The 54,911-nt window shown below is 66.7% G+C and carries 53 protein-coding genes (2 of these 53 running past the window's edge); 32 read left to right on the top strand and 21 right to left on the bottom strand.

The annotated features are described in order from the left end of the window. Positions 1–942 carry the 3' portion of a glycolate oxidase subunit GlcF gene (gene glcF, locus N4T19_RS15520; RefSeq protein ID WP_116927581.1) on the top strand. Its footprint begins 324 nt before the window's first position, so the window shows 942 of its 1,266 coding nt (coding positions 325–1,266); the start codon falls outside the window, past its left edge; the stop codon is at positions 940–942. Positions 943–962: 20 nt separating this feature from the next. Here the strand turns inward: glcF and N4T19_RS15515 are convergent, their stop codons facing one another. Next, positions 963–2,435, bottom strand: coding sequence for a gamma-glutamyltransferase family protein (locus N4T19_RS15515; protein WP_260718475.1), 1,473 nt, complete (start codon positions 2,433–2,435; stop codon positions 963–965). A gap of 1 nt (position 2,436) precedes the next feature. Further along, positions 2,437–3,975: a hypothetical protein gene (locus N4T19_RS15510; protein WP_260718474.1), complete on the bottom strand. Its 1,539-nt coding sequence runs from the start codon at positions 3,973–3,975 to the stop codon at positions 2,437–2,439. 347 nt (positions 3,976–4,322) lie between these two features. On the opposite strand from N4T19_RS15510, the gene N4T19_RS15505 reads away from it, so the two are divergent. Together N4T19_RS15505 and N4T19_RS15500 are read left to right on the top strand one after the other, a co-directional pair. Further along, positions 4,323–4,553: a hypothetical protein gene (locus N4T19_RS15505; protein ID WP_116927578.1), complete on the top strand. Its 231-nt coding sequence runs from the start codon at positions 4,323–4,325 to the stop codon at positions 4,551–4,553. Positions 4,554–4,693: 140 nt separating this feature from the next. Beyond that, positions 4,694–5,347 carry a GntR family transcriptional regulator gene (locus N4T19_RS15500; RefSeq protein WP_021024713.1) on the top strand — a complete coding sequence of 218 codons (654 nt, stop codon included), beginning with the start codon at positions 4,694–4,696 and terminating at the stop codon, positions 5,345–5,347. A gap of 9 nt (positions 5,348–5,356) precedes the next feature. Here N4T19_RS15500 and N4T19_RS15495 read toward each other — a convergent pair whose 3' ends face one another. From N4T19_RS15495 to N4T19_RS15475, 5 genes are read right to left on the bottom strand one after another with little or no spacing between them, the layout of a single operon-like run. Then, entirely contained in the window at positions 5,357–6,283 is a 927-nt protein-coding gene (locus tag N4T19_RS15495; RefSeq protein WP_260718473.1) for an ornithine cyclodeaminase family protein, read from the bottom strand. 37 nt (positions 6,284–6,320) lie between these two features. Further along, positions 6,321–7,067, bottom strand: coding sequence for a sulfite exporter TauE/SafE family protein (locus N4T19_RS15490; protein ID WP_260718472.1), 747 nt, complete (start codon positions 7,065–7,067; stop codon positions 6,321–6,323). Beyond that, positions 7,064–7,354: a 2Fe-2S iron-sulfur cluster-binding protein gene (locus N4T19_RS15485; protein WP_116927576.1), complete on the bottom strand. Its 291-nt coding sequence runs from the start codon at positions 7,352–7,354 to the stop codon at positions 7,064–7,066. The genes N4T19_RS15490 and N4T19_RS15485 overlap by 4 nt, the downstream gene beginning before the upstream one ends. Positions 7,355–7,363: 9 nt before the next feature. Then, positions 7,364–7,693 carry a ferredoxin gene (locus N4T19_RS15480; RefSeq protein WP_116927575.1) on the bottom strand — a complete coding sequence of 110 codons (330 nt, stop codon included), beginning with the start codon at positions 7,691–7,693 and terminating at the stop codon, positions 7,364–7,366. Between the two features lie 9 nt (positions 7,694–7,702). Beyond that, positions 7,703–8,068 (bottom strand): 2Fe-2S iron-sulfur cluster-binding protein, encoded by a 366-nt coding sequence (locus N4T19_RS15475; protein WP_182344122.1) that lies wholly within the window; start codon positions 8,066–8,068, stop codon positions 7,703–7,705. A 301-nt stretch (positions 8,069–8,369) separates the two neighbouring features. Here N4T19_RS15475 and N4T19_RS15470 point away from each other — a divergent pair, with 301 nt between their 5' ends. The 7 genes from N4T19_RS15470 (at position 8,370) to N4T19_RS15440 (ending at position 14,617) form a co-directional block, all read left to right on the top strand. Continuing rightward, positions 8,370–9,107 carry a TenA family transcriptional regulator gene (locus N4T19_RS15470; protein ID WP_116927629.1) on the top strand — a complete coding sequence of 246 codons (738 nt, stop codon included), beginning with the start codon at positions 8,370–8,372 and terminating at the stop codon, positions 9,105–9,107. A 90-nt stretch (positions 9,108–9,197) separates the two neighbouring features. Beyond that, the gene (locus N4T19_RS15465) at positions 9,198–10,655 is read left to right on the top strand and encodes an aldehyde dehydrogenase family protein (protein ID WP_116927573.1); all 1,458 of its coding nucleotides are present in this window, start codon (positions 9,198–9,200) and stop codon (positions 10,653–10,655) included. Positions 10,656–10,680: 25 nt separating this feature from the next. Beyond that, positions 10,681–11,157, top strand: coding sequence for a GlcG/HbpS family heme-binding protein (locus N4T19_RS15460; protein ID WP_116927572.1), 477 nt, complete (start codon positions 10,681–10,683; stop codon positions 11,155–11,157). A gap of 30 nt (positions 11,158–11,187) precedes the next feature. Continuing rightward, positions 11,188–12,222, top strand: a complete 1,035-nt coding sequence (locus tag N4T19_RS15455; RefSeq protein ID WP_260718471.1) for a 2Fe-2S iron-sulfur cluster-binding protein — start codon at positions 11,188–11,190, stop codon at positions 12,220–12,222. An 11-nt stretch (positions 12,223–12,233) separates the two neighbouring features. Further along, positions 12,234–13,013, top strand: coding sequence for an SDR family oxidoreductase (locus N4T19_RS15450; RefSeq protein ID WP_260718470.1), 780 nt, complete (start codon positions 12,234–12,236; stop codon positions 13,011–13,013). Between the two features lie 230 nt (positions 13,014–13,243). Next, a complete protein-coding gene (locus N4T19_RS15445) occupies positions 13,244–14,344 on the top strand; it encodes a ProQ/FINO family protein (protein ID WP_260718469.1) in 1,101 nt (366 codons plus the stop codon). 147 nt (positions 14,345–14,491) lie between these two features. Beyond that, on the top strand, positions 14,492–14,617 hold the full coding sequence (locus N4T19_RS15440; RefSeq protein WP_260718468.1) for a hypothetical protein: 126 nt from the start codon (positions 14,492–14,494) through the stop codon (positions 14,615–14,617). A gap of 14 nt (positions 14,618–14,631) precedes the next feature. Here N4T19_RS15440 and N4T19_RS15435 read toward each other — a convergent pair whose 3' ends face one another. The 3 genes from N4T19_RS15435 to lplT form a co-directional block, all read right to left on the bottom strand. After that, positions 14,632–15,129 carry a glutathione peroxidase gene (locus N4T19_RS15435; protein ID WP_182344117.1) on the bottom strand — a complete coding sequence of 166 codons (498 nt, stop codon included), beginning with the start codon at positions 15,127–15,129 and terminating at the stop codon, positions 14,632–14,634. Between the two features lie 38 nt (positions 15,130–15,167). Then, on the bottom strand, positions 15,168–16,049 hold the full coding sequence (locus N4T19_RS15430) for a DMT family transporter (protein WP_021027615.1): 882 nt from the start codon (positions 16,047–16,049) through the stop codon (positions 15,168–15,170). Positions 16,050–16,159: 110 nt separating this feature from the next. Then, entirely contained in the window at positions 16,160–17,464 is a 1,305-nt protein-coding gene (lplT, locus tag N4T19_RS15425) for a lysophospholipid transporter LplT (protein WP_021027614.1), read from the bottom strand. Positions 17,465–17,605: 141 nt separating this feature from the next. Between lplT and alr the strand changes: the two genes are divergently transcribed. Beyond that, positions 17,606–18,709, top strand: a complete 1,104-nt coding sequence (gene alr, locus N4T19_RS15420; protein ID WP_260718467.1) for an alanine racemase — start codon at positions 17,606–17,608, stop codon at positions 18,707–18,709. A 147-nt stretch (positions 18,710–18,856) separates the two neighbouring features. Here the strand turns inward: alr and N4T19_RS15415 are convergent, their stop codons facing one another. Beyond that, positions 18,857–19,360, bottom strand: coding sequence for a helix-turn-helix transcriptional regulator (locus tag N4T19_RS15415; protein WP_182344111.1), 504 nt, complete (start codon positions 19,358–19,360; stop codon positions 18,857–18,859). A 143-nt stretch (positions 19,361–19,503) separates the two neighbouring features. On the opposite strand from N4T19_RS15415, the gene N4T19_RS15410 reads away from it, so the two are divergent. The 8 genes from N4T19_RS15410 (at position 19,504) to N4T19_RS15375 (ending at position 32,064) form a co-directional block, all read left to right on the top strand. Continuing rightward, entirely contained in the window at positions 19,504–20,088 is a 585-nt protein-coding gene (locus tag N4T19_RS15410) for a TetR/AcrR family transcriptional regulator (RefSeq protein ID WP_116926729.1), read from the top strand. Continuing rightward, positions 20,085–21,749, top strand: coding sequence for an MFS transporter (locus N4T19_RS15405; RefSeq protein WP_182344107.1), 1,665 nt, complete (start codon positions 20,085–20,087; stop codon positions 21,747–21,749). Before N4T19_RS15410 ends, N4T19_RS15405 begins: the two co-directional genes overlap by 4 nt. Positions 21,750–21,791: 42 nt before the next feature. Beyond that, positions 21,792–23,021: an HlyD family secretion protein gene (locus N4T19_RS15400; protein WP_116926731.1), complete on the top strand. Its 1,230-nt coding sequence runs from the start codon at positions 21,792–21,794 to the stop codon at positions 23,019–23,021. After that, a complete protein-coding gene (locus tag N4T19_RS15395; RefSeq protein WP_116926732.1) occupies positions 23,018–24,484 on the top strand; it encodes an efflux transporter outer membrane subunit in 1,467 nt (488 codons plus the stop codon). Before N4T19_RS15400 ends, N4T19_RS15395 begins: the two co-directional genes overlap by 4 nt. 178 nt (positions 24,485–24,662) lie before the next feature. Beyond that, on the top strand, positions 24,663–28,730 hold the full coding sequence (locus N4T19_RS15390) for a Pls/PosA family non-ribosomal peptide synthetase (protein ID WP_260718466.1): 4,068 nt from the start codon (positions 24,663–24,665) through the stop codon (positions 28,728–28,730). Between the two features lie 2 nt (positions 28,731–28,732). Continuing rightward, positions 28,733–29,350 carry a 4'-phosphopantetheinyl transferase family protein gene (locus tag N4T19_RS15385; RefSeq protein WP_260718465.1) on the top strand — a complete coding sequence of 206 codons (618 nt, stop codon included), beginning with the start codon at positions 28,733–28,735 and terminating at the stop codon, positions 29,348–29,350. A 170-nt stretch (positions 29,351–29,520) separates the two neighbouring features. Further along, the gene (locus N4T19_RS15380; RefSeq protein WP_182344099.1) at positions 29,521–31,143 is read left to right on the top strand and encodes an ABC transporter substrate-binding protein; all 1,623 of its coding nucleotides are present in this window, start codon (positions 29,521–29,523) and stop codon (positions 31,141–31,143) included. 54 nt (positions 31,144–31,197) lie between these two features. Further along, complete coding sequence (locus N4T19_RS15375) at positions 31,198–32,064, top strand: substrate-binding domain-containing protein (protein ID WP_260718464.1); 867 nt, start codon at positions 31,198–31,200, stop codon at positions 32,062–32,064. Positions 32,065–32,077: 13 nt separating this feature from the next. Here N4T19_RS15375 and N4T19_RS15370 read toward each other — a convergent pair whose 3' ends face one another. After that, the gene (locus tag N4T19_RS15370) at positions 32,078–32,704 is read right to left on the bottom strand and encodes a glutathione S-transferase family protein (RefSeq protein ID WP_260718463.1); all 627 of its coding nucleotides are present in this window, start codon (positions 32,702–32,704) and stop codon (positions 32,078–32,080) included. A gap of 135 nt (positions 32,705–32,839) precedes the next feature. Here N4T19_RS15370 and radA point away from each other — a divergent pair, with 135 nt between their 5' ends. Both radA and N4T19_RS15360 read left to right on the top strand, forming a co-directional pair. Next, on the top strand, positions 32,840–34,225 hold the full coding sequence (radA, locus tag N4T19_RS15365; protein WP_116926736.1) for a DNA repair protein RadA: 1,386 nt from the start codon (positions 32,840–32,842) through the stop codon (positions 34,223–34,225). A 4-nt stretch (positions 34,226–34,229) separates the two neighbouring features. Continuing rightward, on the top strand, positions 34,230–34,904 hold the full coding sequence (locus tag N4T19_RS15360) for a phytanoyl-CoA dioxygenase family protein (RefSeq protein WP_260718462.1): 675 nt from the start codon (positions 34,230–34,232) through the stop codon (positions 34,902–34,904). A gap of 21 nt (positions 34,905–34,925) precedes the next feature. On the opposite strand, the gene N4T19_RS15355 is transcribed toward N4T19_RS15360, so the two are convergent. From N4T19_RS15355 to N4T19_RS15340, 4 genes are all read right to left on the bottom strand, one after another. Further along, positions 34,926–35,930: an aldo/keto reductase gene (locus N4T19_RS15355; RefSeq protein WP_260718461.1), complete on the bottom strand. Its 1,005-nt coding sequence runs from the start codon at positions 35,928–35,930 to the stop codon at positions 34,926–34,928. A gap of 97 nt (positions 35,931–36,027) precedes the next feature. Further along, on the bottom strand, positions 36,028–37,107 hold the full coding sequence (locus N4T19_RS15350) for an FHA domain-containing protein (RefSeq protein WP_116926739.1): 1,080 nt from the start codon (positions 37,105–37,107) through the stop codon (positions 36,028–36,030). Next, positions 37,104–38,567: a S1C family serine protease gene (locus N4T19_RS15345; protein ID WP_116926850.1), complete on the bottom strand. Its 1,464-nt coding sequence runs from the start codon at positions 38,565–38,567 to the stop codon at positions 37,104–37,106. The genes N4T19_RS15350 and N4T19_RS15345 overlap by 4 nt, the downstream gene beginning before the upstream one ends. 160 nt (positions 38,568–38,727) lie before the next feature. Next, entirely contained in the window at positions 38,728–39,441 is a 714-nt protein-coding gene (locus N4T19_RS15340) for a MarC family protein (RefSeq protein ID WP_116926740.1), read from the bottom strand. 189 nt (positions 39,442–39,630) lie between these two features. Between N4T19_RS15340 and N4T19_RS15335 the strand changes: the two genes are divergently transcribed. The 4 genes from N4T19_RS15335 (at position 39,631) to N4T19_RS15320 (ending at position 42,615) form a co-directional block, all read left to right on the top strand. Beyond that, the gene (locus N4T19_RS15335) at positions 39,631–40,062 is read left to right on the top strand and encodes a glycerate kinase (RefSeq protein ID WP_116926741.1); all 432 of its coding nucleotides are present in this window, start codon (positions 39,631–39,633) and stop codon (positions 40,060–40,062) included. 244 nt (positions 40,063–40,306) lie between these two features. After that, entirely contained in the window at positions 40,307–40,513 is a 207-nt protein-coding gene (locus tag N4T19_RS15330; RefSeq protein WP_021028650.1) for a zinc-finger domain-containing protein, read from the top strand. Continuing rightward, positions 40,514–41,326, top strand: a complete 813-nt coding sequence (locus N4T19_RS15325; protein WP_232539476.1) for a glycosyltransferase family 2 protein — start codon at positions 40,514–40,516, stop codon at positions 41,324–41,326. Further along, positions 41,323–42,615 (top strand): O-antigen ligase family protein, encoded by a 1,293-nt coding sequence (locus tag N4T19_RS15320; RefSeq protein WP_260718460.1) that lies wholly within the window; start codon positions 41,323–41,325, stop codon positions 42,613–42,615. Before N4T19_RS15325 ends, N4T19_RS15320 begins: the two co-directional genes overlap by 4 nt. Before the next feature lie 29 nt (positions 42,616–42,644). Here the strand turns inward: N4T19_RS15320 and N4T19_RS15315 are convergent, their stop codons facing one another. Genes N4T19_RS15315 through N4T19_RS15300 form a run of 4 tightly spaced genes read right to left on the bottom strand, consistent with a single transcriptional unit; the run spans position 42,645 to position 46,116 of the window. Next, on the bottom strand, positions 42,645–43,202 hold the full coding sequence (locus N4T19_RS15315) for a GNAT family N-acetyltransferase (RefSeq protein ID WP_260718459.1): 558 nt from the start codon (positions 43,200–43,202) through the stop codon (positions 42,645–42,647). A 14-nt stretch (positions 43,203–43,216) separates the two neighbouring features. Further along, positions 43,217–44,134, bottom strand: coding sequence for a pyridoxal kinase PdxY (pdxY, locus tag N4T19_RS15310; protein WP_260718458.1), 918 nt, complete (start codon positions 44,132–44,134; stop codon positions 43,217–43,219). 48 nt (positions 44,135–44,182) lie between these two features. Next, positions 44,183–45,235 (bottom strand): NAD(P)H-dependent flavin oxidoreductase, encoded by a 1,053-nt coding sequence (locus N4T19_RS15305; protein WP_260718457.1) that lies wholly within the window; start codon positions 45,233–45,235, stop codon positions 44,183–44,185. After that, entirely contained in the window at positions 45,232–46,116 is an 885-nt protein-coding gene (locus N4T19_RS15300; protein WP_313900065.1) for a LysR family transcriptional regulator, read from the bottom strand. Before N4T19_RS15300 ends, N4T19_RS15305 begins: the two co-directional genes overlap by 4 nt. 78 nt (positions 46,117–46,194) lie before the next feature. Between N4T19_RS15300 and N4T19_RS15295 the strand changes: the two genes are divergently transcribed. The 7 genes from N4T19_RS15295 to rbsD all read left to right on the top strand — a co-directional run bounded on the left by N4T19_RS15295 (position 46,195) and on the right by rbsD (position 53,689). After that, entirely contained in the window at positions 46,195–47,460 is a 1,266-nt protein-coding gene (locus tag N4T19_RS15295) for a YbfB/YjiJ family MFS transporter (RefSeq protein WP_260718456.1), read from the top strand. Positions 47,461–47,675: 215 nt separating this feature from the next. Beyond that, positions 47,676–48,626, top strand: a complete 951-nt coding sequence (locus N4T19_RS15290; RefSeq protein WP_260720307.1) for a sugar ABC transporter substrate-binding protein — start codon at positions 47,676–47,678, stop codon at positions 48,624–48,626. Between the two features lie 14 nt (positions 48,627–48,640). After that, positions 48,641–50,230, top strand: coding sequence for a sugar ABC transporter ATP-binding protein (locus N4T19_RS15285; protein WP_182344081.1), 1,590 nt, complete (start codon positions 48,641–48,643; stop codon positions 50,228–50,230). Positions 50,231–50,254: 24 nt separating this feature from the next. Then, positions 50,255–51,262, top strand: a complete 1,008-nt coding sequence (locus N4T19_RS15280; RefSeq protein WP_116926751.1) for an ABC transporter permease — start codon at positions 50,255–50,257, stop codon at positions 51,260–51,262. 8 nt (positions 51,263–51,270) lie between these two features. After that, complete coding sequence (locus N4T19_RS15275) at positions 51,271–52,320, top strand: LacI family DNA-binding transcriptional regulator (protein ID WP_260718455.1); 1,050 nt, start codon at positions 51,271–51,273, stop codon at positions 52,318–52,320. Next, complete coding sequence (gene rbsK, locus N4T19_RS15270; protein ID WP_260718454.1) at positions 52,317–53,291, top strand: ribokinase; 975 nt, start codon at positions 52,317–52,319, stop codon at positions 53,289–53,291. The genes N4T19_RS15275 and rbsK overlap by 4 nt, the downstream gene beginning before the upstream one ends. Beyond that, the gene (gene rbsD / locus N4T19_RS15265; RefSeq protein ID WP_116926753.1) at positions 53,288–53,689 is read left to right on the top strand and encodes a D-ribose pyranase; all 402 of its coding nucleotides are present in this window, start codon (positions 53,288–53,290) and stop codon (positions 53,687–53,689) included. Before rbsK ends, rbsD begins: the two co-directional genes overlap by 4 nt. Positions 53,690–53,769: 80 nt before the next feature. On the opposite strand, the gene N4T19_RS15260 is transcribed toward rbsD, so the two are convergent. After that, positions 53,770–54,911, bottom strand: the 3' portion of a protein-coding gene (locus tag N4T19_RS15260; protein ID WP_116926754.1) for a sensor histidine kinase. The gene runs 130 nt beyond the window's last position; only the last 1,142 of its 1,272 coding nucleotides appear in the window; its start codon lies beyond the right edge, outside the window — the gene reads right to left on this strand; its stop codon occupies positions 53,770–53,772.

Genomic DNA, 54,911 nt, shown 5'->3' with positions numbered 1-54,911 from the left:
CCGACGGCCGAGCGCCTGCAGCGCTGGGCGCTGCGCAAGGGCATGGTCTCCAAGGCCTTTGGACCGGCGCTGGCGCTGGGGCGGCTGGCCCGCCCGGTGCTGCCTGCTGCGCTCAAGGCCAAGCTGGCGCGCGTGCCGCGTGCTGGCAAGTGGCCCACGCGCACGCATGCGCGCAAGGTGCTGATGCTGGCCGGTTGCGTGCAGCCGGTGATGCTGCCCAATATCAATGCCGCCGCTGCCCGGGTGCTCGATGCCGTGGGCATCCAGACCTTGATTACCCCAGCCGCCGCCTGCTGCGGCGCGGTGCAGCAACATCTGAGCGACCCGCAGGGCGCGCTGGCGCAGGCACGCGCCAATATCGATGCCTGGTGGCCCCATGTGGAGAGCCAGCAGGTCGAGGCCATTGTGACAACGGCTTCTGGCTGTGGCGTGATGGTCAAGGACTACGGCCACCTGCTGCGCCATGACCCGGCCTATGCCGCGCGCGCCGCTGCCATTAGCGCATTGGCGCGTGACCTTTGCGAGCTGCTGCCCGACATGCTGCCCGAGCTGGAGCAGCGCCTGCAGGGCCAGCTGAACTTGCCTGAAGCCCCCCTGGCCTACCACCCGCCCTGCACCTTGCAGCATGGCCAAAAGCTGCGCGGCGGGGTGGAGACGAGCCTGCGTCGCCTGGGCTTTGACATCCGCGTCTCGCGGGTGGAATCGCACCTGTGCTGCGGCTCGGCCGGCACCTATTCGCTGCTGCAGCCCGAGATTGCGCACCAGCTGCGCGACCGCAAGATCGGCACCTTGAACCAGGCCTGCAGCGATGCGCCGCCCGCCGCGATTCTGTCGGCCAACATCGGCTGCATCTCGCACCTGCAGTCGGGCACCGATGTGCCGGTGCGCCACTGGATCGAGGTGGTGGACGAGGCGCTGGCGCCGCAAAAGCCCCAGCGCTGATGGATGGCGGCTGGTAGCGCTTAGACGGCCAGCGCCAGGCCGTCCTTGCGTTGGTCGGAGGCGCCGCACAGCTGTCCATCAGCCAGGCGCCAGATGCACTGCGCGCCGCCAAAGTCGCTGCGCCCGCCCAGCTCGCCTTCGCCGCTGGGCTCGCGGTAGCCCTGGGCCCGCAGCGCGGCGGTGATCGCGGGCGGCATGCCCGCCTCCACCGCCAACACCCGGCCGCCTTCCAGGCGCCAGCGCGGCTGGTTCAACGCGGGCTGCGGTGCCTCGCCGCCCGCCAGCAGGCGGCACAGCAGCTGCACCTGGCCTTGGGGTTGCATGGCGCCGCCCACCACGCCAAACACGCCGAGGAATTGGCCATTGCGTGTGGCAGCTCCCGGCACCACCGTGTGGTAGGGGCGCTTGCCGGGCGCCGGCCCATTGATATGGCCGGGTTGCGAAAAGCCATGGCCCCGGTTCTGCAGCACAAAGCCGCCTTCGGCCACACCAATGCCCGAGCCAAAGCGCTTGAACACGCTGCTCATCAGGCTGATGGCCAGGCCATCGCCATCGACCACGGTGGTGCAGACGGTGTTACCGGCCGGGTCGGCCACGGTCTGCTGGGCATGGGCCATCGCTGCCTCCATCGCCTGCACCAGCGCGACCTGGGTGGCAGCGCTGGCCATGTCGATGGCCTGGTCCTGCATGGCAGCCAGCGCATGCAGCACCGCCACACCGTGGGTATTGGGTGGGCATTCGTAGATGGTGGCGCCGCGAAACGAGGTGCTCACTGGGGTGCAGAAGTTGCCCTGGTGGGCGCTGAAATCCGCAGCGGCCAACACGCCGCCCGCTGCCTGCACCGCAGCGGCGCAAGCGGTGGGGATGGCACCCGCATAAAAGGCCTGCGGCCCCTGCGCAGCGACTGCTTGCAGCAAGCGGGCCAGCGCCGGGTTGTCAAAGCGCTCGCCAGCGCGGGGCGGGGCATCGGCGCGGTAGAGGGCGGCGCTGGCGGCATCGCGGGCAATCACCGGCTGGAACAGCGCCCATTCACGGGCAGCAACGGGGGCCACCGCAAAGCCCTGGCTGGCGGCCTGCACGGCGGCATCGAACAGCTGCTCCCAGGGGCGTTTGCCAAAGCGCTGGTGCAGATCCCACCAGCCTTGCACCACGCCGGGCGTGGTGACGGACAGCGGATGGCGCTCGGGGATGCGGCACTGGGGCAGGGCCTCGACCAGGGCCGCCGTCAAAGCTTGGGGCGCACGCCCGGTGCCGTTATAAGCCAGCGGCGCCTGGCCGGACGGCACCAGCATCGCCAGCAGGTCGCCGCCCACGCCGGTGGCCATGGGCTCGACAACGCCCAGCACCGCATCGGCGGCAATCGCGGCATCGACCGCTGAGCCGCCTTGCTGCAGCTGGGCCTGCGCGGCCGCTGCGGCCAGCGGGTGGCCGGTGGCCAGCATCGCGCCCCGGCCCAGCACGCCGGGCGCGCCTTGGTGGTGCAGCTGTGCCATCTCAGCCGCCCCAGAGCGCCACGGCGGTGAAGACTGCGGCCAGCAAGCCCAGCACCACCGGTATCAGCAGCGCCCGGGCCAGCTCCAGCACATTCACGCGGGCAAAGCCTGCCACCGCAATCAGCGAGGACCAGGCGATCAAGGTGCCGCCACCCGTCCAGACCGCGCCCATCTGGCCCAGCGCGGCCAGGGCCGACACATCCATGCCCGAGGCCGGGCCCAGTGCGCCGGCGATGGTGCCGGTCAGCGGCAGGCCGGAGAAGCCCGAGCCGTCGATGCCGGTGATCATGCCCATGATGAGGACCCCCAGCGAGACCAGCAGCTGGCTGTCCGGGATCAGGTGCTGGCCGGCTTGCACCAGCTCGAACAGCAGGCTCGGCGGCGTGGTGCCCGGTGCAATGCCCAGGATGGCACCAGCCGTCTCGCCCGAGCCGATGAAGAAGAAGCCGGCAATCGGCAGCACCGAGCCCATGGCCTTGAACGCAAACACAAAGCCATCGGTGATGTGGTCAGCTGCGCCGTCGAGCATCTTGCGAAAGCCCCGGGCGGCGGTGGTGGCCCAGATCATCAGCAGCGCAGCGACGCCGCCGATCAGCATGGCCGCATCGCCACCCTTGAGCTCGGGCACCGCGCTGGTGAACTTGGGCGCGACCATCACCAAAATCACCAGCAAGAATGCCAGCGGCGTGACAACGGCAAACAGCTTGGAGGCCGAGGCCAGCGGCTGGGTCTTGCGCAGCTCGGCTTCCAGCTCCGAGTTGGTGCCCAGGTCGCCGTCGTGGGCGGTGCCCTTGGCGATCTCGGCCTTGTCGTAGGGCCCTGCCCCTTCCATCTGCGCGTCGATGCCGGCGGGGTTGAGCTCCCAGCGCTCCAGCAGCGCGTTGTCGCTGGGCACGATGAGCTTGCGCACCTTGAAGTACGACAGGAACAGCGCAATCATGCCCACCACCCAGGACAGCAGCAAGGCCTTGTCGCCCACCGCCACCGCACTGATGCCGCCAGCAGCCTTGGCGCTGATCCCTGGCGCCACGCCAATCACATAGTCCGACGACAGCGCCATGCCCTGGCCGGCAATCGCAATGGCCATCGCCCCTGCGATGGGCGGCAGGCCCGCTGCAATCGCTGCCGGCAGCAGCACGGCCGCGACCAGGGGTACCGCAGGGGTGGGCCAGAAGAACAGCGAGATCAGGTAGGTGACCAGCGCCAGGATGAAATAGGCGATGTGTCCATTTTTCATCACCGCACGGAAGGGCTTGACCATGCGGATGTCCGAGCCCAGGTCCTTGAGCGCGTTGAGCAAGGCTGTCATCAGCGCAATGATCAGAAAGATGTTGAACAGCTCCTTGGCCGCCACCATGCTGGCACCAAATATGCTTCCAATCCCGGTGATGAAGCTGCCGCTCCAGGCGAAGGCGACGACGACGGTGGCCAGTATCGATGGCACCACCACATTGGCACGGAAGGCCATGGTCACAATGATGACCAGCACCCCGGCGAGGTAGGCCCAGTGCGCAGGGCCTATAGAGACTGACGGATCCATCGCGGCTACTCCTTGGTATGTTTAAACAGCCAATTTGTATACTAAATACAATGATGCGAAAAATCATCAGGGAATACCAGAAATATTGCATTGCAACATGCGATGAACCCGGGTTAAATGTGAAAAAAAGCTGTTTTCGTATACAAAAATGGAAATGTCAGGGCACATTTGTGCGATGAAGGCTTTTGCATGCCTGGCGCTATGGCGGTGTCAGAGTTTCGTTTTTTAGGGGATTTGCGAGACGGATCAAAGGCTTGGATAGTGCAGGGTTATGGACCCAGATCAAGGACATGGATTTGTACACTGGATACACTAGGGTTATTACTAGGTTATCCAGGAGCTATTCCATGAAGAACATTGCTTCCCCCTCTGTGGTTGCCCAGCAAGACGATCTGCTGGTACTGCGTGAGCCCCGCCAAGCCTTGCTGCCGGCATCACTGGGCTGGTTGTCGGCGGTGGAAAACGCCTTTGTGCGCTGGCAGGCCAAGCGCCTGGCCGAGCTGGAGCCGGGGCGTCTGTGGGCCCAGGCACTGCAAGATACGCGCTCATTGGCCGAGATCCGCCGCGCCCGGCGCTGAGCGCAGATTTCTGTATACAAGGCAAGGCAAAGACGCTGCAAACCCTGGCTGGGCATGTAAACTGGGCGCGACCCTGAGCGGCGCGTTGCAGCCAATGCGCTGGCCCTGGGGCTTGCAACGTACCCAACGGACCGACTTTCATGCCCATTGCCAACGGAGACAAAAAACCTGGACTCAACCACTCGCCGCTGACCCAGCAGCTGGTGGAGGCCTTGCGCGAGAAGATCATGTCGGGCGAGCTGGCCTCGGGCGAGCGGCTGGTGGAAGAGCGTCTGTCCGAGGAGTTTTCCGTCTCGCGCATGCCCGTGCGTGAGGCCTTGCGCCAGCTGGCGGCCAGCGGCCTGGTGATCATCGAGCCCCGGCGCGGTGCCTCGGTTGCCAAGTTCCATGGCGATCTGCTGCGCGAGCTGGTCGAAGTGCGCGCCACCCTGGAGGCGCTCAACGCACGCCTGGCTGCCAAGCGCCATGACCCCGAGCAGATTGCCGCGCTGGAGGCCTTGCTGGCCGAAGGCACCAAGAACGCCCATTCCGGCGATGGCGATGTGCTGGCCGTGCTGAACCAGAAGTTCCACCTGGCGCTGGGCAAGATTGCCGCCAACTCGGTGCTGCAAGAGGTGATGCTGTCCTTGCGCGACCGCACCGAGGTGCTGTTTGCGCCGCGCAGCCAGGCGCGTGCGCCGCAGAACTGGGAAGAGCATGCCGCCATCCTGCGCGCCGTGATCAAGGGCGACCCCGAGCTGGCCGGCCTGCTGGCCGCGCGCCATATCTACAACGCGGCCGGCATCGAGCCCTGAGTTTCCCGTTTACGATTGGCTGGCCAGGTAGTTCTGGTAGGCCACGCCAGCCAGCGCAATATCTTCCAAACCCACGCCCACGGCCTTGTACAGCCGGAGGCCCGGCTGCGCGCTGACGGCATGGCGGCCGCTGACGATATCACCCAGCTCCACCAGTTTGTCTGCGAGCGACAGACCCGGGTCGGCCAGCACCAGGTCGCCTGCTTCGCTCGTTGCCTGCTTTTTCCATTCCACCGCAATCAGCTGCGCGCGCGCCAGCAAGGCATCGTCGAGCTCGCGGGTGTGGGGCAGGCTGGAGCCAATGGCGGCGACCAGCGCATGGGGGGCGACATGCGCGCCGTTGAACAGCGGCTCTTTGGCGCGTGAGGCGGTGACGATGATGTCGGCCTCGCCCACGCCCTGGGTGTGCGCCACGCGGCGGATCTGCGCCTCGGGCAAACCGGTGAGCTGCGCCAGGCGTGCTTCCAGGCCGCTGGGCGCATAGGGGTCAAACACATCGATGCGCTGCAGCCCGAAGTGCTGCACCATCTGCTGCGCATGGGCGAGGCCCTGCACGCCAGCGCCGCACAAAAACAGATGGCGCGCGTTGGCGGGCGCCAGGTGCTGGGCCACCAGCACCGTGGTGGCGGCGGTGCGCAGGCGCGTGATCGCATTGGCATCCAAGGTGGCCAGTGGCGCGCCAGTCTCGGTGGAAAACAGCAGGATGACAAAGTTGAACTGGCCGGCAATGGTGGTGTAGACCTTGGCGCCGGTCACCCCTTGCGCGGGGATGACGGCCCCCAGCGTGGACAGCTTGACGCCCCCGGCATCGGTGCGCTCGCGCGCTTGCATCGCTGCCTCGCCCGCCCCAAAGGCGGCAAAGGCGCGGTGCATGGCCTGCAGGGCTTGGTCGGTGGACACCAGGGTGTCCACCATGGCATCGGTGATGTGCAGCATGGTGTGTGTGGGGTGATGGGTTGGTGGGGGAATGCGCTCAGAGCCAGACGCGCAGCAGGATGATGCAGGCGCTGACGGCGGCGGTGCCCAGCAGCCAGCGGCGGATGGTGGCCTTGGAGATATGGCGGGCCAGGCGGTTGGAGGCGAGAAAACCGCCCAGCATCCAGGGCAGCAGCACGAGGCTGAGCAGCCACTGGTCACTGCCCATGCGGCCGACCCAGGCCAGCGCGCTGAGCGAGACGATGGTGCCGGCAAAAAAGACCACGCCCAGCGTCGAGCGCATCGTCGCCGGTGCCAGGTGCTGCATCGCAATCGCAAACGGCGGGCCGCCGGCGGCGGTGATCGTGCCCATGATGCCGCTGGCCACACCGGCAATCGACAGGTTGGTGGTGCTGGGCTGCACGCGCCAGCCCATGGTGCTGAGGCAGACGGCTGCCAGGATCAGCACCGCAAACAGAATGGACAGCGCATGGGTGCTGAACAGCACCAGCAGGCCGGTAGCCGCAAAGGTGCCGATGACGCGGCCCACCAAGGTGGCGGCAGCGACCTGGCGGTTGAGTGCCTCGCGCTCGCGCAGATAGGCCAGCAAGGCCAGCGGCGCGCCCACGGCCAGCAGGGGGCCGGGCACCAGCTCGGGGAAAAAGATCGCCGCCAGCGGCGCGCAGAACATCGCATAGCCCAGGCCGCCCACGCCCTGCATCGCAGCGCCCGCGAGCACCATCAGGCCCATGGCCAGGTAGCGGCCCCAGGAGAGCTGCTCGGCCATCGCCGTCCAGGCACTCATGCGGGTCGCACCCAGCTGACCTTGATGTCGCCGTTGACAAAGGTCTGGCAGGCCAGGCGGTGGCCGGCGGCAAACTCTTCGTCGCTGAAATGCTTGCGCTCCTTGGCCTTGATGGCATCGGTGTGGGCCAGTCCTTCCTCGATGCGGCATTTGCAGGTGCCGCACAGGCCCCCGCCGCATTTGAAGGGGATGCCGCCTTTCTCGCGCAGCGACACGCGCAGCAGGTTGCTGTTTTCCGGGGCTTCGACGGTCTTGTTGTCGTTGCTGACAAAGGTGATGGTGGGCATACGGGGCAATCAGGCAGCGGATGGGGTGGCTGGCGGGGCGGTGAGGGGTGCCGGGGTCAGGGTGGCATCGAGCGCGCCGAACTGGCACAGGTGCTGCAGCTCGCTACGCGCTTGCTCCAGCGAGTCAAAGCGCTCCAGAAACTTGGATGGCACCTGGTTGGTGGTGCCGCCGGGGCCATCCTCGATCACCTGGACCTTGGTCTCGCGCAGCAACTCGCCCACGGCAAAGTGGGCCAGCAGGCGGCCGCAAAAGTGGTAGTCCCAGGCTTCGAGCAGGCTGATGTCGGCATTGGCCTGCGTGCGGTACTGGCCGGGCTTGCTGGTCAAGATCACAAACATGGACGCTCCTCAGGCTGCAGGGGTGGCGGGCGCTGTGCCTGCGGGCTGGGTGGCGCTGGCGGCGCCGGCGTTGGTGGCCGGCAGCGGCACTTGTTCCAGCTCCAGGTCCTGCTCAGGCCAGAGCTGGCAGACCAGGCGAAAGCCCTGGTCCAGGTGCGCGCCCAGCTGCTTCTTTTCTTTCCAGTTCGGCGCCGGCAGGTGCTCAGCCCCCGCCAGCACCTTGCAGGCGCAGGTGGCGCACTTGCCCATGCCGCATTGGTAGGCCAGGTGGGGATAGGGGAACTGCTTGATCCCCGCGCGCACCACCAGGTTGGCGCCGGTCTTGACCTCGCCTTGGAAGGTCTGGCCGTTCTTGTGAAAGGTGATCTGGGGCATGGGCTTCTCCGCATTGCAATTACGTATACTGTATACAAACGGTTTTTGTTGATGTATTAGGGATAACGTGATGCAGGGGGAATTTGGTACTGGCTGCAGCACTCGTAAATGAATGAGTATCAAAGGCTTATAACTATGAGGTGACAGTGCTGGCCTCTGAACTTTGCAGCGGATGGGGGTAAGTACTGAGGGTTGATGGGTGTAAAAACATTGACCATGTTTTCTGTATACAGTATTCTAACTTCGTCGCTTGGATCGGTTTGACTTGGGCGACGACCCCAACATTTCAGAGGAACCCGCCATGACCAGCACATTGATGAACCGCGACGAATTCCGCGCTGCGCTTGAAAATGCCATCAAGGGCAAGAGCGCCAACAAGGCCCCTTTCAGCGTGGCCTGGGCCACAGGCCGCCTGAGCCGTGAGCACCTGGCGCGCTGGGCCGAGAACCACTACCACTATGTAGGCCCGTTTGCCGACTACCTGGGCTATCTGTATGCCCGCACGCCAGACCATATGACAGAGGCCAAGGACTTTCTGCTGGCCAATATGTATGAGGAGGAGATTGGTGGCGACCGCCACACCGATCTGCTGATCCGCTTTGCCGAAGCCTGCGGCACGACGCGCGAGCGCGTGGTGGACCCCAACAATATGTCGCCCACCACACGCGGCCTGCAGTCCTGGTGCTATGCGATTGCGATGCGCGAAGACCCGGTGGTCGCGGTGGCCGGCCTGGTCGTGGGCCTGGAGTCGCAGGTGCCGTCGATCTACCGCAAGCAGACGCCCACCTTGCGTGACAAGTACGGCTTTACCGATGAAGAGGTCGAGTTCTTTGACCTGCACATCGTCTCTGACGAAATCCATGGCGAGCGCGGCTACCAGATCGTGCTCGAGCACGCCAACACGCCCGAGCTGCAAGCCAAATGCCTGCGCATCTGCGAGATCGGCGCCCAGATGCGCCTGCTCTACACGACGGCGCTCTACCACGACTATGTCGCCAAGGACCTGCAGATCTCGCAGGAAGAGCTGCTGGCCGCCTGAGCCTGGCGGCACCCCCTTGCCCCGCGCAGCGGCGCGCCCCTGGCGGCCGCCGCTGTGACCGACCCCTCACCTCTCCAAGACCTCCCGACCATGGCCGACACCGTGCAAACGTTTCTGAACTATATCGACGGCGCCTGGGTGCCCTGCCTGCTGGGCAGCACCTTTGACAACCTCAACCCCGCCGATACCCGCGATGTGGTGGGGCGTTTTCAGGCCTCGGGCCCGGCTGACGCCGAGGCGGCGGTGCAGGCCGCGCAAAAGGCCTTTGACGGCTGGCGCAAGCTGGCCATTGGCAAGCGCGCCAAGATCCTCAACGATGCGGCCAGCTACCTGGAGCAGAACGTGGAGCAGTTTGCCCAGGAACTGACGCGCGAGGAGGGCAAGCAGCTGAGCCAGGCGCGCGACGAGTTTCTGCGCAGCGCACAAACCTTTCGTTTTTATGCCACCGAAGGCCAGACCCTGGGCGGCGAGACCTACCCGCAGGACGATGCCAACATGCATGTGTTCAGCCACCGCGAGCCGCTGGGCGTGGTGACGGTGATCTCGCCCTGGAACTTCCCCGCGTCCATCCCGGCGCGCAAGCTGGCGCCGGCGCTGATCACCGGCAACACGGTGGTGTTCAAGCCCTCGTCGGATGCACCGCTCTCGGGTCTGCGCCTGGTTGAGGCGCTGGAGCAGGCGGGTGTACCGCCAGGCGTGGTCAACTGCGTCACCGGCCGCGCTGGCGAGGTGGGGCCGGTGATCACCAATTCGCAGGCCATCCGCGCGATCTCGTTCACCGGCTCGACGACGGCCGGCACCCAGATCCACCGCACCGTGCACCTGTCCACCCGCTTGCAGATGGAGCTGGGCGGCAAGAACCCACTGATCGTGATGGAGGACGCCGACCTCAACCTGGCGGTGGACCTGGCGATCAAGGGCGGCTTCTCGCTCACCGGCCAGGCCTGCACCGGCACCAGCCGCATCCTGGTGGTGCCCAGCGTCAAGGCGGCCTTTACCGACAAGCTGCTCACGCGCGTGTCCCAGCTCAAGATCGGCAACGGCATGGCGCCGGGCATGGACCTGGGCCCCTTGGCGACGGAAAAGCAGCTGCAGACCGTGCAGCGCTACATCGACATCGGCAAGAGCGAGGCCCGCTGGCTCTGCGGCGGCGAGCGGCTCACCGGCGGCGAGTTCGACCATGGCTACTACCTGTCGCCCGCAGTGTTCACCGATGTGAAGAACAGCATGCGCATTGCGCAGGAGGAGATCTTCGGCCCGGTGCTGGCGATCATCGAAGTCGCCGACTTTGACGACGCGCTGCGCCAGGCCAACGACTCGCAGTACGGCCTGTCGGCCAGCATCGTCACGATGAACCCGCGCTACATGCATGTGTTCACCAACGAGATCCAGGCGGGCACCGTCAAGATCAACCGCACGACCACCGGCAACCTGGTCAATGCGCCCTTTGGCGGGCTGAAGAACTCCAGCACCTCCACCTTCCGCGAGTCCGGCCGCGCCGGCCTGGAATTTTTTACCCAGATCAAGACCGTCTACCGCGGTATCTGAACCCCTGACTGCAAGAGGAAACACGATGAAAAGCGCACTGAAACTGGAACTGGCAGAAGCCCGTGTGATGTCCCTGGCCGCGCTGGCCAAGGCCAAGGAAATTGGCGTGACCGAGACGGTCTGCATCACCGACGAAGGCGGCTTTCCGCTGGTGCTCGAGCGCATGGATGGCGCCCGCGTCACCGGCCCGCAGATCGCCTGGAACAAGGCCTTCACGGCGGCAGGACACAAGCGCTCCACGCACCTGTTCAACACCTTGCCCAACGGGCCGGCGTTGCCGGGCAACGAGGCCTTTGGCATCCAGTGGAGCTTTGAGGGCAAGTTTGCGGTCTTCGTTGGCGGCTACCCCATCGTCGTCAACGGCGAGGTGATTGGCGGCGTGGGCCTGTCGGGCGGCAATGGCGAGCAGGACACCGCCTGTGGCGTGGCTGCCTTGCAGGCGCTGAAAGACCACCTGGGCGCCACCGCCGATGTGCTGGTGCAGGCCGACATTAAGAAATAAGCGCCAGGCACAACCGAGCTGAGGTCTGCGATGAACTACCGCGTACAGTGGCTGCAGACGCAGCAATCGTTTGACGTGGGTGCCGATGAATCGGTGCTTGACGCCGCCACGCGCCAGGGCGTGGCGCTGCCCCATGACTGCACCTTTGGCGGCTGTGGCAGCTGCCGCATGAAGGTCGAAGAGGGCGAGTTTGCTTATGCCGACGGCGAGCTGCCGCTGGCCATGGGTGAAGAGGAGCACGCCCAGGGCTATGCGCTGGCCTGCCAGGTCCGGGCGCAGTCCGATCTGGTCATCAGCATCGCGACCGGGCCGGACAGCTCCGCGCCCACCCGCGTGCAGGCCACCGTGGCCGAGCTGCGCATGCACACGCCCGATATCTACCACCTGGCGCTCGACCTGCCCGAGGACCATGGCCTGCGCTATGTGCCCGGCCAGTACCTGAACATCTGCCTGCCCGGTGGCGCGTACCGCAGCTTCTCGATGGCCACGCCGCCGCAGGGCCGGCGCGTCAGCCTGCAGATCCGCAGGATTGCCGGCGGGCGCTTTACCGATGGCCTGCTGGCGACGATGGCAGTGGGCGATGTGCTGGAGGTGGAACTGCCCCACGGCAGCTTTTACTACCGCGCGCAGGACTACCAGCCGATGGTGTTTGCCGCCACCGGCACCGGTTTTGCGCCGATCAAGGCGATTCTTGAATCGCTGCTGGGCGATGCCGACTGCCCGCCGATCCACTTCTACTGGGGCATGCGCAGTGAGGCCGATCTGTATTTGCTCGATGAGATCGCGGCCTGGGCCGGGCAGCTCTATGAGTTCACTTTTGTGCCGGTGCTCTCGCGCCCGTCCGATCGCTGGACCGGCCGGCGTGGCTATGTGCAGGACGCCATTGCCGAGGACTTCGAGGACCTGTCCGAGCATTCGATCTACCTGTGCGGATCGCCCTCTATGATTGCCGATGCGAAAGCGCTGATGGCGCTGTCGGGCGCGGCGCTGGACAAGATCTACAGCGACAGCTTCATCTTCCAGAACGAAGCGGCCGCCGTGGCCGAGTTGAGCGAACAAAGCTGAGGAACCACACCATGGATCTGGGATTAACGGGCAAGGCCGCGCTGGTCTGGGGCGGCAGCAAGGGCATGGGCTATGCCGCCGCGCGCCAGCTGGCGCTGGAAGGGGTGGACGTGGTGATCGCCGCGCGCACCGAAAGCAGCTTGCAGGCTGCGGCGCAGGCCTTGTCGGCCGAGTGCGGCCGCCCCGTGCGCTATGTGGTGGCTGACATCACCAAGAAGGCGGGCCGCGAAGCGGCATTGGCTGCCTGCCCGCAGCCGGACATTCTGGTCAACAACTCGGACGGCTACCCGCCCGGTGACTTCCGTGACTGGAGCGATGAGACCTGGCACGAGGCGCTGGACATGATGATGGTCGGCCCCATCGACATGATGCGCCGCGTGGTCGATGGCATGCAGCAGCGCGGCTATGGGCGCATCATCAATATCGTCTCGCGCAGCGTCAAGGCGGCGCATGCCGAGCTGGGCCTGTCCAACGGCGCGCGTTCGGGCCTGGTCGGCTTTGTCGCGGGCCTGGCGCGCCAGACGGTGCGCCACAACGTCACCATCAACAATGTGCTGCCCGGCGCGTTCGACACCGATGCCCAGGCTCGCCACATCCACAAGCTCGCCCAGCAAAGCGGCCGCTCGCCGGCCCAGGTGCGTCAAAGCCGCGAGGCCGCCAACCCCGCAGGCCGCTTTGGCCAGCCCGAAGAAGTCGGCGCGCTGATCGCCTACCTGGCATCGCAGCACACCGGCTATGTGACCGGGCAGAGCTGGCTGATCGACGGGGGCGAGTATCCGGGCACTTATTGACAAAGGACAAAGCCGGGGCTGCTGGGTGGCCTGGCTGCGCGATGCAAGCGCGCAACTGGCCTTGTCTGCGTCCGTTCTAAAGCCCTGCTGCGGTGTGCAGCTGCTTACCGGGCGATGGGCTTGATTCGTTATACTTGCAGTCTTGCCTTGGGTGATCCAGGGCGTTTTGCTTTTTACCGGTGCAGCTGCTCTTGGCGGGTCTGCACTTTTTTCTGCGCCAGCCTCTGTTTATGACCGAACCGACCCTCCCCACCTCTTCTGATGCTTCCGCACCGGCACCAGCTGCGGCAGCGCCCGCAGCGGGCGGTGATACGCGTCGCCAGCCCAAGCAGGAGCGCCGCGAGCGCCCTGCAGGCCAAGCGCCGGTGCTGAACTCGGCCATGGCCGATGCGCTGCGCGCGGCCACCAAGGGCCATGCGCTGGAAGTGGCCGCTGCGCCAGCGGCCCCGGTCGAGGCCGATGCCGCGCCGGTGCAGCGCCAGGCGCGCAGTGAGCGCCCCGCCCGCACGGGCCAGGCGCCCCGCCGCAGCAACAAGCCCGGCAATGGCGCACGCCGCGAAGGCCAGGGCGCTGGCGGCGGCCGTGGTCCACGCCGTGACGGTGGCCAGGCAGCCCCCGCTGCGCCCAAGGCCCCTGCCCGCCCACGCCACCCGGTGGTGGAAAAGCTCGCCGGTCTGTACCCTGCACTGTTTGGCGACCAGCCGCTGCCGCTCAAGCGCGGTGTGTTCCAGGACCTGATGGCCGCCCACCCCGATGCCTTCGAGAAGAATGAGCTGAAGGTGGCCCTGGGCCTGCATACCCGCTCGACCCGCTACCTCAACGCCGTGGCCATGGGCCAGCCCCGCCATGACCTGCAAGGCCAGGTCGTCGAGGCGATGGCGCCCGAGCACGTGTTCCATGCGCTGGTGGAGTCCTTCCGCCGCCGCAAGCCGCGCGACGGCGAAGACCTGCAGCTCAAGCTGCGCCGCCGCATCGGCATGGCCTATATCGCGTCCGACCTGAGCCGCGACGACTTCCTGGCCAAGGTCCAGGTCAAGGATGAAGCGACCCAGGCACTGCTGGCTGCCGCCATGCAGGAAGTAGCCGAGTTCGATGCCAAGGCTGAGGCCCTGGCCACCGCCCATGCCGCCAGCGGCAAGAGCGTGGCCGAGTTTGCCGATATGTACGGCATGCACCCTGCTGCTGTGGAGCGCCACCTGCACCGCGCCGCCCAGACCCAGGCGATTGCTGCTCGCCCGGCAGCCGCCCCTGCGGCTCCCGAAGCGGCGGACGAGGGCGATGCGGCCGAGCCGGCCGCTGCCAAGGCCGACGACAGCGCTGCTGCTGAATAAGCCCGGCATTCGCCCAGCAAAAAGCTGCCCACGCTTCTGGAGCGTGGACAGCTTTTTTTATGCCCCTGGCTTGCTCGCTGACCCGCCGCTGCTTACACTGAGTTCCTGAGACCTGCGGATGACCACCATCTGCGCAAGGAGTACGCCATGAAGCCCGATACCCCCCAAGCCCAGCGCAATCGCCGCTGGCTGCGCAAGTTCTGGGGTGCGGTCTGCGTGATTGCGGGCCTGGCCAGCATTGCCGCCGGGCTGGAGACGGCGTTGATGGACTGAGCGCCGGCCGGTGTTTACGAAGCAGCCAGGGCTTTTTCGATAGCGGCTGCCAGCTTGGCCGGCTTGGTCATCGGGGCAAAGCGCTGCACCGTGCGGCCATCGCGCCCGACCAGAAACTTGGTGAAATTCCACAGAATCCGCCCACCCAGGAGGCCCGGGGCCTGCGCCTTGAGCCAGACAAACAGCGGGTCGGTGTGCGGGCCGTTGACCTCCACCTTGGCCAGGCTTGGGAAACTCGTCTGGTAGTTCAGCTCGCAAAACTGCGCAATCTCGGTGTTGCTGCCGGGGGCCTGGGCGCCAAACTGGTTGCAGGGCAGGCCCAGCACCTGCAGGCCCTGGGGGCCATACTGTTGCTGCAAGGCTTCAAGCCCTTGGAGCTGCGGCGTAAAGCCGCAGGCGGTGGCCGTGTTGACCACCAGCACCACCTGGCCGGCATAGCGCGACAGCGGCAGGGGCTTGGCGCTGGCGTCGTGGAGAACAAAGTCCTGGATGGTGTGCGGTGTTGCGGGCATGGCGGCTATCTTAGTCGCTAACCCTCGTTCAGCGCCACTCAGGGCAGGCGCGACTCCAGCGCCGCGATCAGCGAGGCCGACAGCACCAGCGCGCCGCCCAGCAGCAGGCGGCCCGAGAGCACTGTGCCCTCGATCAGCACATTGGAGGCGCTGGCAAAGACCACCTCGGACAGCATCACCACCGCTGCGGTGGTGGCGGCCAGGCGCGAGGCGCCGTATTGCAAGGTCCAGTTGCTCAGCATGATCAGCACAGCGACGACCAGCACCATCAGCGGCCAGCCCCAGGCGATATCGGGCACGGCCGGCATGCGGCCCAGGTAGATGCCCAGCACCGACATGGCACCGGCGGCCACCAGGCCGCCGAAGAACATGGCCAGCATGCGCGCCTCACCCGGCACGCGGTACTGGCTGCGCAACACCACATTGGTGCCAGCAAAGGTAAAGCCCCCGACAATGGCCAACGCATCGGGCAGCGAAAGGTTGGCTGTCAGGCTCTGCCAGGTGGCGCCGGCCGGAATCATCACGATCAGCACGCCGCTGAAGGCCAGCACCAGGCGCAGGATGGAGTACTTGTTGGGCTTTTCACCCAGAAAGTACCAGGCCAGCAGCACCGACCAGGCGGGCATCAGATAAAACAGCAGCACCACGCGCACCACATCGCCGGTGGTGGCCGCCCAGTTGAACAGCACATTGGTGCTGCCCGAGGTAAAGGCCAGCAGCAGCAGCAGCGGGTGGCGCCGGGCAATGGCCGCTGCCGCCGGTTTGACCAGCAGCAGCCCGCAAAACAGGATCAGGTAGACCAGGGCCGTGCCCAGCACTGGGTGCACTCCCAGGGCCTGCAGCTGGCGGAACGGCCACCAGATCGTGCCCCAGATCAGGGCGTTGGTCATCAGGGCTAAAAAGGGCAGCGCGGTGAGCATGGGGCGATGTGAAACAGCGCCTGGGGTCAACAGGCGCTGTCCGCTTTCAATTTTTCTAAGGGATGCAGGAGGGGAGGATGGGCTTGGCGCGAGGCCCACCGGCGGATCACTCAGTGGTGGTGGTCGTGGCGGGCAATGTCCAGCAGCCGTTGGACTTCCTGCGGATGCTGCTTGCAATTATGCCGGTGCCACAGCAGGATGCACCACATGATGCCGGCCACCAGCAGGCCAAAGCAGGTGATGGCGCCATAGGCCGACATGCCAAAGCGGGTGAACATGCTGTAGACAACGCCCAGGCCCAGGATGCAGGCCTGCTCGTTGAAGTTCTGCACCGCAATCGAGCGGCCCGAGCCCATCAGGTTGTGGCCCCGGTGCTGCAGCAGGGCGTTCATCGGCACCACCAAAAAGCCACCCAGGCCGCCCAGCACCACCAGAAACGGCACCGCCAGCCAGATGCTATGGATAAAGTTCATGCACACCACCAGCAGGCCCATCGCAATGCCCAGCGGGATCACGCGCGTGGCGCCATCGAGCTTCATACGCATCGAAGCGAGGATGGCGCCAACTGCCGTGCCGATGGCGACCACGCCGACCAGCGCCGAGGCCTTGGTGGTGCTGTAGCCCAGTGCCACCGCACTCCAGGCCAGCACGATATAGCGCAGATTGCCCGACACGCCCCAGAACAAGGTGGTGGTCGACAGCGAGATCTGGCCGAGCTTGTCGCGCCACAGGCGGCTGTTGCAGCGCCAGAAGTCGGGCAGCAGGTCCATCACGTTGGAGAACATGCTGCGACTCGTGTCCTGGCGCAGTGGCACCAGCTGGGTGCTGGTGCGCGGGATGCGGGTGTTGAACCAGGCCGCACCTGCATACAAGAGGCCGATCACGCAGATTGCCGCCTCGGAAGGGGTATCGATGGGGGTGTCGATCAGGGGCAGATCAAAGGACAGCAGCCAGCCCGAGACCTGTGGGCCCACCAGCTGGCCGCCCAGCAGCACGCCCAGGATGATCGAGGTGATCGTCAGCCCCTCGATCCAGCCATTGGCCCGCACCAGCTGGCTGGCCGGCAGCAGCTCGGTGAGGATGCCGTACTTGGCCGGTGAGTATGCGGCAGCGCCCAGGCCGACGACGGCATAGGCGAGCAGCGGGTGGTGGCCAAACAGCATCAGCAGGCAGCCGATCACCTTGATCGCATTGCTGATGAACATCACCTGCCCCTTGGGGTAGGCATCGGCAAAGGCGCCCACAAACGGTGCCAGGATCACGTAGAACAGCGCGAACATGGGCACCAGGGCGGCACGCTGCCACTCCGCAGCGCCTGCGCTGATCAACAGATCGACGGCAACGACAAACAGGGCGTTGTCAGCCAGCGAGCTGAAAAACTGCGCCGACATGATGGTGTAGAAACCGCGCTTCATTCGTTGGGAGGCTGATAAGGGATGCTAATGGCGCGAGAAATTTGTAAGCTGCGTGTAGGGAGTCGAGGTTATAGCACGCAGGGGCGAAAGCACGGTGCCAGAATACTAGGGGTTTTCATAATCTTGTTGTGAGTATTTGCCATGCCGCGCCCCATTCTAGCCACCATTCACACTGCTGCCTTGCAACATAACCTGGCACGTGCCCGTCTGGCGGCCCAAGACGCCAAGCTGTGGTGCGTGGTGAAAGCAAACGCTTACGGCCATGGCATCGAGCAGGTGTTTGATGGCATGCGCGCCGCTGACGGCTTTGCGCTGCTGGAGCCGTCCGAGGCCCAGCGCATCCGCGATCTGGGCTGGCGCGGCCCGATCCTGCTGCTCGAAGGCGTTTTCGATGCCCGTGACCTGGAGCTGTGCTCGCGCCTGAACCTCTGGCACACGGTGCATTGCGACCAGCAGATCGACTGGCTCGCCGCCCACAAGACCCAGCAGCCCCACCGCGTGTTTTTGAAGATGAACTCCGGCATGAACCGCCTGGGCTTCACCGCCGAGCGCTACCGCTCGGCCTGGGCCCGGCTCAATGCGCTGCCCCAGGTCGACGAGATTTCCTTCATCACCCATTTCAGCGATGCCGACACCGCCAAGGGCATTGGCGCGGCCATGGCGCTGTTCAACCAGACCACCTTGGACCTGCCCGGCGAGCGCAGCATCTGCAACAGCGCCGCGATGCTGCGCAACCCCGGTATGTCGGCCAGCGAGCGCGGCGACTGGGTGCGCGGCGGCATCCTGCTCTACGGCAGCGCGCCCGATTACCCGCTGCAAACGGCTGACGACTGGGGCCTGCAGCCCACGATGAGCTTGTCGGCCAAGGTCATCGGCGTGCAGGAGCTGCAGCCCGGCGACACCGTCGGCTATGGCTCGGCGTTCACCGCCGACAAGCCCATGCGCATCGGCGTCGTCGCCTGCGGCTATGCCGACGGCTACCCGCGCCACTGCGGCAACGGCACCCCCGTGCTGGTCGACGGCCAGCGCTCGCGCCTGATCGGCCGGGTCAGCATGGACATGCTGACCGTCGACCTCACGGACGTCCCCCAAGCGGGCTGGGGCAGCGAGGTCACCCTCTGGGGCCGCGCGGCCAACGGCACGGTGCTCTCCATCGACGAAGTGGCCCAGGCCGCTGGCACGGTGGGCTATGAGCTGATGTGCGCGGTGGCGCCACGGGTGCCGGTGATGGTGGATGGGCACTGATCTGCCTCAAAAATAGGCAGATCTTCCAAGGGCTGAGCTGGCGCTGCGACGGCTTTGCTGAAGGATTCAGCCCGCCCCGCAGACTTTAAAGAAAAGCCTTCCTTTGCCGTTTGAGCGCGTCGCGGCCGATGCTGGCTGCGAGTTCACTCATGGCTCATTTGGGTGGGACTTGTTCAGCAGCGCTGCAATACCCGGGTGGATGCTGGAAAAGCCAGGGCCTGTCTGTGTGGATGACATTTTTTTCAGCGGGGAAATGGCTGACCCCGCTTGGCCAGGCGGTCCCGCGTCTGGTGGAGCTTCCTTTGCGCTTGCACTGTAGAGGTTGGCTTGCTTGTCGAGTGAGCGCTTGCTCCGGACGCGTGCTATTTCTTTCTCCAGCGCGCCATGGTCATGCTGCGGCGCAATCAGTTCCGCCAGAGAACTGCGTGGATTGACCAACCAGATGCACATCACATAGGACGCCATGGCCACGGATGGGTCCCCACGCTCGATACGGGCCATTGTGGGTTGCGAAACGCCCAGCCTCATGGCCCATTGCGCCTGTGATTCACCACGACGCTTGCGTGCAATCGCAATGTTCAGGCCCAGCTGTTTGATCTGCTGCAGCACGATTTCCGGGTAGTCCGAGGGCGGCGAATTTTGGCGAGGCATTCATAGATATTAGTGTTCAGCCCAAAAAATACAAATCTATAAATAAAACCACCCACGGGTTTACCCTGATGCTCTCAGGGTTTGTGCAGGCCTGAAAAAATTAGCGTACAGTTTTGTACGTTTAATGCTTTTGCCTCCACCCCATGACCACCAAAGAACGCCAACCCCGCAGTGATGCGCTGGCCCATCGCAGCCAGTTGCTCGATGCGGCCCTGCATGTGTTTACCGAGCAGGGGGTGACGGTGGCTTTGGATGTGGTGGCCGAGCGCGCCGGGGTGAGCCGCACGACGCTGTACCGCAATTTTGCGGACCGCTCGGCGCTGCTGCGGGCCTTGCTGATCCATATCCTGGAGCGGCTGGCCGCCAAGGCCCATGCCTTGAGTGAGACGGGTGATGCCGATGCGCTGTTCGAGTTTCTGCGCCTCTGGGCGCATGACTCGGTGCTGACCGTTCCGCTGACCGATTACTGGCGCTCGCTGCCGCTCGATGACCCCTTGGTCGTCGACCTGCGCGCGCGCCTGTTGGCGCTGGTGACGCCCTTGCTGCTGCAAGCCAAGGCGGCAGGGCGCTGCCGGGAGGATCTGCAGGGCGCTGATCTGCTGCTGATTGTGGGCATGTTCAGCGCGGCGCGGCGCGGCCGCACGCCGGCCGAGCGCCTGCAGCTGAGCGACCGCGCCTGGCAGCTGATCACCGAGGGCCTGCGCATGGATGCCAGGGAGACGGTATGAACGCGCCTGCCTTTCGCTATGTCGAGCAACCCCCGGATTGGGAGACGCATGAGCGCCCCGTGCTGCCGGGCTCGCCCGCGCGGCTGCAGCATACGCTGCCCCGGCGCATTGCCTACATCATGGTGGGTCTGTTTGTCGGGCTGGTTGGGGGTCTGGGCAATGGCCTGGTCACGGCCAACCTCACCTCGATTCAGGGCCAGCTGGGCCTGACAGCGGTCGAGGCCGCCTGGCTGCCTGCGGCCTATGTGATGGTCAATGTGACGGCCAACCTGCTGGTCTTCAAAAGCCGCCAGCAGCTGGGTCTGCGGGTGTTTGCCGAATGGGGCCTGGGCATCTATGCGCTCTTGGCGCTGCTGCACGTGTTTGTCGAAGGCTACACCATGTCCATCGTGGTGCGGGCCGTCGCTGGTTTTGCCGGTGCCACCACCACCTCGCTGGCCGTCATGTATGTGATGCAGGGCTTTCCGGCTTCCAAGGTGCCCTCGGCCTTCATCCTGGGCATGAACATGTCCTCGATCGCCGTGCCGCTGGCCTGGGTGCTGTCGCCTTCGCTGGTCAACGTCAACCCCTGGCCCCATCTGTATGCATTCGAGGCGGGTCTGGCGCTGATGGCCTTTGCCGCCGTGGTGGTGCTCAAGCTGCCGCGCGGCCTGCAGATCCATGTGTTCGAGCCGCTGGATTTTGTGACCTTCCTGCTGGTGGCGCCTGCGGTGGGTCTGCTGTGCGCGGTGCTGGCCCAGGGCGTCAATGCCTGGTGGTTCAACGCCCCCTGGCTGGCCTATGCGCTGATCGCGTCGCTGGTGCTGTTTGCGCTGGCCGCCCTGCTGGAATACAGCCGGCGCACGCCGCTGATCCAGCTGCGCTGGCTGATGCACCCCACGACGCTGACCTTCATGGCCGGCGCCATCATGATGCGTTTCATGATCTCGGAGCAGAACTATGGCGTGGTCGGCCTGCTGCGCGCGATGGGCGTGGTGCCCGAGCAGCTGCAGGCGCTGTACGGCGTCATTTTTGTCGGCATGCTGCTGGGCGTGATCGTGGGTGCTGCCACCTTCAGCCCCCAGGCCATCCTGCCGCAGATCCTGACCTCGATCCTGCTGATCGGCGTGGGCGGCTGGCTGGATCTGCACTCCACCAGCCTGAGCCGTCCGCATGACTTTTTCTTCAGCCAGTTCCTGATCGCGTTCTCGGCGGCGCTGTTCATGGGGCCGGTGATGATGATCGGCATCCAGCGCGCGCTGGGCAAGGGGCTGGACCACATGGTCACCTTTGTCGTGCTGTTCTCGGTCACCCAAAGTCTGGGCGGTCTGCTCGGCCCCGCGCTGCTGGGCAGCATCCAGCAGCAGCGCGCCCAGCTCTACACGCAGGCGATTGCTGCCGATATGCCGGTGACCAACCCGCTGGTTGCGCAGCGCCTGGCCCAGCAGTCGCAGTCGCTCGGCCGCACCATCACCGACCCGGTGCAGCGCGGTGCCCAAAGCCAGGCCCAGCTGGTGCAAGTGATCCGGCGTGAGGCGGCGGTGCGCGCCTTCAACGATGTGTTCCGCGTGATTGGCGCGATGGCGCTGGCCTTTCTGGCCTGGGCGTTCTACCGCGTGCTGCGCCAGCACATGCTGGCCTGGCTGGCGCGGCGCCGGGGTGAGCTGCCGGCGCCCGTCTGACCTCCATCCCCTTTTTCGATCCCTATCTACAAAGCAACAACAATGGCTGATACTGAAAAACCCACCCCCCAAGCGGCCCCCGCTCCCGCAGCGCAGCCCGCTGCCCCCCAAGCCACGGCGGCTGCGGCCGCCGCATCGGCTGCCCAAGCGTCGGCAGCCGCTGCTACGGCAGCCACCCCCGCACCCACAGCATCGCCGACGGCCAAGCTGATCCGGCCCAGCCGCCGCGCGGTGCTGACCATGGCGGTCGTCGCATTGGCCGGCGTGCTGCTGGTGCTCTGGGCCTGGAAGCTGCCGCCCTTTGCCTCCGACGTGATGCGCACCGACAACGCCTATGTGCGCGGCCAGATCACCGTGCTGGCGCCCCAGGTCAGCGGCTATGTGACGGAAGTGAACGTGCAGGACTATGCCCATGTCAAGCGCGGTGATGTGCTGCTGCGCATCGATGACCGCATCTATGCCGAAAAAGTGGCCCAGGCCCAGGCGCAGCTCGACAATGCCCGCGCGCAGCTGGCCAACTCGGACCAGACCCAGGCGCAAAACCGGGCCAACCTGGGTGCGCGCCAGGCCAGCCTGTCGGCGGTGGACGCCGAAGCGCGCCGCGCGGCAGCCGATCTGCAGCGGGTCGAGGACCTGGCCGCGCGCGGCTCGGTGTCGCTGCGCGAGCGCGACCAGTCGCGTGCTACCAGTCAGCTGGCCAAGGCCAATGTACAAAAGGCGCAGGCCGATATCCGCATTGGCGAGCAGAGCATCAAATCCACCCAGGTGGCACGCGCCAGCCTGGAAGCGCAGGTGAAGGCCGCCCAAGCCCAGCTGGGCCTGGCCCAGATCGACCTGGACAACACCGTGGTGCGTGCGCCGCGCGATGGCCAGATCAGCGAGGCCTCGGTGCGCCTGGGCCAGTATGTGGCCTCGGGCACGCAGCTGCTGTTCCTGGTGCCCGAGCAGCTGTGGGTGGTGGCCAACTTCAAGGAAACCCAGATCGCCCACATGCAGCAGGGCCAGGCGGCGAGCTTCTATGTCGATGCGCTCGAAGGCGCCGAGCTGACTGGCCGTATCGAGCAGATGGCACCGGCCACCGGCTCGGAGTTCAGCGTCATCAAGGCCGACAACGCATCGGGCAACTTCATCAAGATCGTGCAGCGGCTGCCGATCCGCATTGCGATCGACCCGAACCAGCCGCTCGCCGCCCGCCTGCGCCCGGGCATGTCCGTCGAAGTGCATGTGGACACGCGCGCAGCCAAGGCCGCAGCGCAAGGAGACCGGCCATGACCCGCAGCCGGTTTTTGCAAGGCTCGGCCGCCACCACGCTGACGGTCCTGGGCATGGCCCTGCTGCTGGCCGGTTGTGCGCCGGCACTGCGCCAGGCGCCCACCGATGCGGCCGTCACCGTGCCCAGCACCTGGGCGCAGACCGAGGCTGCTGCCACCAGCGGGCCGCAAGCGGCGGTGCCCACCGCCTGGTGGCAGGCCTTTGGCGATGAAAAGCTCAACGGCTATGTGCAGGCGGCGCTGGCGCGCAATGCCAACCTGCAGGTGGCCGGCACCCGAGTGGCCGCAGCCCGCGCCCAGCTGGCGGCGGCCGATGCCGCGCTGCAACCCAGCCTGTCGCTGGGCGCCAATGTGGGCGCCACCCACACCTTGACCACCTCGGGCATCACCACCAGCCGCTCCGTCCAGCCCCAACTGCAGGCCAGCTGGGAGCCCGATCTCTGGGGCCGCCTGGGTGACCGAAGTACCGCAGCCGATCTGCAGTACCGCGCCAGCCAGGCCGACCGCGATGCGGTGGCGCTGACGGTGGCGGCCACCACGGCCCAGGCCTATGTCGATCTGCTGGGCCGCGAGGCGCAGCTGGCCCAGACGCGCCAGACCCTGCAGACCCGCAGCACCGCGCTGCAATTGGCGCGGGACCAGGAATCGGTGGGCTATATCTCGCGCCTGCAGGTGACGCAGGCGCAGGCCGAGTACGAGGCCATCCAGGGCCAGATCCCGCCGCTGGAGCTGGCCATTGCGCGCCAGTACAACGCGTTGCAATTGCTGGCCGGTGACGTGCCCGCCGTGCGCGATACCGCTGCGGCCGACGGCCAGGGCTTTGCCCGGCTGCAGATGCCGGTGGTGCCCGCTGCGCTGCCCTCGTCCCTGCTGCGGCGCCGGCCGGACCTGGTGCAGGCCGAGCTGAACCTGGCCGCCAGCGATGCCAGCCTGCGCGCCAGCCGCGCCGCCTATCTGCCCCAGGTCAACCTCAGCGCCAGCGCGGGGCGGCTGTTTGTCAATGCGCTGCAATACAACCCCATCAATGTCTGGAGCCTGGGCGCGAGCGCGCTGGCGCCGCTGTTGGATGGCGGCCGGCTCGACGCGCAGTACGACAGCGCCACGGCCCAGCGCGACCAGGCCGCCTACGCCTACCGGGGCGCGGTGCTGTCGGCCCTGGGCGATGTGGAAAACGCGCTGGTGGGCGTGCAGCGCCTGGCCGAGCAGGAGCAGGCCGCCGAGCGCCGCCGCGCCGTGCTGGCCCAGACCCTGGGTTATGCCAAGGACCGCTACGAGGCGGGCTATGCGTCCTACTTGGAGCAGATCGATGCCCAGCGCAACCTGTTCCAGGCCGAGACCGAGCTGGTGAACCTGCGCCAAAGCCGGCTGGACAACCAGATTGCGCTGTACCGCGCGCTGGGCGGGGGCTGGTCGGCCGATGCGGTGTTGCCGAGCGCCGCTGCGCAACCCGCCGCCGCAGATTAGGCGGGGCTTAAGCCGGGCGCAAAGCGTTGCGCCCAGCCCTCAGGCAGGCCTTGCCAGGGGTGATCCCGGCCTGGCGGGCGTTGGCGCCGCCGCATAATGCGCGAATGCCCCATTCTGGGGCGTTTTGTGCAGAAAGGCGGTGCGCCTGCGCCTTCTGCAGCTGCCGGGTATTGCTGCCATGTCTGAGACTGTTGTTTTGCGGGGGCCCGAGCGCCCCGATCTGTTGCGCCACGAGGTGCTGGCCGATGTGTTCGAGGCCACCGCCTATGCCCACCCCGAGCAGGTGGCGCTGATGGCCGGCGCGCGGCAGCTGACCTATGCCCAGCTCGATGCCGACGCCAGCCGTGCGGCACACCGGCTGATGGAGGCGGGCATCGGCCCGGGCGATATGGTGGGCCTGTGGCTGCCGCGCGGCATCGCGCTGCTCAGCCTGCAGCTGGCCATTGCCAAGACGGGCGCCGCCTGGCTGCCCTTTGACAGCGAGACACCGCCCGAGCGCATTGCGACCTGCCTCGAAGACGCCAGTGCCAAGGCGCTGCTGATGGCCGCTGCCACGCCCCAGCAGGGCCTGCGCGATGCCCAGGTGCTGTGCCCGCTGCTGACCGATCTGGACCTGCTGGCCGAGCTGCCCGCTGGCACCCCGCTGCGCCGGCGCAGCAATGCCCAGCCCGGCGATCCGGCCTATGTGATCTACACCAGCGGCTCGACCGGCAAGCCCAAGGGCATCGCCATCAACCAGGGCAGCATCTGCCACTTTTTGCGCAGCGAGAATGCGCGCCTGGGCGTGCGCCTGGGTGACAAGGTCTACCAGGGCTTCTCGGTGGCCTTTGACATGTCGTTCGAGGAGATCTGGATCAGCTACCTGGTGGGCGCCACCTTGTGGATTGCGCCGCGCGAGATTGCCGGCGACCCCGAGGCGCTACCGCAGGCCTTGCTGGAGCAGCAGGTCACCGTGCTGCATGCCGTGCCCACGTTGCTGGCGCTGTTTGCGCAGGATGTGCCCAGCCTGCGCATCATCAACCTGGGTGGCGAGATGTGCCCCGAAGCGCTGGTCGATCGCTGGGCGCGCTCGGGCACCGGCGCGCCGCGCCAGCTGTTCAACACCTATGGGCCGACCGAGGCCACCGTATCGGCGAGCCTGGCCGAGCTGCAGGCGGGCGAGCCCGTCACCATCGGCACGCCGCTGCCCAACTACAGCATGGTGGTCGTGCAGGTGATCGAGGCGGACAGCTTTCCCGCCGGCACCGCGCCCCGCTTGGTGGGGCTGCCGGCCGGTGAGGTGGGCGAGCTGTGCATTACCGGCCCCGGCGTGGCCGCCGGCTACCTGGGCCGGCCCGAGCTGACGGCCGAGAAGTTCTTGGACAACCCCTGGCCGGCAGGGCCGCATGACACGCGCCTCTACCGCACCGGCGACCTGGCGCGCATCGATGAAAAAGGCCAGATGCAGTGCCTGGGCCGGGCCGATGACCAGGTGAAGATCCGTGGCTTTCGCGTCGAGCTGGGCGAGATCGAGGCCGTGCTGGCCCAGCAACCCGGTGTGGGCACCACGGCGGTGCTGCTGCGCAAGGATGACGGCATCGACCAGCTGGTGGCCTTTTATGTGCCGCTGGATACGCCCCCCAGCCATGCTGCGCTACGCAGCGCGCTGGCCGAGCGCCTGCCGCCCTATATGGTGCCGGCCCGCTTTGAGGCGCTGGCGCTGATGCCGCGCCTGACCTCGGGCAAGATCGACCGCAAGGCGCTGCGTGCCGCCGCGCTCAGTGCCGCGGTGGACAGCGGTGATTCGGACACCGCCGAGACCCCGGCCGAGGCGCTGCTGTTTGCCGCGCTGGCGCAGATGTTCCCGGGCCAGCCCATCCGCCGCTCGCTCGATTTCTTCAGCGACCTGGGCGGCCACTCGCTGTTTGCCGCGCGCCTGACCTCGGTGCTGCGCGCCGATGCGCGTTTTGCGCAGGCCACCGTCAGCACCATCTACCAGCAGCGCCGCGTGGGCGCGATTGCCCAGGCGCTGCAGGCCAGCATGGTGGCGGACGATGCGCCGGCTGCGGCGCCGCGCGCTTTCCGCGAGCATTCGGCGCTGCGCCGCTGGCGCTGTGGCGCTGCGCAGGCGGTGGCGATTCCTTTGCTGGTGCTGGTCAAGATGGCGCAATGGCTGGCGCCGTTCTTCACCTACCACTTCTTTACCGGTGACGAGAACGATTCGGTGGCCGTGGCCATTGCAGTGTCGGTGCTCGCCTTTGCGCTGGCCACGGTGCTGGAGTTTGTCGTGGCCTGGGCCGGCAAGTGGCTGATTGCCGGCCGCCTCAAGCCGGGGCGCTACCCGCTCTGGGGCCTGACCTATTTCCGCTGGTGGCTGGCCGACCGGCTGGTGGAGGCGGTGCCGGTGGGCATGATCACCGGCTCGTCGCTGTTTCCGCTGTGGCTGCGCGCGCTGGGTGCCAAGATCGGCAACGATGTGCTGCTGGGCTCGATGACGGTGCGCGCCCCCGATCTGCTGCGCATTGGCGCCGGAGCGAGCGTGGGCAATGTGGTGAGCCTGGAGAATGCCCGGGTCGAAGGCGGCTGGCTGCTGCTGGGCACGGTCGATATCGGTGCCGATGCCTGCATTGGCTCCTATGTGGTGCTGGAGGGCAATACCCGCCTGGGCGACTGGGCCCATCTGGAAGGGCAGTCGAGCCTGAGCGACGGCCAGGTGCAGCCCGCGCGCAGCGTCTGGACCGGCTCGCCGGCCCAGCCCGTCTCGGACTTTGACACCAGCTGCATGCCCGAGCGCGTGCGGCCCAGCGCCGCCTGGCGCGCCTGGGAGATGCTGGTCTATGCGGTGGGTGGCCTGAGCATCGCGACCCTGTTCTTCATGCCGGTGTTCCCGGCGTTTTTGCTGATCGATTGGCTGGATGTGGACGCGATCTCGGTGCGGCCTTTGCTCGAAGACGGCACGGTCGATGCGCTGGGTGCCTTTATCCTGCGCTTTTTCAAGTTCTTTGTGCTGGCGCTGCCTGCCAGCCTGGTGCTGGTGGTCTGCACCATGCTGGTGGCCGCCTTGATCCGCTACCTGTTCCTGCCCCGGCTGCAGCCGGGCACCTGGTCGGTGCACAGCGGCCGCTACCTGGGCAAGTGGCTCACCAACCAGATCCAGGAGGGGAGCCTGGCGACCTTGCACGGCATCTATGCGACGGTGTTTTCGGCCAGTTGGTACCGCATGCTGGGCGCCAAGGTGGGCAAGCGCACCGAGCTGTCGACCGCGCTGGGCGTGGTGCCCGATATGCTGACCCTGGGCGACGAGTGCTTTGTGGCCGATGCGGTGATGCTGGGCGACGAGCGCATCGACGGCGGCTATATGACGGTGCAGCCCACGGTGGTCTCGCGCCGCAGCTTTATCGGCAATGGTGCCTATGTGCCCGATGGCTCGACCATCCCCGAAGGGGTGCTGATCGGTGTGATGTCGGCCGTGCCGCGCAATGCCGACATGCAGGCGGGCCAGACCTGGATTGGCTCGCCGGCCATCAACCTGCCGGCGCGCGAAGTCGTGCAGGGCTACCCCGACCACCTGACCTTTGCCCCGTCACGCCGCCGCGTGCTGGGCCGGGGCCTGGTCGAGGCCTTCCGCATTGGCGCGCCCCATGCGCTGGTGATTGCCGCCGGTTATGCGATTGTGCTGGACGCCATGCCGTTGGCAGCAGCGGGCCGCTGGGGCGCGGTGGTGCTGGATCTGGCCGTCGCTGGCATGGTCTTTGGCCTGGGCGCCTTCTGGGCGGTGGCGCTGTTCAAGTGGCTGCTGGTGGGGCGCTACCGCAAAAAGGCCGCGCCGATGTGGACGCCGTTCGTCTGGCTGTCTGAGGCGACGACCAGCATGTACGAAGGCATTGCCGTGCCCAATTTTCTGCGCTACCTGCGCGGCACGCCCTGGCTCAATCTGGCGATGAACCTGCTGGGTAGCAAGATTGCCAGCAGCGCCTACCTAGACACCACCGACATCACCGAGCATGACTGCGTGACCATTGGCGCGCACAGCGAGCTCAATGCGCTGTCTTGCCCGCAAACCCATTTGTTTGAAGACCGGGTGATGAAGGTCGATGACGTGGTGATTGGCGCGCGGGTCACGGTGGGCGCGCGCTGCACCGTGCTCTACAGCGCCGAGCTGGGCGATGGCGTGCAGCTGGGCCCAATGACCCTGGTGATGAAGGGCGAGCGCCTGCCCGCCGGCACCCGCTGGCAGGGCGCGCCGGCCGCGCCATGGCGGGCTTAGCATTGAACTGGACCAGGCAGCCGCTGGCCTTGCCGCCAGCACTGCAGGGCCGGGTGCAGGCCCAGGCGGTGGTGATGGCGGGCGCAGCGCCATCAGGCGCGCTGCCGCGCGAGACCATGCGCGAGGCCGTCTACCTGGCCATTGGCGAGACCTTGGCGCCACAGCTGGGCTGCGAGCCAGCGCAACTGGCCGTGCAGCGCCGGGCCGGCCAGGCGCCGCAGCTGCTGCGCAACGGGCAGGTGCTGCCAGGGTGGCAACTGTCCATCAGCTATGCCGATGCGCTGGCGGTGTGGGCTTGCACGCAAGGCGGCACTGTCGGTATTGATGTGCAGGGCCCGCCCGGGGATGCGCAGACCGATATCGATGCCGCTGGCTGGCCGGCGGTGGCTGCGCTGTACCTGGAGCCTGATGCGGCCGCCACACTGACCGGCTTGCAGCGCATGGATTGGCAGCGCGGCTTTGCCCGGCAATGGGCGCGGCTGGAAGCCCAACTCAAATGCGCCGGGCTGGCACTGGCCGAAGCCGATCACCGGCAAAAGGGCTGGAATGCCGGCATCGCGCTCTGGGATCTGGACAGTGCTGCGGGCGCAGTTGCGCTGGCCTGGCGTGCCTCGGCCTAGGCTGCATCTGGTTTTTGGCGGGGCCGTTACACTGGCCTGCCCGCCCACCGCTAGCAGAAAATGCGCAGCACCAGGCCCATATCGATACAACGAATAAATCGTTGGCGCGGCCGGGCTGCACTGCCATAGTGCGGCGTTTTGATTTTTTGCATGGAATGAAGGAATCTGTGATGCAACCCACCACTTATCTGCAAGGCCGCAACGGCTGGGCGCGCAGCGTCTGCACCCTGGCCATCGCCGGCGCAGTGGCCGGCATGGCATTTTCTGCCCAGGCATCGAACTTCCGCTGGACCCGCTCGGCCGATCTGTCGTCCTGGGATATCCATGCGCAAAATGTTGGGGTCAACAACTCGGTGCACCGCGCCGTCTACGAAGCGCTGGTCGAGTACAACAGCCAGACGCAAAAGCCCGAGCCCTCGCTGGCGACCAAGTGGGAGCGCATCAACCCCAAGCAGCTGCGCATCACCTTGCGCGAAGGCGTGACCTTCAGCGATGGCTCGCCGCTGACGCCCGAGGACGTGAAGTTCTCGCTCGAGCGCGCCAAGGCCAAGAGCTCCGGCTTTGTGGTCTACACCCAGGGCATCGACCGCATCGAGGTGGTCAATGCCACCACCTTGGATATCTTCTCGGACGTGCCCAACCCGGTGCTGGTCAACCAACTGACCGAGCTGCGCATCATGAGCAAGCCCTGGGCGGTGCAGCACCAGTCCGAGGTGCCCAAGGACATCAAGGCCAAGGACGAGAACTATGCCCACCGCCATGCGCTGGGCACCGGCCCCTATGTGCTCGACAGCTGGTCGCAGGATTCGCGCCTGGTGCTCAAGCGCAACCCGCAGTGGTGGGGCAAGACCCAGTACCCCAGCAACATCACGCAGGCGGTCTACACGCCGATCAAATCGGACGCCACGCGCACGGCCGCGCTGCTGTCGGGCGAGGTGGATTTCATCATCGACCCGAGCATGAACGACCTGCAGCGCATCAAGCAGGCGCCCAACCTGCAGGTGCTCGAATCCGCGGCTGACCGCACCCTGTTCCTGGGCATGGACCAGTTCCGCGACGAGCTGCCCCAGTCCAGCGTCAAGGGCAAGAACCCGCTCAAGGATGTGCGCGTGCGCCAGGCGCTTTACCAGTCGATTGACATGGGCACCATCCAGCGCGTGGTGATGCGCGGCCTGGCCCAGCCCACCGGCACCTTGATTGCCCACCATGTGAATGGCTGGACCAAGCAAGCTGATAAGCGCCTGGCTTTTGATGCCGAAGGCGCCAAAAAGCTGCTGGCCCAGGCGGGCTACCCCGATGGCTTTGAGTTCGAGTTCTCCTGCCCGGCCGGCCGCTACCCGAGCGACGAGCAGCTGTGCCAGGCCATCAGTGCCCAGTGGGCCAAGGTCGGCATCAAGGCCAAGCTGCGCACGTACCCGTTTGCGACCTACTTCCCGATGATCCAGCGCTACGAAGCCAGCGTGTATCTGCTGGGCTGGTCGGTGCCCACGTTCGATGCGTACTACAGCCTGCAGGCGCTGTTGCGCTCGCCTGGCGGCAGTGGCGACGGCAACTTCAACCTGGGCCGCTTCTCCGACCCGCAGCAAGATGCCATGATCGAGCGCGTCAAGACCGAGACCGATCTGAAGCTGCGCAACCAGCTGATCGAGAAGGTGCTGCTCAACGAGCACAAGGCCATCTCGCATATTCCGCTGTTCAACCTGATCACCCCTTGGGCGGCCAGCAAGAAGGTCAGCATCCCGACCCGCGCGGACAACTACATCGACTGGCGTCTGCTGAATGTGGCCCATTGACGGGCGGGTGAGAGGGCCACGGCGCCGCTGTCTGATAATGCCTGCATGCGCCTGATGCCTCTTCGCCGCTCCTTCTTGCTCAGCTGTGCCGCTGCGGCGCTGCTGGGCTGTGCCTCCGAGCCGCCGCAGCCCGATCCCGAACCCGCGCTGGGCCAGGCCAGCCTGCCGGTGCAGCTGCTGATGACCGAGGGCTTTGTGCCTGTGCACCGGGCACTGGCCGGGCAGCTGATGATCCCCACCCAGATCCGTGCCGAGCCCGGCTACGGCGCGTCGCCTGCAGTGGCGCAGGCGCTGGCCCAGTACCTGCAGCAGGCGGGTTGCGTCGATCTGGTGCTGGCGCCGCGCGCGGTGTTGCAGCTGTTGCAGGCCCAGGGCCTGGTGCGGCCGGGGCGCCTCTACGATGTGGTGCGCTCACCGCTGATGGCCATCGTGCAGGCCGGCCGCCCCGTGCCGGTGCTCCAGGACACGGAAGACGCCAAGAAGATGCTGGAGGCCACCCGCAGCATCGCCTACCCGTCGGCCGATGGCAGCGACTTTATCGAGCAAAAGCTGTTTCGCGAGCTGGATTTGACTGCCCAGGCTCTGCCCAAGAGCATCAAGGTGTTTGGCCCGCAGGTGGCCCAGCTGGTGGCACGGGGCGATGCGGAGCTGGGCCTGCTGCTGCGCAGCGAGCTGCCGCGCTCTGCCGAGGTGCAGGTGGTGGGCAAGATGCCGCCCCCCCTGGCCTACGAGGCGGTCTACAGCGCCGGCATTGTTCGCCAGGCCTGCAGCACCGCAGGGGCCCAGCTGCTGGCCCGCTTCTACCAGCGCGAAGCGGCCATGCATGACTGGAACGGCTCAGGCTGGGAGCCGGTGGCAGGGGTATCGCGGCCGCCACCGCCGCCGGCCGAGCACCTGGATCCGGCTGAGTACCAGCCTTGAGACTGGGAGCGTCTCAGGCCTGCGCCAGCGCTGCCTGCACCGCAGGGCGCGCTGCCACGCGGGCGTAATGGGCGGCGACACACGGAAACTCGTTGATATCCACGCCATCGCTCTTGAGCCAGCCGGCCATCGTGAACAGGTAGCCATCGGCCACCGTGTACTGCTCGCCCATCACCCAGGTCTTGTCGCCCAGGTAGTGCTGCTCGATCAGCGCAAAGGAATCGCGCATGTTCTGCGGCACCTTGGCCTGCATGGCCTTTTGTGCGGCTTCGTCATCGGCCCAGCGCGCAGCGCGTGGGCGGTGGGCATGGCTGATGTGCACGGTCGAGGCCAGGTAGCTGTTGAACTCCTGCAGACGGGCGAGTTGGAACGGGTCGCTCAGCGGCGCCAGTTGTTTGTCGGGGTGGGTTTGCGCCACATACAGCAGCAGCGCGGCCGTCTCGGTCAGCACGCCTTGCGGGGTGACCAAGGCGGGCACGCGGCCCTTGGGGTTGATGGCCAGGTAGGCAGGCGTGCGCTGCGCGCCTTCGGCCATGTTCAGGCGCTGGGCCTCAAAGGCGGCGCCCGCCTCATGCAAGGCAATCAGCACGGCCTGTGCGCAGGTTCCGGGGGCGTAGTACAGGGTCAGGTCTTGGCTCATGGGGCTCCTTGGATGGGGGTTGGCGGCAGCGCCAGCGCATGGCGCCTGCCGTATCGCCTGGGGATGCTAATCGATTTGCCGGCCGCGCGCCGCGCTCGCCGTTACCATGGGTGTCTGTTCCGAAACGTCCACCCCATGGCCAAAGAAAAATCCGTTTACATCTGCAGCGAATGCGGCGGCACCAGCCCGCGCTGGCTGGGCAAGTGCCCCGCTTGCAATGCCTGGAACACCCTGGTGGAGAGCGCCGCCGAATCGGCAGGTGGCGGCAAGAACCGCCTGAGCCAGACCGGCCGCACCGGTTACGCCGGCCAGGCCCAGGCCGTCACGCCGCTGGCCGCCATCGAGGCCACCGAGGTGGCTCGCACCCCCAGCGGCATTGCCGAGCTGGACCGGGTGCTGGGCGGCGGCATTGTCGAAGGCGGGGTGGTGCTGATCGGCGGCGACCCGGGCATTGGCAAATCGACCTTGCTGCTGCAGGCGGTGGATGCGCTGCAGCGCCAGGGGCTGCCCGCCCTGTATGTGACCGGTGAGGAAAGTGGCGCGCAAGTGGCGCTGCGCTCGCGCCGGCTGGGGCTGGACAACAGCCAGGTCGATGTGCTGAGCGAGATCCAGCTGGAGAAGATTCTGGCCACCTGCGAGAGCAGGCAGCCGGCCATCGTCATCATCGACTCGATCCAAACCATGTACTCGGACCAGCTGAGTTCGGCCCCCGGCTCGGTGGCCCAGGTGCGCGAATGCGCGGCGCACCTGACGCGCATGGCCAAGAGCACCGGCATCGCGGTGGTACTGGTCGGCCATGTGACCAAGGAAGGCGCACTGGCCGGCCCGCGCGTGCTCGAACACATGGTCGATACCGTGCTGTACTTTGAAGGCGACACGCACAGCAGCTTCCGCCTGGTGCGCGCCATCAAGAACCGCTTTGGCGCCGTCAACGAGATTGGCGTCTTCGCGATGACCGAAAAAGGCCTCAAGGGCGTGAACAACCCCAGCGCCATCTTCCTGAGCCAGCACAGCGAGCCGGTGCCCGGCAGCTGCGTGCTCGTCACCCTGGAAGGCTCGCGCCCGCTGTTGGTCGAGATCCAGGCGCTGGTCGATGACGGCGGCCCCAGCCCGCGCCGCCTGTCGGTGGGCCTGGACCGCGACCGCCTGGCGATGCTGCTGGCCGTGCTCAACCGCCATGCCGGCGTGGCCTGCGCCGACCAGGATGTGTTTGTCAACGCCGTGGGCGGCGTTCGCATTGGCGAGCCAGCCGCTGACCTGGCTGTCATGCTCTCCATCACCAGCAGCCTGCGCGGCAAGGCACTGCCCAAGGGCTTTATCGCCTTTGGCGAGGTGGGCCTGGCCGGCGAAGTGCGCCCCGCCCCGCGCGGCCAGGAACGCCTGAAGGAAGCCGCCAAGCTGGGCTTTAGCGTCGCCGTGGTGCCCAGAGCCAATGCGCCCAAAAAGCCGATCGAGGGCATCACGATCCACCCGGTGGACCGGGTGGACGAGGCGATATCGCTGGTGCGGGGGCTGGACTGAGCGTATGGCCGCTGCTGCCTTCGTGCGCGATGGCTTCGCGCTGGTCAATGGCGTGATGACTGCTGCCGAATGCACCGCAACGCTGGAGGCACCCCGGGGCCAAACCGGCGATGGCCCAGGTGCGCGCCATCTGCTGTCCTTGCCGTGGTGCGAGCAGCTATCCAAGCAACTGCGCACGGCCCTGGGCTTGGCGGCATTGATTCCTCAAAGCCATAGGGCGGTGCAGTGCACGTATTTTGAAAAATCCAGAGATACCAACTGGCTGGTCGCCTTGCACCAGGACCTGGCAATTGCCGTCCAGGCCCGGGTCGAGCATCCTGCGTTGACGGGCTGGTCGGCCAAGGGTGGGACCCACTTTGTGCAAGCGCCGCAGCAGTTGCTGGAGCAGCTGGTGGCTGTGCGTGTGCATCTGGATGACTGCGGCCCCGATGACGGCCCTTTGCGGGTGGTGCCGGGCTCGCATGCCATGGGGATCATCGATGCCACGCGTGCCAGGCAGGTGCGCGACCGCCGTGGAGAAAAGACATGCCCTGCCGCACAAGGCGATGCCTTGGTCATGCGACCCTTGCTGCTGCATGCCTCCTCCAAAGCGACTGGCGGCAGTCGCCGGCGCGTGCTGCACTTTCTCTATGGCCCAGCGCAGCTCCCCTATGGGCTGGCTTGGGCTTGCGCGGTGTGACTGCGTTCAGAGAGAGGCGTTTTATGCCAGCCGCCCCTGGGGCCACAGATGCGCCGGGTCGTTGTACCCGGGCGTCGAGGGGTGGCCGGGGCTGACCAGGCCGTTGACCAGGCGCTCGTCGTCCACGGTGATCTGGTAGTTCAGCGCCGGCTGGTAGTCCTGCCATTGCTTCAAGGTGCGCGGGCCGGCGATGACCGCGCTGATGGCGTTGTGGGCCAGCACCCAGGCGGTGGCGAACTGCGCGGCGCTGATGCCTTGCTGCTCGGCGTGCTGCTGCACCTGCTGGGCGATCACGAGGGATTCGGGGCGGAACTCGGTCTGCAGGATGCGGGCATCCTGGCGGCCGGCGCGGCTGTCTTGGGGCGGCGCCATGCCGGGCTGGTACTTGCCGCTGAGCACGCCCCGCGCAATGGGGCTGAAGGGCACAACGCCGATGCCGAACTGCGCGCAGGCGGGCAGGATGTCGGTCTCGGGCATGCGGTTGAGCAGGTTGTAGTAGGGCTGGCAGACGACGGGCGGTGGCAGGCCGATCTCGCGCGCGGTGTAGACCGCTTCGACAATGCGCCAGCCGCGAAAGTTGGACAGGCCCCAGTACAGAATCTTGCCGCTGTCGATCAGCTGCTTGAGGGCATACAGGGGCTCATGCAGCTGCAGGCCGGCGCGGTCGCGGTGCAGGTAGAGGATGTCGATGCGGTCGGTCTGCAGGCGGCGCAGGCTGGCCTCGACCTCGCGCAGCATCCAGGCGCGCGAGTAATAGCCTTGGTTGGGCCCGCTGCCCATGGCGTTGCCCAGCTTGGTGGCCAGCACCCAGTCATCGCGCTGGCCTTGCAGCAGCTGGCCGACCATGCGCTCGGATTCGCCCTTGCTGTAGATATCGGCGGTGTCGATGAAGTTGACGCCCTGGGCGCGCGCATCGGCCACGATGGCGGCCGCCTCCTGGAGGTCGGTCTGGTCGGCGAACATCATCGTGCCCAGGCACAGGGCGGAGACTTGGAGGGGGCTGGCGCCCAGCTGGCGGTACTGCATCTTGGTCCTTCGGGAATCAGGTCGAGTTCCTCGATGCTAGCGGGCCGCCGCCGGTTTGTCAGTCACGGGCTGCGGCTTGCCCCGCCGCTCCCCTTGCTCAATCGAGACCGCTGTCGTCGCCTTCCTCGTCGTCGTCCTTTTCCAGCTGGCTGCGGTTTTGCAGCTGCTCGCGCATGCTGTCAGTGCCTTGCATGAACTGGTCCACCGAGGTGGTGGGCGCCCAGCGCCACTCAGGCGGCAGCATGGTGGACATGTACAGGTTGTCGCCCAGGCGCTTTTGCGTCTGCCACTGCAGGCCCAGCTTGGCGCCCACGCCCAGCACCAGCAGGCCGCCAACGGCCAGTGCCAAGGTACGGGCCGACACCAGGGTGGCCGCGCGCAGGTGGAGCCAGATGACCACAGCCATCAAGCTGAAGGACGCCAGGCTGGCAAAGCGGCTGAGCAGCGGCCAGGACAGCGCAAAGCCTGTTACCGACAGCAGCACATCGAGCAAGGCCATGGCGACCATGCCGACCGAGGCGATGCAGACATGGCGCCAAAAGCCCGTCACCCCGGTGAACAGCTTGCCCATCAGCGACCAGCCCAGTGCCCAGACCAGCAGGCCGCCCAGCATCCACAGCAAGATGGCGGGCAACTGGCGGGCCAGCGCCCCAGTTTCGGTGGCACCCAGCCAGGTGGTCCAGGCTGACAGCAGCACCAGCAGCACCAGGGCCATGGCCGTCAGCAGCCCTTGGGCGCGTGAAAACGGGCGCCAGCGCTGGGTGGCGGGCAGCGGCTGGGCGGTGCTGCGCAGGTTCAGCTGCACGCCCCGGCCCAGCGTCAGGCGCTGGCCGGGCTGCCAAGCAAATCGCTCACCGGCCTGGTAGTGGCGCCGGCCGTGCCAAACGCCATTGGTGCTGTCCAGCACCTCGACGTCGTAATGGCCTGCTTGCGGTTGGTGCAGGCGCACATGGCTGGGACCAATGCTGGGGTCCGTCAGCACCAGGTCATTGGTGGCGGCCCGGCCGATGGTGCAGGGCCAGGCAAACACCGGCAAGGCCATGGCCAAGCGGTGGCCGCGCTCAACGAGCTCCAGCACGGCGCCTTCGGGCTCCTGCGCCAGGGGTGGTGCCTGGGTGCTGGCCTCTTCGTGGTCGGGGGCGATGTCGGTCAATTCGGGGTAGTCGTGCTGGCTCATTGGGCGGCCTCGCTGGAGAAGCCTTGCAGGTACTGGCGGGCCAGGCGCTGGGCATTGTCAAAACTCACGGCGCTGACGTTGAGGCGGCCGAGCACGCCCTGGCGCGGCTGGTCCACCGAGACGGCCAGCACGGTCAGGTCATAGAGGCCGCTGAACTTGCGGTAGGCGGCCATGCAGACGACGGCGCGCAGCGGCAGCTTGGCGTCGCCCGCGACAAAATCCTCGCGGCATTCATAGCCGGTGCGCACGCGGTTGCCGCGCTTGCGCATCGGCTCATTGGCAAAGCTGGCGCCATAGGTGTGCGCAAACTGCCAGGGGCTCAGGCGCGGCGCGTCATAGGCCTCGTAGCGCATGCCCAGGCCGCCGACATCGCCGTCACCGGTGAAGACTTCGCTGTCGATGCGGCATTGGCTGCGCTCAAAATCAAACAGCGATTCGCTGCGCCGCTCGCGGCCGTCGCCCCAGCAGCGCGCCAGCGTCTCGGACGGCACGGGCACGCGGTAGGGGCCATAGCGCTCTGTGCGGCTGCTGCCGCTCAGCACCCGGTCGACCAGGTCCTTCTGGTGCGCCATCAGCTGGCGCGTGACTTCGGCATGCATGGCGCCCTTGACCGGTGAGGCCTCGCGGCCCTGGGCGAGCAACTGCTCGACAAACTCCACCGGCACCAGAAAGCTCAGCTGCTCGGCGCCCAGTTGCTTGGCGACATTGACGCCGACCACACGGCCCTGGGTGTCGATGGCCGGGCCACCGCTCATGCCCGGGTTCAAGGTGCCGCCAAAAAAGATGCGCGGGTAGAAGCTGCGCTGCACCAGGCCGTTGTAGGTGCCCTCGGTGATCGCAAAGCCGACATCAAGCGGGTTGCCCAGCGAGAAGATGCGCTCGCCCCCGCTCAGCGGCCGGCTGCTGGGGCGCAGCGGCAGCGCGCTGTAGTGGCGCTCCGTGGCCCCTTCTGCGCCTGCGCTGCTGTCCTTGGCCGGGGCCACGCGCAGCAGCGCCAGGTCATGCAGCACATCGATGGCCAGGAGCTGCACCGGTGCCTCCTGGCCGCTGACCGAGACCAGCACCGCGCGGTGGCGTTCTGGCTCCAGCGCCAGCTGGCTGACGACGTGGTAGTTGGTGATCAGCAGGCCGTCCTCGGAGACAAAAAAGCCCGAGCCGGTGCTGCTTTGCGTATTGGTCTGGCGGCGCAAGGTGCGGATCTGCACCAGCTTGTCGCGTGCGGCCATATAGGCTTGCTGGGCATCGGGCGAGGGCGGGGGAGCATCGGCGGCAGCCGCAGGGAGCTGGTTGGCGGCTGCAGGCGTTGCTGATGCCGTGGGCGCTGGCCCGGCGGCCTCGGCTGCGAGCGGGGTGGCCGCCTGTAGCAACGGTGCCTGGGCCAGGGCGGGCGCTGCCAGCACGGCAGCCAGCGCAAGCGCCAGGCCGTTGCGCCACAAAGAGGAAGATGAGCAATGGGTCATGGTGTCGGGGTTCGCGTCTTGGATGGGGCCACAGACGCAGGAGCGGGCAAGCCAGTAGCCTGGCATGCTATCAAAATAAAAGTGGCGCTGCACCTGGGGCAGGTGTTATGGCACCTATGCATTGGCCGACATGGCGAATGACGAGACCGCCATGTATGCCTCAGTGCCGCTGCTCATAAGCCTGGGTGACGCCATGGGCAATGGCATCGCTGATCAGGTTGCTCAGCCCGCTCCAGGCGATCTGTATGCCCAGGCACAGCAGGATGAACGCGGAGATGCGCAGAAACACAATGGTGCCGGTCTCGCCAAGGGGTTTGAGCAGCTTGTCGGCATAACGGTTGCACAGCAGCAAGATGATGCCCACCACCAGGCTGCCGACCGCCGCCCCCATGACGTTGACCACGGTGATGCCTGGCGAGCTGCGGTCGAGCAGGCTCACGCCGATCGTGATCGTGGCCGCCAGGCTGCCCGGGCCATAGGTGAGCGGGAAGGTCAGCGGGTAGAACGCGCGGCGGCGTGCCATCTCGGGTGTGAAGGCCTCGGCCAGCTTCTCGGTGCGCCCTTCGGTGGAGTTGGTGTTGATCATGTTCCAGCCAATGACGGAGACGAGCAGGCCGCCGCCCAGCCGGACGACATCGATGGACAGGCCGAACATCTCGAGCAGGTAGGAGCCCACCAGCATGAAAAAGATCAGCAGCAAGGTCACATTGACGGCGATGCGGGTGGCGATGCTGCGGCGGGTGGCGTTGGAGGCCCCTTCGGTCAGCGTCAGGAAGATGGCCGAGACACTCACGGGGTTCAGGATCGGCAGCATGGTGGCGACCACCAGCAAAAAGCTCTTGCTGAAGGCGGCAAAGGCAATGGCAAAACTCATGGAAGGGCACCAGGCAATAGGACGGTTTGGCGCGCTAGCATGCCAGCCAACGCGGTGTTGCGCTAGGGCCTGCGGCCGGCGGTGTTGGGCCAAAGGTACGCCTGCCGCCGCTGAGCCCTGGGGCCAAGGCGCGCAAACAATTGGCCCCTGGCGACAAGGGCATCTGCACAGGCAGTGGACAATAGCGCCATGAACTGGAGAAACATACTGATCCCCATTGGCCTGTTGGTGCTGCTGGGGGCTGCTTACCAAAATTACAAATGGATGGGCGTGCTGGCCGTCAGTGGCGGCATTGTGCTGTGGCTGATGCTGCACTTCACCCGTCTGATGACCATCATGAAGCGCGCGTCCGAGCGCCCTTTGGGCTATGTGGCCAGCGCCGTCATGCTCAATGCCAAGCTCAAAGCCAATGTGCCGCTGGTCCATGTGGTTGCCATGACGCGCTCGCTGGGCCTGCGCCAGTCGCAGGCTTTGGAGCAGCCCGAGGTGTTTGTATGGCGCGACAACACGGACTCCAGCGTCACCTGCGAGTTTGTGCACGGACGCCTGCAAAAATGGACACTGCAGCGCCCCAGCGACACGCAGCAGGGGGCGGGCAGCCACGCCAACCCTCAGCCTTGAGGCAGGCTTACTTGTAACAAGGGCGACCTGCCGAGCGCTTGCGCACGCCTTTTAGGCGGGGTTGGCGCGCAATTCTGAGGTGCGTGGTCTGCATCTTCTGCCAAGTCGGGCGCCGTCCACGTAAAATCACTGCCCAGCATGGGAGCCCCTGGGGGCTGGTCCCCACCATTTGCCCGTGCCCACAGAATCATCGATAGCCAGTCCGCCCCAGGGGTGCAGGGCTGGCGCAGGAAAGTTGAAAACCATGACGCAGGCAGTTGTTGAGTTGCTGGCCAAAGACCTGAACGCCCAAGGCGGCGTGTTTTGCCCCAACCCCAAGGCAGATATGAAATTGTGGAGTGGCCACCCCCGCGTCTTTCTGGACGTGGGCCACAGCGGTGAGGCCAAGTGCCCCTACTGCGGTACGGTGTATCGCCTCAAGGCGGGCGAAACCTTCCACGGCGGCCATTGAGTGACTGATTCCCCATTGGGCGGCGCTGCAGCTTCGCGCAGGCTGACGCTGACCATTGGCATCCTCACCCTCAACGAAGAAGACAACATCGAGGCCTGCTTGCGCAGCGCCTCGTTTGCCGACCAGGTGGTGGTGGTGGACAGTGGCAGTGTGGACCGCACCACGGCCATAGCTTGCGGCCTCGGTGCCCAGGTGTTTCGCTACGAGGACTGGCAGGGCTTTGCCTTGCAGCGCAACCGGCTGCTCAGCCACGCCAAGGGAGACTATGTGTTCTTCCTCGATGCCGATGAAACCATCTCTCCTGCTTTCCGCGAGGAGCTGGAAGCCATCGTCCAGTCGGGCGAGGAGGCGATCTGGATGGTGCGCTGGCGCATGGTCGCTTTCGGCAAGGAGCTCAAATACCTGCGCTCCACCGCCAAGGTCGAGCGCCTGTTCTGGCGCGGTTTGCTGCGCGAATACACCGGCGTGGTGCACGAAGAGGCGCAGCTGAGCCGCGCCAATGTGACGCGCCACCTGATGCGCACGCCGCTGCTGCACCATTCGCGCAGCACCGTGCATTCCAGCCTGGAAAAACTCACCCAGTACGCGATGCTGGGCGCGGCCAAGCGCGCCGAAGAGGGCGTGCGCGGCGGTATCTTGCGCGGTCTGGCCTCGTCGGTGGCCATGTTTGTGCGTCTTTACTTCTTCCATTTCGGCATCCTATGTGGGGGCGCGGGCTTTTTGTACTGCGTCTTTGTCGCGCTCGAGAGCTTCTTCCGCTATGTGGCCCTGGCCTATGACCGCCCGTATCTGAGCGGAGACGTACGCCGATGAGCCTGGCTGCGGCGGGGTCCGCTGCACCCACGCCCGCGATGCGGGCCAGCCAGCTGGCGGCTTTTTTGGTGCCCGGTGTGGCGCTGACCTTGCCCTCGGGCTACTCCTTTGGCGCTGCCGTGCTGGCGCTGGCCAGCCTCGTATTTGTGCGCCAGTGGTGGGGCCGCAGCTGGGACCGCCGCGCGATCGCCTGGGCGCTGATGCTGGCCGCCATGGCTGTGTTGTGGACCATGAGCTTTGATGACTGGCATCTGCGCTCGCGCAGCGACCAGTTCGTCAAATATGCGCTGGCCATCACCGGCCTGGGTTTTTTGCAGACCTGTGCGCCCCGGGTCCGGCCGCTGGGCTGGGGCATGTTGGCCGGTGCGCTGGGCGCGGGCCTGGTTGCCGTCTACCAGACGGGCTGGACCGATGCCCACCGTGCCAACGGCTTTACCAATGCGATCCAGTTCAGCGGCATTGCGCTGGTGCTGGCGCTGGCCTGCTGCTTTGGCGTGCTGCTGCTGTGGCGCTCACTGGTGGCCTGGCAGCGCGCCTTGGGCTTGGTGTGCAGCCTGTTCGGCTTGCTCGCCGTCATCCTGTCCGATACGCGCGGCAGCTGGATCGTGCTGCCCTTTGTGCTGCTGATTGGCGCGGTACTGCTGTGGCGCTGCGGCCTGCGCAAACCGGTGGGCCTGGGCCTGCTGGCCGCCGTGCTGGGCATTGGCGGGCTGGTCTCGCTCAAAGGCGACGAGATGGCCCAGCGCTACCACACCGCCGTGCACGAGGTGCAGAGCTACGAGGTGCAGGACCGCGATGCGGCAGAGACCTCGGTGGGCCAACGCCTGGCCCACTGGCACCTGGCCTGGCACATGGGGCTGGACAAGCCGCTGACCGGCTGGGGCCTCAAAGGTTATATCGCCGAGAAGGCCCGCCGCGTGCAAGCAGGCGAGGCCAGTGCCTCGGTCCTCCCCTACGACCATGCCCATAACGAGCTGCTGGACATGTTTGCCAAGCGCGGCCTGGTCGGGGTGGCGCTGCTGCTGGCTTTCTATGCCGTGCCGCTGCTGATCTTCTGGCCCACGCAAAAGCGCATGGCCCAGTGCCCCGGCGCACCGATGGACCGCCAGATCCTCTACCTGCGCATGCTGGGCATCATGGTGCCGCTGTGCTACATGGGCTTTGGCCTGACCCAGGTGTTCTTTGCCCATAACAGCGGGCATCTGTTCTATGTCTACCTGCTGGTGCTGGTGCTGGGCGCGCTGATTGGGCGTGAGCGCGCACTGCTGGCCTTGCACCCCAGACGCTGAACCCAGCGCTTTGCCAGGCAGAATCTGCGTCAGCTTTGGCGGCGGTGCCACTCGCGCGCCAGTAGCGCATAGATGTATTCATCACCCCACTGGCCGTTGAACTGGTCGTTCTCGATCAGGTGCGCCTCACGCCGCATGCCCAGGCGCTCGACCACGCCTACCGAGCCCTGGTTGGCGGCATCCAGGCGCGCAAAAATACGGTGAAAGCCCAAGTCGCCAAACCCCTGCGCTAATGTGAGCGCCACCGCCTCAGTGGCATAGCCTTTGCCAGCATAGGCTGGATCAAAGATATAGCCCACTTCGGCCTGGCGCGCAGCGGCGCTGGCCAGCTTGAGCAAGGTCTCGCCCAGCAGGCAGCCATCGCTGCTGCGCACCACGGCAAAGCGCCGGGTGTCGCCCTCCTGCGCCAGGCGCTGGGGCAGCGCATCACGTGCGAACTGGGCCTGCAGTACAGCGGTGTCCTGCGGTGCATCGGCATACAGGTAGCGGTAGACGGCAGGCTGGCGATGGTAGTGGGCGTAGGCCTCGAAATCGCTGGACACAAAGGCGCGCAGCTGAAGGCGGGGAGCGGAGGAGGGATGGGACATGCGGTGCCTGGCCTTCAAGCCACTTGGCGCGCGGCAAAGCGCGCTGCCGGCTCGATCAGCTGGGCCTGCGCTGCCACCAGCGGCAGATCGCGTGATCCTGCCAGCGTGCCCTTGACCAGCGAATACAAGGTGGCCGTCGCCAGCTCCAGCGCCTCCGGCAAGGGGCGGCCATCCATCAGGCGGCCCAGCAAGGTGGCGGCAAACACATCGCCCATGCCGTTGGGCAGCGGGTGCAGGTCGATGCGCGGCGTGGTCACCAGCCAGGCGCCCTGGCCGTTGACGGCCAAGGTGCCCAGTTGGTCGGCAGCGATATCGGGCGTGGCCAGGCTGGTGATGACAATGGTGTCCGGCCCCCGGCCACGCATCTGGCGCGCGACGGCGACGGCCTCTTCGGTGCTGGTCAGCTTGGTGCCGCTCAGCAACTCGAACTCGAACTGGTTGGGCGTGATGATATTGGCAAACGGGATGGCCTGGTCGCGCAGAAAATCGGGGATGGCCGGGTTCACGAAGAGCCCCCGGCCCACATCGCCCATCACCGGGTCGCAGAGGTAGCGCAGCTGCGGGTTGGCCTGGCGGATGTCATTGACGGCATCGAGAATGGCCGCGCCGGTATCGGCATTGCCCAGGTAACCCGAGAGCACGGCGCCCACTTGGTGCAGCGCGCCGCGCTCGCGCAGGCCGGCGAGGATTTCGCGGATATGTTCGGCGCTCAGGATCTGGCCCCGGAACTGCCCATAGCCCGTGTGGTTGCTGAACAAGACGGTATGCACCTGCAGCACCTCAAAACCCAGGCGCTGCAGCGCAAACACCGCCGCCGAGTTGCCGACATAGCCCCAGGCCACATGCGATTGGATGGACAGGATGACGGGGCGAGCGGCGGGGCTGACGGAGCTAACGGCAGAGCTTTGGGCAGAGGGTGCGGCAGTGTTCACGGTAGGCAGTCTTTGCAAGGCCCGGACCAGGCTGCCGGGCGTTGGCTGCTATTGTGCGCCCGCTGCCAGCCACTCCGCCTTGAGCTGCTGCAATAGTTGCGCAGCGGGCAGGGCTCGGGCCTGGGCCACACCCTGGCCGGCCCAGAGCGACAGGTACTGCGCATCGCCCGCCGCGCCGGCGAGCTTGCGCAGCGCGCCAGTCAGTGCGTTTTGCACCGGGTAGGGCGGAATGGCGGCCTCCTCGGCTTCGAGCGCATCGATCATCGCATTGCGGATGCCGCGTGCCGGCCGGCCCGAGATGGTGCGGGTGGTGACCGTGTCGGTGGCCTGGGCGGCAGCCAGCGCAGCGCGGTAGGCCGCGTTGATGGCCGATTCGGGGCAGACCAGAAAGGCCGTGCCCATTTGCACCGCCTGCGCGCCTAGCGCCTGGGCGGCGGCAATGCCGGCGCCATCCATGATGCCGCCCGCTGCAATCACCGGCAGCTGAAGCTGCTGCACGCAGTCGCGCACCAGTGGCAGGGTGGAGACCATGGACGAGGCATAGTCTGCCAAGAAGGTACCTCGGTGGCCGCCGGCTTCGCTGCCACTGGCGATGACCGCATCGGCCCCCACCGCCTGCCAGGCCAGCGCCTCGGCCACGGTAGTGGCCGTGCCCCAGACCTGGCTGCCTGCGGCCTGCAGGCGCTGCACCTGGGCGGCGCTGAGAATGCCGAAGGTAAAGCTGGCGACCGCCGGGCGGCAGGCGACGAGCGCATCGAGCTGCTGCGCAAAGTCTTCGCACCACTGTGCAGGCACGGCCGGCTCGGCGCCAAAGCGCGCATAGAGCGGGGCCAGGCGCTGCAAGGCCTGCTGCACGGTGGCGGCATCGGGTGCAGGGGCGGCCTGCACAAACAGATTCATCGCAAAGGGCCGGTCGGTCTGCGCGCGCACCGCAGCGGCGGCTTCCGCCATCGCCTGGGGCGAGCGCATGCCGCAGCCCAGCGAGCCCAGGCCGCCGCTGGCGCTGACGGCAGCGGCCAGCGCCGGGCTGTCCGAGCCGGTCATCGGGCCTTGCACCACGGGCAGCTGCAGGCCCAGTTCTTGTGTCAGGTTGCGGGTCATACGGTCTCCATCGCGGTGGGTAAAGGGGTGGGGGCCGCTGCCTGCAACACGGCCAGCAGCTGCTGTACCGCAGGCGTGGCATAGCCCTGGCGGGTGACAAACATGGTGGTGCAGGCGCCCAAGGGCTCGCTGCGCACCGGCAGCGCATCGCGCTGCAGATCCAGCACGGTCTGCGGCACCACGGCGACCGCGCTGCCTGCGGCCACGGCCGCCACGATCGCATGGTACGAGGACAGCTGCAGCACGCGCGTAGGCGCCGGGCCATGGGCCTGCGCCATCCACTGCTCGCCAATGCGGCGGTAGGTGCAGCCATCACTGAAACCGGCCAGGGTGCGCGGCAGCTCCCCCTGCTGGGTTTGGGCGGGGCGCAGCAGCAGCAGCGATTCTTCGTACAGTGGCACCAGATCGAGCGGCAGCGGCGCATCCACATCCGGGGGCGGCCAGGCGACCAGCGCGGCATCGAGCTGGTGGTCCAGCACCTGCTCCATCAGCTGCAGCGAGGCGGCTGTTGACAGCTCCAGCTGCACCTGCGGGTGGCTGCGGTGGAAAGCGGCCAACGGCAGCGGCAGGCGCGCGGCAGCCGTGCTCTCCATCGAGCCCAGGCGCAGCCGCCCGCTGGGCTGCTGGCCGCGCAGGCTTTGCGTGGCCTCTTCGGCCAAGGTCAAGAGCTGGTCGGCATAGCGCTGCAGCTGCTGTCCCTCGGGTGTCAGCACCATGCGCCGGGCTTCGCGTACAAAAAGCGCGACGCCCAGCGACTCCTCCAGCTGCTGGATGCGGGTGGTGATATTGGACTGGGCACGGCCCAGCTGCTGCGCAGCACGGGTGATGCTGCCGCTGGCAATGACCTGCTGAAAAATGGCGAGGGTGGCGAGATCCAACACGGCGGTATCTATCTTTTTTGAAGATGTTAATTTAACATGGCATCTCCAAAAAAGATACATAAGCACTAGGTCCGCACCATGCCACCCTCGGTCAGCTCCTCGGTTTCCTCTTCCACCCCTGCACCCTCACTGCGCTGGGGCCAGCGCCCCTGGTGGGTGGCGGTGGCCGGCATGCTGGCGCTGGCCTCGGCCATGGGCGTAGGGCGCTTTGCCTTTACGCCCTTGATGCCGATGATGCTGCACGACGGCAGCATCGACCTGGCGCAAGGCAGCTGGCTGGCGATGAGCAACTACCTGGGCTACTTTGTCGGCTCGCTGGTCTGCATGGTGCTGCCCTGGGTGGCCCCGGGCTTGATGCAGCGCCTGCACCCCTCGCGCATGGTGCACTGGTGGCTGTTCATCACCGCAGTGCTGACGGCGGCGATGGCGCTGAACTGGCCTGGCGCCTGGGCCAGCCTGCGTTTTGTCTCGGGCGTGGCCAGTGCGGTGGTGTTTCTCAATATCACCTTGTGGTGCATGTCGCAGCTGGCGCATCTGGGGCGGCCGCAAATGGGCGGCCTGCTGTTTTGCGGCCCGGGCATCGGCATTGCGCTCACGGGCCTGGCCACCAGCGCGATGGTGGCGGCCGGCTGGCATGCGGTGAGCGCCTGGCTGGCGTTTGCGCTGCTGGCCGTGGTGCTGTGGCTGATGGTGATGACGGTGGTGCGCGGGCCGCTGGCGCCGCCGCCAGCCCCCACGCAGGCGGGAGCCGCCGTGGCGCTCGCTCCCGAGGGTCCGGTGGATCGGCTGCTGCTGACCCTGGCTTACAGCCTGGCCGGCCTGGGCTATATCGTCACCGCCACCTACCTGCCGGTGATTGCGCGCGGCGCACTGCCGGCCGATTCGATCTGGCCCGACCTGTTCTGGCCCATGTTTGGCGGGGGCGTGGCGCTGGGTGCCTACCTCTCGACCCATTTGCCCGCCCGTTGGGACCGGCGCCGGCTCCTGATGGCCGGTTACGGCATCCAGGCGGTGTCGATTGCGATCAGCGCGCTGTGGCCCACGCCGCTGGGCTTTTCGCTGGGCAGCCTGCTGCTGGGCCTGCCGTTTACTGCGCTGACCTTTTTTGCGCTGCAAGAGGCGCGCCGCATCTGGCCGACTGCGCTCAGCAGCTTTCCGGGCCTGCTGACGGCTGCCTATGGGCTGGGCCAGATCGTGGGCCCGCCGATGGTCGCCTGGATGCTGGCCCACAGTGCCAGCACCCAGCAGGGCTTTGCCTATGGCCTGGCGGCAGCGGGCGGCGCGCTGGTGCTGGGCATGGTGATTCTGGCCGGCATGGTCTGGCGCCATCCGCACCAGGGCTGAGCGGCGGAAACGCCGCTGGCAGCCCGGGGCAAAGGGGCTGCTAAACCGGGCGCTCCAAGGCACCCGGCCCGCATGTCCAACTCGTGAAACATTGTTTGACCTTGGGGTAAACTCCGGGGCGCAAACGTTTGCGCCTATGCAAACATGCGGCATCTCGCGGCTACTGCTGTGGATAGCGCCGCGTGATGCACAACAATCCTTCGGAGACTTATCTCATGCGCTTTACCCGCCGTACCCTGACTGCTGCGCTGGCTTTGGCCACCGTGGCTGGTTTTTCCCACCAAGCCGTCGCGGCTGACAAGCCCAAGGTGGCCCTGGTGATGAAATCGCTGGCCAACGAGTTCTTCCGCACGATGGAAGACGGCGCCAAGGCGCACCAGAAGGCCAATGCTGCCCAGTACACGCTGGTGGCGAACGGCATCAAGGACGAGACCGATACGGCCGCGCAGATCAAGATGGTCGAGCAGATGGTGGCCCAGCGCGTGCAGGCCATCGTGATTGCTCCGGCAGATTCCAAGGCGCTGGTGTCTGTGCTGAAAAATGCAGCAGACAAGGGCGTGCTGATCGTCAACATCGACAACAAGCTCGATGCCGATGCGCTCAAGAGCAAGGACCTGAACGTGCCGTTTGTCGGTCCGGACAACCGTGCCGGCGCCAAGCTGGTGGGCGATTTCCTGGGCAAGCAGCTGCAGGCCGGTGACAAGGTCGGTATCGTTGAAGGCGTCTCGACCACGTTCAACGCCCAGCAGCGCACCCTGGGCTTCCAGGATGCGATGAAGGCCGTTGGCGCCAATGTGGTCAGCCTGCAATCGGGCCAGTGGGAAATCGACAAGGGCAACACGGTGGCTGCCGGCATGCTGCGCGAGCACCCCGATCTGAAGGCGATCATGGCGGGCAACGACAGCATGGCGCTGGGCGTGGTCGCGGCGGTCAAGGCTTCGGGCCGCACCGGCAAGGTGCAGGTGGTGGGCTATGACAACATCGCCGCCATCAAGCCCATGCTCAAGGACGGCCGCGTGCTGGCCACTGCTGACCAGTACGCTGCCAAGCAGGCCGTGTTCGGTATCGAGATCGCGCTCAAGGCCCTGGCCGAGAAGAAAAAGCAGAGCGAGCTGCCCGCTGAGGTCAAGACCGATGTGGCCTTGGTGACCAAGGACAGCAAGTAACAACGGCGCACACCATGGCAACGACTGAGGCGCAAGGCGCCGGCACGCCACGCGTGCGTCTGCAGCAGATGGGCAAGGCCTACTCCGGCACCTTGGTGCTCGAGGGCGTGAGCCTGGATCTGCATGCGGGCGAGGTGATGGCGCTGACCGGAGAAAACGGCGCGGGCAAGAGCACCTTGTCCAAGATTCTGTGCGGGTTGGTGGATCCATCGCAGGGCCAGATGCAGCTCGATGGCAAGCCTTTTGCCCCCACATCGCGCCGCGATGCCGAGCGCCAGGGCGTGCGCATGGTGATGCAGGAGCTGGGCCTGGTGGCCACCTTGACGGTGGCCGAAAACCTGCTGCTCGGCCAGCTCCCCCACAAGATGGGCTGGCTCGACCATACCGCGATGCGGGCGCTGGCCCGCACCCAGCTGGCCAAGATCGGCATGGAGCATATCGACCCGGACACCCCCGTCTCGCAGCTGGGCATTGGCCAGCAGCAGATGGTGGAGATCGCCCGCAATCTGCAGGACGGCACGCGGGTGCTGGTGCTCGATGAGCCCACCGCCATGCTGACGCTCAAGGAAACCGAGCACCTGTTCACGCAGATTGCGCTGCTCAAGGCGCGCGGTGTGGCCCTGGTCTATGTGTCGCACCGGCTCGAAGAGCTGCAGCGCATTGCCGACCGGGTGGCCGTGCTGCGCGATGGGCGCCTCGTCGATGTGCGGCCCATGCAGGGCGTGCAGGAACATGAGCTGGTCGAGCGCATGGTCGGCCATGCGGTGCAGGACAACGAAGGCCGGCCGCGCCGCACGCGTGGCGCGCTGCGCCTGTCTGCGAAAAATTTGCAACGCGGCGCGCAGGTGCGCGGCGTGAGTCTGTCGCTCTATGCGGGCGAAATCATGGGCCTGGCGGGCCTGGTCGGCTCGGGCCGTACCGAGCTGGTGCGCCTGCTGTTTGGCGCAGACCGCGCCGAGCAGGGCGAAATCAGCCTGCATGCCGCTGGCAGCGCGGCGGCCACGCACAAGGTGGCGCCCAACTGGAGCAGCCCCGTGCAGGCCATCCGCGCCGGCATCGGCCTGGTGACCGAAGACCGCAAGTCGCAAGGCCTGCTGCTGTCGCAATCCATCCGCGCCAACACCACGTTGGCGGGCATGCACAAGATAGCGCGCGGCGGCTGGTTGCAGCGCGCCCAGGAGAGCGAAGTGGCGCGCCATTTTGTCGAGCGCCTGCGCATCCGCTCGCGCAGCGCCGAGCAGGCCGTCTCCACCTTGAGCGGCGGCAACCAGCAAAAGGTGGTGTTTGCCCGCTGGCTGCACCAGCCCTGCGATGTGCTGCTGCTCGACGAGCCCACACGCGGCGTCGATGTGGGCGCGCGCGCTGATATTTACCACGAGATCGACCGCATGTGCGACGACGGCAAGGCCGTCTTGATGGTCTCCAGCGACCTGCGCGAGTTGATGGCCATGTGCGACCGCATCGGCGTGATGCATGACGGCGAGCTGGTGGCCGTGTTCGAGCGCGGCCAGTGGAGCGACCAGCAGATGCTGGCCGCCGCCTTTGGCAATGTGGATGAAGCCCCATCGGCCCACGCCGCAGCCCAGGCTGCAACCCCCGAATAAAAAAGCAGGCAAGAGGACCAAGCCATGACCACCCCCCTTTCCGCGCGCGCCAGCGCGCCTACGCCGTCGGCTGCCAAGGCCTCTTCGGGCCGCATGCAGGCCTGGGGCACCTATGTGGGCCTGTTTCTGGTGCTGGCCGCGATGGTCGCGCTGTTCAGCTTCCTGAGCGAGTATTTCTGGAGCGCCGAGACCTTTGTCACCATCGCCAACGAGATTCCCGCGCTGGCGGTGATGGCTGTGGGCATGACCTTTGTGCTGATCCTGGCGGGCATTGACCTGTCGGTGGGCTCGGTGCTGGCGCTGTCGGCGGCAGTGGCGGCCCAGGCGATCCTGGTCTGGGGCCTCAACCCCTGGGCCGCAGGCGCGCTGGGCCTGCTCTGCGGCCTGCTGTGCGGCGCGGTGCTGGGCGCGATCTCGGTGGTCTGGCGCCTGCCGACCTTCATCGTGTCGCTGGGCATGCTCGAAGCGCTGCGGGGCGCGGCCTACCTGGTGACCGACTCGCGCACCCAGTATGTGGGTGATGCGATCTCGGGCCTGGCCGCGCCCATCGCCTATGGTGTCTCGTCCGCTTTTGTCATCGCCATCGTGGTGGTGGCGCTGGGCCAGATTGTGCTGACCCGCACCGTGTTTGGCCGCTATGTGGTGGGCATCGGCACCAATGAAGAGGCCATGCGCCTGGCCGGTATCGACCCGCGCCCCATCCGCATCCTGGTGTTTGCGCTGACCGGCCTGCTCGCCGGCCTGGCAGGCCTGATGCAGTCGGCGCGCCTCGAAGCAGCCGACCCCAACGCCGGCAGCGGCATGGAGCTGCAGGTGATTGCCGCCGTCGTGATTGGCGGCACCAGCCTGATGGGTGGGCGCGGCTCGGTGATCGCGACCTTCTTTGGCGTGCTGATCATCGCGGTGCTGGAAGCGGGCCTGGCCCAGATTGGCGCCAGCGAGCCTGCCAAGCGCATCATCACCGGCGCCGTGATCGTCGTGGCCGTGATCATCGACACGGTGCGCCAGCGCCGTGCCGCACGCCGGGCCTGACGGTGGCAATGAGCAGTATCAAGGATGTGGCGCGCCTGGCGGGCGTGTCCGTCACCACGGTCTCGCATGTGCTCAACAAGACGCGCGCGGTGCTGCCGGCCACGCAAGAGCGCGTGCTCGAAGCCGTGCAGACCCTGGGCTATGTGCCCAGCGCCGTGGCGCGCAGCCTCAAGATCAACGCCACGCACACCATCGGCATGCTGGTGCCGGACAACTCCAACCCCTATTTTGCCGAGCTGGTGCGCGCCGTAGAAGACGCCTGCTTTGCCGCTGGCTATGCACTGCTGCTGTGCAATACCGACAACCATGCCGGGCGCCAGCAGGTCTACCTGGATGTGCTGTCGCAAAAGCGGGTCGATGGTCTGATCGTGGCCTCGACCAGCGATGATGCGCTGATGTCCCAGCACCTGGCGCAGACGGCGCTGCCGATGGTGCTGATCGACCGGGCCATCGCCGGCCTGGAGCGGCCTTGCGTGCAGACCGACCATGTGCAAGGCGGCATGCTGGCCACCCAGCACCTGATGGCGCTGGGCCGCAAGCGCATTGCCTGTGTGGGCGGCCCGCAGGACCTGCAGTCCAGCGAGCAGCGGGTGCAGGGCTGGCGCCAGGCGCTGCAGCTGGTGGGCCTGCCCAGCGATTTGCTGGTGCATGGCGATTTCACCGCCAATGGCGGCTATGTGGCGATGCGGCGCCTGCTGCGCGACCGTGCCGCCGACCGGCCCACGGCCGTGTTTGCCTGCAACGACCTGATGGCCATGGGCGCGCTGCGCGCCGTGCATGAAGCGGGCCTGCAGGTGCCCCGCGATGTGGCCGTGGTGGGCTATGACGATATCGAGCTGGCGGGCTACACCCAGCCAGCGCTGACCACGGTGGCCCAGCCCACCCAGGCCATGGCCGAGCAAGCGCTGGCCTGGCTGCTCGAACGCATCCAGGCGGGCCGCAGCGCCGAGCCTGTCGCGGCGGCCACGCAGCTGCTGGTGCCGGCGCTGGTGACCCGCGAGAGCAGCCGTGCCGTGGCCCGGGCCGCCGTGCCGATTGCGATTGGAGAAACCCTGTGAATGTGCCTATCTTGAGCCAGGCCCCGCGTATCGTGGTGCTGGGCAGTTTGAACATGGACCTGGTGCTGCGCGTGCCGCATATGCCGCGCGCTGGCGAGACCATGCTGGGCCAGTCGCTCAGCCAGGTGCCCGGCGGCAAGGGCGGCAACCAGGCCGTCAGCTGCGCGCGCCAGGGGGCGGCCGTCAGCCTGCTGTCCTGCGTGGGCGAGGACGCCTATGCCGACCAGCTGCTCGCTGGCCTCGTGGCCGACCATATCGATGTGCAGCATGTGCAGCGCAGCGCGCGCGATGCCACCGGCGTGGCCGTCATCAGCGTCGATGACAGCGCCCAGAACCAGATCGTGGTGGTACCCGGCGCCAACCTGCGCTTGCAGGTGACCGAGCCGGTGCTGCGCCCGCTGCTGCAGGATGCCGCCTATGTGGTGCTGCAGTTCGAGACGCCGCTGGAAGAAGTGGACCAGGCCTTGCGCAGCGCGCGCGCCGTGGGCTGCAAGACGGTGCTCAACCCCTCGCCGGTGCAGCCGCTGCCCGATGCCTGGTGGCCTGCGATTGATGTGCTGGTGGTCAACGAAGCCGAGGCCGCGCAGCTGAGCGGCAGCCCGGTCGACAGCCCCGAGAGCGCCGCCCGCGCCGCGCGCTGGCTGCAGGCCAAGGGCGCCGGCCAGGTGGTGGTGACCCTGGGCAGCCAGGGCGCCGTCTGCTGCGATGCGCGCAGCGCCAGCACCGCAGAGGCCCCTGCCCATTGGCACCGCGCGCCCCAGGTGCAGGCGGTAGATACCACGGCCGCCGGCGACACCTTCCTGGGTGCGCTCACCGTGCAACTGGCCTCCGGCGCCAGCCTCGACGAGGCCACGCAGTGGGCCATCCGCGCCGCTGGCATTTGCGTGACGCGCGCCGGTGCGCAGCCTTCCATCCCCTTCCATGCCGAGGTCGCCACCCGCACCGAAGCCAGCCCCTGGAGTCCCGTATGAAGCGAGCCGCACTGTTGAATATCGAGTTGTCGCAGATCATCGCCAGCATGGGCCATGGCGATATGTTGGTGATTGGCGATGCCGGCCTGCCGGTGCCCCCCGGCGTGCGGCGCGTGGACCTGGCCGTGGCCCGTGGCGTGCCGAGCCTGGACCAGGTGCTGCAGGCCATCTTGAGCGAGCTGCAGGTGGAGACCGCCACCGTGGCCCTGGAGTGCCTGGACGGGCAGCAACTGCCGGCCTGGTACCAGCAGCGCCAAGCCGATGGCCTGCCGAGCGCGCCGCAATGCGTGCCGCATGAGGAGTTCAAGACCCTGAGCCGCCAGGCCGTGGCCGTGGTGCGCACCGGCGAATGCACACCGTACGCCAATATCGTGCTGCATTCGGGCGTGGTGTTTTAAGGCGTCGCCCTGAAAGCGCTTGAATAAAAAAAGAGTCTCAGCCGCTAGGCGAGACCCTTTGGCGCGTGCATGAGCCGCTGTCACACGTTGGGCGGAGGCAGCGCTTGCGCAGGCGCGGTGCGTGCCAGCGGTGCCAAAGGCAGGCGCAGCACAAAGACTGCGCCGCCACCGTCACGCCCCTCGCAGTGCACGCTGCCTTCGTGGCGTTCGGCAATCGAGCGCACCAGGGCCAGGCCCAGGCCCACGCCGCCATGGCGCTCGCTGGCGCCAGGCATGCGGTAAAAAGATTCAAAAATGCGCTCGCGCTGGTCGGGCGGCACGCCGGGCCCCCGGTCGGCCACGCGGATCTCGGCATAGGCGCCTTGCTTGTCCAGGAACAGGGTGATCGGGCCCTGGGAGTAGCGGCGGGCGTTTTCCAGCAGGTTGCGCACGGCGCGGCGCAGCAGCTTGGCAATGCCGCGCACCTCGATGGCATCGCCATGCATGTCGGCGACTTCCAGATCGGCCTCGACCCGCGCGCACTCTTCGGCGCACAGGCCGATGATGTCGATCATCTCGGGGGTGCCCACATCGGCCTCGCGCGCGCCCAGGCGGCTGGCCAGCAGGATCTCGTCGACCAGCTGGTCGAGCTCGGCGATATTGCGCTGGATCTCCTGCTTGAAGGTGGGCGAGGGCTTCTCGCCCATCAGCTCCACCCCCATGCGGATGCGGGTCAGCGGGCTGCGCAGCTCATGCGAGGAGTTGGCCAGCAGCGATTTGTGCGCCTGCACCAGTGCCTCGATGCGGGCGGCGGCGGCATTGAACTGCTCGGCCAGGTCGCTGACCTCGTCATTGCCGCGTACATCGACGCGCACCGATAGGTCGCCATCGCCAAACTGCTTGACGCCTTTGCGCAGCGCTTCGAGCCGGCCCATCAGGCGGCGGATGATGGGGAACACGCCGACCACGACGACGACACCGATGAGGCCCAGCATCCAGAAAAAGCCAAACGGCGGCTTGACCCAGAACCACCAGGGGCCCAGGTTGGGCGGCGGTGGGCGGTGGCCTTCGCCCCGGCCGGAGCGGCGCTGCAGCTCCATCTCGTAGGTGCGGCCCTGGTCGTCTTCAATCAGGTAGAGCACCAATTCGCTCGGGTCGCCAGGCTGGCGCACCGCCTCGCCATGCAGCAGCACTCCGCCATCGGCACTGCGGATCAGCAGCTCGCGCGCCGGCGGCTGCAGCG

It is taken from the genome of Comamonas squillarum (genome assembly GCF_025309455.1).
Classification (GTDB): domain Bacteria; phylum Pseudomonadota; class Gammaproteobacteria; order Burkholderiales; family Burkholderiaceae_C; genus Comamonas; species Comamonas squillarum.
Note: the sequence above shows the minus strand (reverse complement) of the source record. Positions and strands in the feature narration are given on the sequence as shown.

What these genes read in the sequence shown, in the direction of transcription:
- N4T19_RS15515 (WP_260718475.1), bottom strand. Translation starts at nt 2,435, where the DNA reads ATGGCACAGCTGCACCACCAAGGCGCGCCCGGCGTGCTGGGCCGGGGC.
- N4T19_RS15510 (WP_260718474.1), bottom strand. Translation starts at nt 3,975, where the DNA reads ATGGATCCGTCAGTCTCTATAGGCCCTGCGCACTGGGCCTACCTCGCC.
- N4T19_RS15505 (WP_116927578.1), top strand. Translation starts at nt 4,323, where the DNA reads ATGAAGAACATTGCTTCCCCCTCTGTGGTTGCCCAGCAAGACGATCTG.
- N4T19_RS15500 (WP_021024713.1), top strand. Translation starts at nt 4,694, where the DNA reads ATGCCCATTGCCAACGGAGACAAAAAACCTGGACTCAACCACTCGCCG.
- N4T19_RS15495 (WP_260718473.1), bottom strand. Translation starts at nt 6,283, where the DNA reads ATGCTGCACATCACCGATGCCATGGTGGACACCCTGGTGTCCACCGAC.
- N4T19_RS15490 (WP_260718472.1), bottom strand. Translation starts at nt 7,067, where the DNA reads ATGAGTGCCTGGACGGCGATGGCCGAGCAGCTCTCCTGGGGCCGCTAC.
- N4T19_RS15485 (WP_116927576.1), bottom strand. Translation starts at nt 7,354, where the DNA reads ATGCCCACCATCACCTTTGTCAGCAACGACAACAAGACCGTCGAAGCC.
- N4T19_RS15480 (WP_116927575.1), bottom strand. Translation starts at nt 7,693, where the DNA reads ATGTTTGTGATCTTGACCAGCAAGCCCGGCCAGTACCGCACGCAGGCC.
- N4T19_RS15475 (WP_182344122.1), bottom strand. Translation starts at nt 8,068, where the DNA reads ATGCCCCAGATCACCTTTCACAAGAACGGCCAGACCTTCCAAGGCGAG.
- N4T19_RS15470 (WP_116927629.1), top strand. Translation starts at nt 8,370, where the DNA reads ATGACCAGCACATTGATGAACCGCGACGAATTCCGCGCTGCGCTTGAA.
- N4T19_RS15465 (WP_116927573.1), top strand. Translation starts at nt 9,198, where the DNA reads ATGGCCGACACCGTGCAAACGTTTCTGAACTATATCGACGGCGCCTGG.
- N4T19_RS15460 (WP_116927572.1), top strand. Translation starts at nt 10,681, where the DNA reads ATGAAAAGCGCACTGAAACTGGAACTGGCAGAAGCCCGTGTGATGTCC.
- N4T19_RS15455 (WP_260718471.1), top strand. Translation starts at nt 11,188, where the DNA reads ATGAACTACCGCGTACAGTGGCTGCAGACGCAGCAATCGTTTGACGTG.
- N4T19_RS15450 (WP_260718470.1), top strand. Translation starts at nt 12,234, where the DNA reads ATGGATCTGGGATTAACGGGCAAGGCCGCGCTGGTCTGGGGCGGCAGC.
- N4T19_RS15445 (WP_260718469.1), top strand. Translation starts at nt 13,244, where the DNA reads ATGACCGAACCGACCCTCCCCACCTCTTCTGATGCTTCCGCACCGGCA.
- N4T19_RS15440 (WP_260718468.1), top strand. Translation starts at nt 14,492, where the DNA reads ATGAAGCCCGATACCCCCCAAGCCCAGCGCAATCGCCGCTGGCTGCGC.
- N4T19_RS15435 (WP_182344117.1), bottom strand. Translation starts at nt 15,129, where the DNA reads ATGCCCGCAACACCGCACACCATCCAGGACTTTGTTCTCCACGACGCC.
- N4T19_RS15430 (WP_021027615.1), bottom strand. Translation starts at nt 16,049, where the DNA reads ATGCTCACCGCGCTGCCCTTTTTAGCCCTGATGACCAACGCCCTGATC.
- lplT (WP_021027614.1), bottom strand. Translation starts at nt 17,464, where the DNA reads ATGAAGCGCGGTTTCTACACCATCATGTCGGCGCAGTTTTTCAGCTCG.
- alr (WP_260718467.1), top strand. Translation starts at nt 17,606, where the DNA reads ATGCCGCGCCCCATTCTAGCCACCATTCACACTGCTGCCTTGCAACAT.
- N4T19_RS15415 (WP_182344111.1), bottom strand. Translation starts at nt 19,360, where the DNA reads ATGCCTCGCCAAAATTCGCCGCCCTCGGACTACCCGGAAATCGTGCTG.
- N4T19_RS15410 (WP_116926729.1), top strand. Translation starts at nt 19,504, where the DNA reads ATGACCACCAAAGAACGCCAACCCCGCAGTGATGCGCTGGCCCATCGC.
- N4T19_RS15405 (WP_182344107.1), top strand. Translation starts at nt 20,085, where the DNA reads ATGAACGCGCCTGCCTTTCGCTATGTCGAGCAACCCCCGGATTGGGAG.
- N4T19_RS15400 (WP_116926731.1), top strand. Translation starts at nt 21,792, where the DNA reads ATGGCTGATACTGAAAAACCCACCCCCCAAGCGGCCCCCGCTCCCGCA.
- N4T19_RS15395 (WP_116926732.1), top strand. Translation starts at nt 23,018, where the DNA reads ATGACCCGCAGCCGGTTTTTGCAAGGCTCGGCCGCCACCACGCTGACG.
- N4T19_RS15390 (WP_260718466.1), top strand. Translation starts at nt 24,663, where the DNA reads ATGTCTGAGACTGTTGTTTTGCGGGGGCCCGAGCGCCCCGATCTGTTG.
- N4T19_RS15380 (WP_182344099.1), top strand. Translation starts at nt 29,521, where the DNA reads ATGCAACCCACCACTTATCTGCAAGGCCGCAACGGCTGGGCGCGCAGC.
- N4T19_RS15375 (WP_260718464.1), top strand. Translation starts at nt 31,198, where the DNA reads ATGCCTCTTCGCCGCTCCTTCTTGCTCAGCTGTGCCGCTGCGGCGCTG.
- N4T19_RS15370 (WP_260718463.1), bottom strand. Translation starts at nt 32,704, where the DNA reads ATGAGCCAAGACCTGACCCTGTACTACGCCCCCGGAACCTGCGCACAG.
- radA (WP_116926736.1), top strand. Translation starts at nt 32,840, where the DNA reads ATGGCCAAAGAAAAATCCGTTTACATCTGCAGCGAATGCGGCGGCACC.
- N4T19_RS15360 (WP_260718462.1), top strand. Translation starts at nt 34,230, where the DNA reads ATGGCCGCTGCTGCCTTCGTGCGCGATGGCTTCGCGCTGGTCAATGGC.
- N4T19_RS15355 (WP_260718461.1), bottom strand. Translation starts at nt 35,930, where the DNA reads ATGCAGTACCGCCAGCTGGGCGCCAGCCCCCTCCAAGTCTCCGCCCTG.
- N4T19_RS15350 (WP_116926739.1), bottom strand. Translation starts at nt 37,107, where the DNA reads ATGAGCCAGCACGACTACCCCGAATTGACCGACATCGCCCCCGACCAC.
- N4T19_RS15345 (WP_116926850.1), bottom strand. Translation starts at nt 38,567, where the DNA reads ATGACCCATTGCTCATCTTCCTCTTTGTGGCGCAACGGCCTGGCGCTT.
- N4T19_RS15340 (WP_116926740.1), bottom strand. Translation starts at nt 39,441, where the DNA reads ATGAGTTTTGCCATTGCCTTTGCCGCCTTCAGCAAGAGCTTTTTGCTG.
- N4T19_RS15335 (WP_116926741.1), top strand. Translation starts at nt 39,631, where the DNA reads ATGAACTGGAGAAACATACTGATCCCCATTGGCCTGTTGGTGCTGCTG.
- N4T19_RS15330 (WP_021028650.1), top strand. Translation starts at nt 40,307, where the DNA reads ATGACGCAGGCAGTTGTTGAGTTGCTGGCCAAAGACCTGAACGCCCAA.
- N4T19_RS15320 (WP_260718460.1), top strand. Translation starts at nt 41,323, where the DNA reads ATGAGCCTGGCTGCGGCGGGGTCCGCTGCACCCACGCCCGCGATGCGG.
- N4T19_RS15315 (WP_260718459.1), bottom strand. Translation starts at nt 43,202, where the DNA reads ATGTCCCATCCCTCCTCCGCTCCCCGCCTTCAGCTGCGCGCCTTTGTG.
- N4T19_RS15305 (WP_260718457.1), bottom strand. Translation starts at nt 45,235, where the DNA reads ATGACCCGCAACCTGACACAAGAACTGGGCCTGCAGCTGCCCGTGGTG.
- N4T19_RS15295 (WP_260718456.1), top strand. Translation starts at nt 46,195, where the DNA reads ATGCCACCCTCGGTCAGCTCCTCGGTTTCCTCTTCCACCCCTGCACCC.
- N4T19_RS15290 (WP_260720307.1), top strand. Translation starts at nt 47,676, where the DNA reads ATGCGCTTTACCCGCCGTACCCTGACTGCTGCGCTGGCTTTGGCCACC.
- N4T19_RS15285 (WP_182344081.1), top strand. Translation starts at nt 48,641, where the DNA reads ATGGCAACGACTGAGGCGCAAGGCGCCGGCACGCCACGCGTGCGTCTG.
- N4T19_RS15280 (WP_116926751.1), top strand. Translation starts at nt 50,255, where the DNA reads ATGACCACCCCCCTTTCCGCGCGCGCCAGCGCGCCTACGCCGTCGGCT.
- N4T19_RS15275 (WP_260718455.1), top strand. Translation starts at nt 51,271, where the DNA reads ATGAGCAGTATCAAGGATGTGGCGCGCCTGGCGGGCGTGTCCGTCACC.
- rbsD (WP_116926753.1), top strand. Translation starts at nt 53,288, where the DNA reads ATGAAGCGAGCCGCACTGTTGAATATCGAGTTGTCGCAGATCATCGCC.